The organism is Mesorhizobium sp. WSM4849 (assembly GCF_055811385.1).
In genome coordinates this window covers 191,616-243,408 of the sequence record NZ_JBVVPW010000001.1, presented here as the reverse complement: position 1 = coordinate 243,408, position 51,793 = coordinate 191,616, and the positions used below count along the sequence as shown (strand labels likewise).

General features: G+C 62.6%; 45 protein-coding genes (1 of these 45 running past the window's edge). 19 read left to right on the top strand and 26 right to left on the bottom strand.

The window, feature by feature from the left end; translation table 11 throughout:
• Nucleotides 1–141: 141 nt before the first annotated feature.
• From AC0L3L_RS01120 to AC0L3L_RS01110, 3 genes are all read right to left on the bottom strand, one after another.
• Nucleotides 142–888: an enoyl-CoA hydratase-related protein gene (locus AC0L3L_RS01120; protein ID WP_123146566.1), complete on the bottom strand. Its 747-nt coding sequence runs from the start codon at nucleotides 886–888 to the stop codon at nucleotides 142–144.
• A 15-nt stretch (nucleotides 889–903) separates the two neighbouring features.
• Nucleotides 904–1,542 carry an acyl-homoserine-lactone synthase gene (locus tag AC0L3L_RS01115; protein WP_095493548.1) on the bottom strand — a complete coding sequence of 213 codons (639 nt, stop codon included), beginning with the start codon at nucleotides 1,540–1,542 and terminating at the stop codon, nucleotides 904–906.
• 97 nt (nucleotides 1,543–1,639) lie between these two features.
• Complete coding sequence (locus AC0L3L_RS01110) at nucleotides 1,640–2,371, bottom strand: helix-turn-helix transcriptional regulator (RefSeq protein ID WP_095493549.1); 732 nt, start codon at nucleotides 2,369–2,371, stop codon at nucleotides 1,640–1,642.
• A 287-nt stretch (nucleotides 2,372–2,658) separates the two neighbouring features.
• On the opposite strand from AC0L3L_RS01110, the gene AC0L3L_RS01105 reads away from it, so the two are divergent.
• Entirely contained in the window at nucleotides 2,659–3,477 is an 819-nt protein-coding gene (locus tag AC0L3L_RS01105; RefSeq protein ID WP_473636328.1) for a transporter substrate-binding domain-containing protein, read from the top strand.
• 40 nt (nucleotides 3,478–3,517) lie between these two features.
• Here AC0L3L_RS01105 and AC0L3L_RS01100 read toward each other — a convergent pair whose 3' ends face one another.
• A complete protein-coding gene (locus AC0L3L_RS01100) occupies nucleotides 3,518–3,928 on the bottom strand; it encodes a tellurite resistance TerB family protein (protein ID WP_292399336.1) in 411 nt (136 codons plus the stop codon).
• A gap of 171 nt (nucleotides 3,929–4,099) precedes the next feature.
• On the opposite strand from AC0L3L_RS01100, the gene AC0L3L_RS01095 reads away from it, so the two are divergent.
• Nucleotides 4,100–5,749 (top strand): lysine--tRNA ligase, encoded by a 1,650-nt coding sequence (locus AC0L3L_RS01095; protein WP_123147398.1) that lies wholly within the window; start codon nucleotides 4,100–4,102, stop codon nucleotides 5,747–5,749.
• Here the strand turns inward: AC0L3L_RS01095 and AC0L3L_RS01090 are convergent.
• Genes AC0L3L_RS01090 through AC0L3L_RS01080 form a run of 3 tightly spaced genes read right to left on the bottom strand, consistent with a single transcriptional unit; the run spans nucleotide 5,712 to nucleotide 9,532 of the window.
• Nucleotides 5,712–6,569 carry a thermonuclease family protein gene (locus AC0L3L_RS01090; protein ID WP_473636230.1) on the bottom strand — a complete coding sequence of 286 codons (858 nt, stop codon included), beginning with the start codon at nucleotides 6,567–6,569 and terminating at the stop codon, nucleotides 5,712–5,714. The genes AC0L3L_RS01095 and AC0L3L_RS01090 overlap by 38 nt on opposite strands.
• Before the next feature lie 9 nt (nucleotides 6,570–6,578).
• On the bottom strand, nucleotides 6,579–7,229 hold the full coding sequence (locus tag AC0L3L_RS01085) for a S24 family peptidase (protein ID WP_473636229.1): 651 nt from the start codon (nucleotides 7,227–7,229) through the stop codon (nucleotides 6,579–6,581).
• Between the two features lie 41 nt (nucleotides 7,230–7,270).
• Nucleotides 7,271–9,532, bottom strand: a complete 2,262-nt coding sequence (locus tag AC0L3L_RS01080) for a 3-hydroxyacyl-CoA dehydrogenase NAD-binding domain-containing protein (protein WP_473636228.1) — start codon at nucleotides 9,530–9,532, stop codon at nucleotides 7,271–7,273.
• On the opposite strand from AC0L3L_RS01080, the gene AC0L3L_RS01075 reads away from it, so the two are divergent.
• Complete coding sequence (locus tag AC0L3L_RS01075) at nucleotides 9,531–9,689, top strand: hypothetical protein (protein WP_473636227.1); 159 nt, start codon at nucleotides 9,531–9,533, stop codon at nucleotides 9,687–9,689. The genes AC0L3L_RS01080 and AC0L3L_RS01075 overlap by 2 nt on opposite strands.
• 344 nt (nucleotides 9,690–10,033) lie before the next feature.
• Here AC0L3L_RS01075 and AC0L3L_RS01070 read toward each other — a convergent pair whose 3' ends face one another.
• From AC0L3L_RS01070 to AC0L3L_RS01055, 4 genes are all read right to left on the bottom strand, one after another.
• A complete protein-coding gene (locus tag AC0L3L_RS01070; RefSeq protein WP_473636226.1) occupies nucleotides 10,034–11,242 on the bottom strand; it encodes an acetyl-CoA C-acetyltransferase in 1,209 nt (402 codons plus the stop codon).
• A 30-nt stretch (nucleotides 11,243–11,272) separates the two neighbouring features.
• A complete protein-coding gene (locus AC0L3L_RS01065; protein WP_473483763.1) occupies nucleotides 11,273–12,442 on the bottom strand; it encodes an acyl-CoA dehydrogenase family protein in 1,170 nt (389 codons plus the stop codon).
• 56 nt (nucleotides 12,443–12,498) lie between these two features.
• Nucleotides 12,499–14,295 (bottom strand): acyl-CoA dehydrogenase, encoded by a 1,797-nt coding sequence (locus tag AC0L3L_RS01060; RefSeq protein ID WP_473636225.1) that lies wholly within the window; start codon nucleotides 14,293–14,295, stop codon nucleotides 12,499–12,501.
• A 305-nt stretch (nucleotides 14,296–14,600) separates the two neighbouring features.
• Nucleotides 14,601–15,062: a MerR family transcriptional regulator gene (locus AC0L3L_RS01055; RefSeq protein ID WP_095493558.1), complete on the bottom strand. Its 462-nt coding sequence runs from the start codon at nucleotides 15,060–15,062 to the stop codon at nucleotides 14,601–14,603.
• A 476-nt stretch (nucleotides 15,063–15,538) separates the two neighbouring features.
• Between AC0L3L_RS01055 and AC0L3L_RS01050 the strand changes: the two genes are divergently transcribed.
• From AC0L3L_RS01050 to AC0L3L_RS01035, 4 genes are all read left to right on the top strand, one after another.
• Nucleotides 15,539–19,486, top strand: coding sequence for a peptidoglycan-binding protein (locus tag AC0L3L_RS01050; RefSeq protein WP_473636224.1), 3,948 nt, complete (start codon nucleotides 15,539–15,541; stop codon nucleotides 19,484–19,486).
• A gap of 192 nt (nucleotides 19,487–19,678) precedes the next feature.
• Nucleotides 19,679–20,602 (top strand): sulfite exporter TauE/SafE family protein, encoded by a 924-nt coding sequence (locus tag AC0L3L_RS01045; RefSeq protein WP_292404561.1) that lies wholly within the window; start codon nucleotides 19,679–19,681, stop codon nucleotides 20,600–20,602.
• Nucleotides 20,602–21,393: a TIGR02186 family protein gene (locus AC0L3L_RS01040; RefSeq protein WP_473636223.1), complete on the top strand. Its 792-nt coding sequence runs from the start codon at nucleotides 20,602–20,604 to the stop codon at nucleotides 21,391–21,393. Before AC0L3L_RS01045 ends, AC0L3L_RS01040 begins: the two co-directional genes overlap by 1 nt.
• 107 nt (nucleotides 21,394–21,500) lie before the next feature.
• Nucleotides 21,501–22,757, top strand: coding sequence for an Hsp70 family protein (locus tag AC0L3L_RS01035; protein ID WP_473636222.1), 1,257 nt, complete (start codon nucleotides 21,501–21,503; stop codon nucleotides 22,755–22,757).
• Between the two features lie 6 nt (nucleotides 22,758–22,763).
• Here AC0L3L_RS01035 and AC0L3L_RS01030 read toward each other — a convergent pair whose 3' ends face one another.
• Nucleotides 22,764–23,666, bottom strand: a complete 903-nt coding sequence (locus AC0L3L_RS01030) for a LysR substrate-binding domain-containing protein (RefSeq protein WP_473636221.1) — start codon at nucleotides 23,664–23,666, stop codon at nucleotides 22,764–22,766.
• 274 nt (nucleotides 23,667–23,940) lie between these two features.
• On the opposite strand from AC0L3L_RS01030, the gene AC0L3L_RS01025 reads away from it, so the two are divergent.
• The 3 genes from AC0L3L_RS01025 to AC0L3L_RS01015 are packed head-to-tail and all read left to right on the top strand — an operon-like array spanning nucleotide 23,941 to nucleotide 28,552.
• Nucleotides 23,941–26,874 carry a molybdopterin oxidoreductase family protein gene (locus tag AC0L3L_RS01025; protein ID WP_473636220.1) on the top strand — a complete coding sequence of 978 codons (2,934 nt, stop codon included), beginning with the start codon at nucleotides 23,941–23,943 and terminating at the stop codon, nucleotides 26,872–26,874.
• Nucleotides 26,871–27,605, top strand: coding sequence for a 4Fe-4S dicluster domain-containing protein (locus AC0L3L_RS01020; RefSeq protein ID WP_473545246.1), 735 nt, complete (start codon nucleotides 26,871–26,873; stop codon nucleotides 27,603–27,605). Before AC0L3L_RS01025 ends, AC0L3L_RS01020 begins: the two co-directional genes overlap by 4 nt.
• Before the next feature lie 11 nt (nucleotides 27,606–27,616).
• A complete protein-coding gene (locus AC0L3L_RS01015; RefSeq protein WP_473636219.1) occupies nucleotides 27,617–28,552 on the top strand; it encodes a dimethyl sulfoxide reductase anchor subunit family protein in 936 nt (311 codons plus the stop codon).
• 6 nt (nucleotides 28,553–28,558) lie between these two features.
• Here AC0L3L_RS01015 and pdeM read toward each other — a convergent pair whose 3' ends face one another.
• The 5 genes from pdeM to AC0L3L_RS00990 form a co-directional block, all read right to left on the bottom strand.
• On the bottom strand, nucleotides 28,559–29,272 hold the full coding sequence (gene pdeM, locus AC0L3L_RS01010) for a ligase-associated DNA damage response endonuclease PdeM (RefSeq protein ID WP_473636218.1): 714 nt from the start codon (nucleotides 29,270–29,272) through the stop codon (nucleotides 28,559–28,561).
• Nucleotide 29,273: 1 nt separating this feature from the next.
• Nucleotides 29,274–31,805, bottom strand: coding sequence for a ligase-associated DNA damage response DEXH box helicase (locus tag AC0L3L_RS01005; protein ID WP_473526062.1), 2,532 nt, complete (start codon nucleotides 31,803–31,805; stop codon nucleotides 29,274–29,276).
• Nucleotides 31,806–31,903: 98 nt separating this feature from the next.
• The gene (locus AC0L3L_RS01000; RefSeq protein ID WP_473636217.1) at nucleotides 31,904–32,764 is read right to left on the bottom strand and encodes a C40 family peptidase; all 861 of its coding nucleotides are present in this window, start codon (nucleotides 32,762–32,764) and stop codon (nucleotides 31,904–31,906) included.
• A gap of 30 nt (nucleotides 32,765–32,794) precedes the next feature.
• A complete protein-coding gene (locus AC0L3L_RS00995) occupies nucleotides 32,795–33,145 on the bottom strand; it encodes a MarR family winged helix-turn-helix transcriptional regulator (protein ID WP_095493569.1) in 351 nt (116 codons plus the stop codon).
• Between the two features lie 70 nt (nucleotides 33,146–33,215).
• A complete protein-coding gene (locus AC0L3L_RS00990; protein WP_473636216.1) occupies nucleotides 33,216–34,580 on the bottom strand; it encodes a leucyl aminopeptidase family protein in 1,365 nt (454 codons plus the stop codon).
• A 123-nt stretch (nucleotides 34,581–34,703) separates the two neighbouring features.
• Here AC0L3L_RS00990 and AC0L3L_RS00985 point away from each other — a divergent pair, with 123 nt between their 5' ends.
• Entirely contained in the window at nucleotides 34,704–35,525 is an 822-nt protein-coding gene (locus tag AC0L3L_RS00985) for a tetratricopeptide repeat protein (RefSeq protein ID WP_123147396.1), read from the top strand.
• A gap of 109 nt (nucleotides 35,526–35,634) precedes the next feature.
• On the opposite strand, the gene AC0L3L_RS00980 is transcribed toward AC0L3L_RS00985, so the two are convergent.
• The 9 genes from AC0L3L_RS00980 to AC0L3L_RS00940 form a co-directional block, all read right to left on the bottom strand.
• Entirely contained in the window at nucleotides 35,635–36,651 is a 1,017-nt protein-coding gene (locus tag AC0L3L_RS00980; RefSeq protein ID WP_123146545.1) for a type II secretion system F family protein, read from the bottom strand.
• Between the two features lie 12 nt (nucleotides 36,652–36,663).
• Entirely contained in the window at nucleotides 36,664–37,677 is a 1,014-nt protein-coding gene (locus AC0L3L_RS00975; protein WP_473483795.1) for a type II secretion system F family protein, read from the bottom strand.
• 29 nt (nucleotides 37,678–37,706) lie between these two features.
• A complete protein-coding gene (locus AC0L3L_RS00970; RefSeq protein ID WP_473636215.1) occupies nucleotides 37,707–39,212 on the bottom strand; it encodes a CpaF family protein in 1,506 nt (501 codons plus the stop codon).
• A 29-nt stretch (nucleotides 39,213–39,241) separates the two neighbouring features.
• Nucleotides 39,242–40,525: a CpaE/TadZ family protein gene (locus tag AC0L3L_RS00965; protein ID WP_473483797.1), complete on the bottom strand. Its 1,284-nt coding sequence runs from the start codon at nucleotides 40,523–40,525 to the stop codon at nucleotides 39,242–39,244.
• A 26-nt stretch (nucleotides 40,526–40,551) separates the two neighbouring features.
• Nucleotides 40,552–41,286, bottom strand: coding sequence for a CpaD family pilus assembly protein (locus AC0L3L_RS00960; RefSeq protein ID WP_473483799.1), 735 nt, complete (start codon nucleotides 41,284–41,286; stop codon nucleotides 40,552–40,554).
• Nucleotides 41,287–41,300: 14 nt separating this feature from the next.
• Nucleotides 41,301–42,842: a type II and III secretion system protein family protein gene (locus AC0L3L_RS00955; RefSeq protein WP_473636214.1), complete on the bottom strand. Its 1,542-nt coding sequence runs from the start codon at nucleotides 42,840–42,842 to the stop codon at nucleotides 41,301–41,303.
• Nucleotides 42,839–43,651, bottom strand: coding sequence for a Flp pilus assembly protein CpaB (gene cpaB / locus AC0L3L_RS00950; RefSeq protein WP_473636213.1), 813 nt, complete (start codon nucleotides 43,649–43,651; stop codon nucleotides 42,839–42,841). The genes AC0L3L_RS00955 and cpaB overlap by 4 nt, the downstream gene beginning before the upstream one ends.
• 222 nt (nucleotides 43,652–43,873) lie before the next feature.
• A complete protein-coding gene (locus AC0L3L_RS00945) occupies nucleotides 43,874–44,392 on the bottom strand; it encodes an A24 family peptidase (RefSeq protein WP_473636212.1) in 519 nt (172 codons plus the stop codon).
• A 153-nt stretch (nucleotides 44,393–44,545) separates the two neighbouring features.
• Nucleotides 44,546–44,716, bottom strand: coding sequence for a Flp family type IVb pilin (locus AC0L3L_RS00940; protein WP_473526068.1), 171 nt, complete (start codon nucleotides 44,714–44,716; stop codon nucleotides 44,546–44,548).
• A 355-nt stretch (nucleotides 44,717–45,071) separates the two neighbouring features.
• Here AC0L3L_RS00940 and AC0L3L_RS00935 point away from each other — a divergent pair, with 355 nt between their 5' ends.
• The 8 genes from AC0L3L_RS00935 to dnaA form a co-directional block, all read left to right on the top strand.
• Complete coding sequence (locus tag AC0L3L_RS00935) at nucleotides 45,072–45,494, top strand: pilus assembly protein N-terminal domain-containing protein (protein ID WP_192358289.1); 423 nt, start codon at nucleotides 45,072–45,074, stop codon at nucleotides 45,492–45,494.
• A 150-nt stretch (nucleotides 45,495–45,644) separates the two neighbouring features.
• Nucleotides 45,645–46,205: a TadE/TadG family type IV pilus assembly protein gene (locus tag AC0L3L_RS00930; protein ID WP_473483809.1), complete on the top strand. Its 561-nt coding sequence runs from the start codon at nucleotides 45,645–45,647 to the stop codon at nucleotides 46,203–46,205.
• Between the two features lie 36 nt (nucleotides 46,206–46,241).
• A complete protein-coding gene (locus AC0L3L_RS00925; protein ID WP_473636211.1) occupies nucleotides 46,242–46,862 on the top strand; it encodes a TadE/TadG family type IV pilus assembly protein in 621 nt (206 codons plus the stop codon).
• A gap of 255 nt (nucleotides 46,863–47,117) precedes the next feature.
• Nucleotides 47,118–48,356 carry a phosphopentomutase gene (locus AC0L3L_RS00920; RefSeq protein WP_473636210.1) on the top strand — a complete coding sequence of 413 codons (1,239 nt, stop codon included), beginning with the start codon at nucleotides 47,118–47,120 and terminating at the stop codon, nucleotides 48,354–48,356.
• Entirely contained in the window at nucleotides 48,349–49,257 is a 909-nt protein-coding gene (gene mutM / locus AC0L3L_RS00915) for a bifunctional DNA-formamidopyrimidine glycosylase/DNA-(apurinic or apyrimidinic site) lyase (RefSeq protein WP_473636209.1), read from the top strand. The genes AC0L3L_RS00920 and mutM overlap by 8 nt, the downstream gene beginning before the upstream one ends.
• Before the next feature lie 77 nt (nucleotides 49,258–49,334).
• On the top strand, nucleotides 49,335–50,108 hold the full coding sequence (locus AC0L3L_RS00910; protein WP_123146531.1) for an enoyl-CoA hydratase: 774 nt from the start codon (nucleotides 49,335–49,337) through the stop codon (nucleotides 50,106–50,108).
• Nucleotides 50,109–50,289: 181 nt separating this feature from the next.
• Nucleotides 50,290–50,556 (top strand): 30S ribosomal protein S20, encoded by a 267-nt coding sequence (rpsT, locus tag AC0L3L_RS00905; RefSeq protein ID WP_029356919.1) that lies wholly within the window; start codon nucleotides 50,290–50,292, stop codon nucleotides 50,554–50,556.
• Nucleotides 50,557–51,400: 844 nt separating this feature from the next.
• Nucleotides 51,401–51,793: the start of a chromosomal replication initiator protein DnaA gene (dnaA, locus tag AC0L3L_RS00900; RefSeq protein ID WP_095493587.1), read on the top strand. 1,152 nt of this gene lie beyond the right edge of the window; the window shows 393 of its 1,545 coding nt (coding positions 1–393); the start codon lies at nucleotides 51,401–51,403; the stop codon falls past the right edge of the window.

Sequence of the window (51,793 nt, the reverse complement as noted above, 5' to 3'; positions counted from 1 at the left end):
CCCCCCCCTCCCAAAAAAACCCCCCCACCCCCCGGGGCCGCGGCCCCCCCCCCCCCCACCCCCGCCCCCCCCCCCCCCCCCCCCCCCCCCCCCCCCCCCCCCACGATTCCAGATGTTCCTGTCATTCTGCCGAATGACTTCTCATGCCGCCAGCCGAGCAATCCGCTGCAGCCGCCGCAGCGTGGTATCGTCCTGCAAAGCCTGCTGAAACAGCGAAATCTCCTGGTCAATGCGATCGCAGAGCGCGCCCGTGTCGCCCTTGAGCAGGTCGCGCGTCTGCAGCAGTGCGGCGACCGGCTTCTTGGCGAGTTGCCTGGCTCTGCCAAGTGCGGCTTCCTCGACATCGCCCACCACGATCTCCGTGACCAGGCCAAGCAACCTGGCGTCCTCGGCACTGAGCGTGTCGCCCAGGCAGAAGAAGCGGAAAGCGCCGGCATAACCGAGTTTCTGCGGCGCCAGGATGCTGGTCGCCGCGTCCGGCACGAGGCCGAAATCGACGAACGGCACCCGGAACGTGCTTTCATCAGATGCGATCACCATGTCGCAATGGAACAGGATGGTGCAGCCGACGCCGACGGCGTCGCCATCGACGCAGGCAAGGACCGGTTTCGGGAACGTCGCCAACGTGCGGAACATGTCGGTGACGGCGGCGATCAATCTTTGATGCTTGGTGGCGTCGAGGAATTCGGAAAAATCGCCGCCGAGGCAGAAGCAGCCGGCGAGGCCGCGCAGCACCACGACGCGCACATCATCGTCGATTGCGGCTTCGTGGAAGATCTTGGCCAGGCTTTCATAAGCTCGCCCGTCCAGCACTGGCCGGCCGTCTTCCGACGACACCGTGACAATCAGGGTATGATTCCGAAACTCTGTTTGCGGGTGGATGTTCATGGCTGTCTCCAATTCTCACGAGGCCTGCCTCATTCCGAGCCTGTCGGGATATCCCCTGGCCAGCACCGGCGCGAAATGACTGCGACGAGAACGCACCACCTCAAGCGTATGCTCGTTGAAGGTGAGCAGTGTGGCGACGACCTGCTGGTTGCCATAGGTGCGCTGGTAGCCAAGCGGCTTCGCCAGGAAGTGCAACTGCAGCGCCCGCAGGACCCACATCGGCTCGAACTCGATGATCACCTGGTTGACGTTCCGCTTCAGCCCCCACTCGACGAAGCCGGCAATGAGCTCGGTGCCGACCGTCGAGACGCCGCGCTTGCCGTCACGAAAGCCCGGCGCCACCGCGTAGCGGGTCAATTCCCAAACGTTCGGGCCGGACGGCGGCGTCCCTTCATAGAGGTCCGCCAGCACCTCGGTCAGAAGATGCGCCCGCGTTGTCGGCAACATCCGCTGATAACCGGCGAGTTCGCCATTGCGGACGACGAGCTGATGCACCGCCTCGTCATGGTCGAACTGATCGATCTCAAGGCCATCGGGGCGCTGCAGGTCGGTCCAGCCCATCTCCTCGACGAAAATCTTGTAGCGCAAACGATGAACGGCCTCCCAAAGGTCGGGACGTTCCATAAGTTCCTGTGTGGTAAGGGAAAAAAGCATCTGCCGTCTCCTAGGTTCAATAGGAAGATACGGCCGGGCTGTCCCGAGAAAATTACGCGATCACGTAGGCAAGAATTTCTAGGCCGGCACGGCCGAGCTAGCTAATATAGCCGCGCCTTATCGCTTCCGCGACCGCCTGCACCCGGTTGACGGCACCGAGTTTGCTTTTGGCGTTAAGAAGGTGTTTCTCTGACGTGTGTTCCGAAATGCCGAGAATCTGTGAAATCTCCCATTCGGACTTGCCGACGGCGGCCCATTGCATGCATTCGCGCTCACGCGGCGTCAGTTCGACGTGGTCGATGGTCTGGGCCGCCATCGTGTGGAGTTGCATGGCACGGCCTATCGCATAGGTCGCGGCCAGCGACACCAGTCCGAAATCGGCGCCAGACAATTCGACGGCTTCGCCGCCGAGCGACACCATGACGATCTGGCCATCGAGCGTAACCAGCGGGAAGGCCAAACCGTCGCGCAGCTTGAATTCGCCGGCGTCGCCCATCACTTCGCCGCTGCTCTTGTCGATGCGGATGCTCTGGGACGCCTCCCGCCACTGGAACGGCGCCTGAAGCTGCTTCATGTGGCTGACGACGGGGTCGTGGTCGACATAGTTGCGCGCCACATAGCGCTCGAGCCATTCTCCCGGCCACTCGCAAAGCAGCACATGGTCCTTTTGCTGGCCTCTTGGCGTGCCCGGTTGCGGAACCGTTCCGGCCATCAGCGCCGTCAGGCCGAACTCCGAGGTTATGCCAAGCAGTTTTTCGCAGACCGCGGCCGCCGTGTTGGCGTGCTGCAGCTGATCTATGAATTCCAGTGTACGATCGAAGTGGCCCATCGCAACATCTACCCCATGTTGCCTTCCGCGTTAAGATCAACGGTCCAGTGCTACCTGCACTTTGCCATCGACCCCGGATTACAAACCTGCTCCTCTCTGTTTGCAGCGCCTTGCAGCTACCCTCCAGCCGACGCCACACATGTTTGCAAGCTCGCTGAAGCATAACCCTAAATCGGCGTGATGAAATCAAAAACCGTTGTGCCTGTGTCATTTTCGTACCAAAAGCCACATTGGACAGGACAGGGCGGAGCTCGATCGTGGCAATTCGGTGGATACCCGTCGTCTTGATGCTGGCAATGACGGGGGCACAGTGGCTCACGGCAGCGCGTGCCGCGGAGCCGCAAGTGCCGGTGCTGTGGGATGCAAAGGAGCGGCTGCCGAAGCCTGACCTTTCCGCGCTGCCGCGTCTGAGATTCCTGACCACCACCGATTTCCCGCCGTTCAACTTCCTCGACGGGGCGGGCCGCCTGTCCGGCTTCCACGTCGATCTGGCGCGCGCCATCTGCGCCGAACTCGGCATCGCGGAAAAATGCCAGATCCAGGCACTGCCCTGGGCCGAGCTCGAAGGGGCGCTGCAGAAGGGCGAAGGCGAAGCGATCATTGCCGGCATCGCCGCCACGCCGGAGTCGCGGTCGAAATATGCCTTCTCGCACTCCTACCTGCAGTTTCCGGCACGCTTCATCATGCCGAAGACAAAGGCGCTCGCGGAACCGATCTTCGACAGGCTGCGCGGCAGGCGCGTCGGCGTGGTGGCCGGCTCCGCGCATGAGCGCATGCTGCGCGATTATTTCAGCACCGTTCAGGTCGTACCCTTCGGCCGGCCGGAAGAACTCTATGATGATCTTAAGGCCGGCAAGGTCGACGCCGCCTTCGGCGACGGCATGCGCTTCGCCTTCTGGCTGGGCGGTTCGGATGCCGCAGCATGCTGCCGCTTCGCCGGCGGCCCCTATCTGGCGCCAGAATATCTGGGCTCGGGAATGGCCATCGCCACCAGGGCCAACGATCCGGCGCTGGCCGCGGCATTCAACTACGCGCTGCAGCAGATCTCAGTGAAGGGCATCTTCGCCGAATTTTATTTGCGCTATTTCCCGGTCAGTTTTTTCTGATCCGGTCCGGTCAGCTTCTTCTGACCCTTCAGGGCCCGGATCAAGTCAGCGTGCGAAGGCGGGCTTTGGCGGCGCGGGCGATGGCTGCGACGGTGAGCGTGTCGAGATCGAGCTGGCGACGGATAAGCTGCAGCACCCTCACCTCCTCCAAGCGCATTTCGAGGTCGACGGCCGCAACCTCGAAGGCTGCGGCATAGGCGGTATCAAGCAGGCGTTCGGGCAGTGCTTCAGCGACGCGCGCCAAAACGCCTTCCAGCCCGTCCTTTTCGTGCAGCATCTTTTGGCAGTCCTGGGCGACGCCGACCAGCCGGTCATGGTCGAAGTCCTCGAACACCGGCCATGAGCGGACGACGTCGCCGATCCGCGCCAGTTCGACATCGGTCATGTCGCGATCGGACGCGGAGGTGATGACCATCAGATAGATCAGGGCTTCATGCGGCGGCAACGACATTTAAAAACTCCTCAAACGGGCTCCAAAGTTAGGAACGCGGCACCGACGCTGCAAGGAAAAAGAGCCGCGATCGTTGACGCCTACGGCAGGCACGCCTAGAGACCGGTGGAAAAAATCTCTTCCGGCCCCCTATTTGCGGCGATGCCGGCGAACAATTTGGAAAACAGTGACATGGCGGGATCAAACATCATCGATCTCAATCCCGAGGTGCTTGCGGCAGCGGCTGAAAGCAAGGCGTGGCCGTTCGAGGAAGCCAGGAAGATCGTCGAGCGCTACAAAGACACTGACTTTCCCGAGACCGTCCTGTTTGAGACCGGCTACGGTCCGTCGGGGCTGCCGCACATCGGTACTTTCGGCGAGGTCGCACGCACCTCGATGGTGCGCCACGCCTTCCGCGTCCTTACCCGGGACACGGTCAAGACCAAGATCTTGTGCTTTTCCGACGACATGGACGGTATGCGCAAGATTCCGGACAACGTCCCCGATCGCGCCGCACTCGAGCCGCACCTGCACAAGCCGCTCTCGTCCGTCCCCAATCCTTTCGGCGGCGACTATGCGAGCTTCGCAGACCACAACAACGCAATGCTTTGCCGTTTCCTGGACACGTTCGGCTTCGACTACGAGTTCGCCAGCGCGACGGAATACTACAAGGCTGGCCGTTTCGACGACGTTCTGCTGCGCGCTGCCGAACGCTTCGATAAGATTATGGACGTGATGCTGCCGACGCTCGGAGAGGAGCGTCAGGCGACCTACAGTCCGTTCTTGCCGATTTCCCCCAAAAGTGGCCGCGTGCTTTACGTCCCCATGAAGCATGTCGACGCCAAGGCCGGCACTATCACCTTCGATGATGACGGCACCGAAACCACGCTGCCCATAACCGGCGGCAGGGTGAAGCTGCAGTGGAAGCCGGATTTCGGCATGCGCTGGGCGGCGCTCGGCGTCGACTTCGAAATGTTCGGCAAAGACCACCAGACGAATGCGGTGATCTACGACCGTATCTGCAATATCCTGGGCGGGCGCGCGCCTGAGCATTTCGTCTATGAGCTGTTCCTGGACGAGAACGGCCAGAAGATTTCGAAGTCGAAGGGCAACGGACTGACCATAGACGAGTGGCTGACCTACGCGCCGACCGAAAGCCTCGAGCTCTACATGTACCAGCGGCCGCGGCAGGCCAAGAAGCTCTATTTCGACGTCATTCCGAAGGCGGTGGACGAGTATTACGCCTTTCTGTCCGCCTATCGCCGGCAGGAGTGGAAGGAGCGGCTGGGAAATCCCGTCTGGCACATGCATGACGGTAACCCGCCTGTAGTCGACCTGCCGGTGTCGTTCGCGCTGCTGCTTAATCTGGTCAGTGCCTCGAACGCCCAGAACAAGGACGTGCTGTGGGGGTTCATTTCGCGCCACACATCAGGCGTGACGCCGAAGACCCATCCCGAGCTCGACCGGCTGGCCGAGTATGCGATCCGCTATTTCGACGATTTCGTGAAGCCGGCCAAGGTGTACCGGGCCGCCGACGCGGTCGAGCGCGAGGCGCTGACGAAACTCTCTGACGCGCTCGCCGCTTTGCCGCCAGATGCCGATGGCGAGGTGATCCAGAATGCCGCCCTCAACGTTGCGCGAAAGATCGAACGCTATCAGGACCATTCGAAGCAGAGCCCGGAGGGCGGGCCGGGCGTCTCCGTCGCCTTCTTCCAGATGATCTACCAGGTTTTAATCGGACAGGAGCGCGGCCCGCGCTTCGGTTCCTTCGCCGCCCTTTACGGCATCGCAGAAACCCGCGCGCTCATTCAGAAGGCGCTGGCTGGTCAGCTGGCGGCGTAGCCGTCGTCTCGGTTGGCGGCGTAGTCGTCGCAGACGGATCGAGAATCGGCTGCGTCGGCTGCGTTGCCGCGACAGGGGCTGGTGCTGGAGGCAGGCCAGAGAGACTGGGCACCGGCCCGAAAATGCCCTTCCTCGCCGTACGCGCCTTCTCGCCGGCCTCGACGTAAGGGCCACCTTTGGCTGCGCGCGCCCAGCCGTTTTCGATCAACCACTGACCGACATCCTGGTTGCCAACGCGGCATTCGGCGGCGATCAGGTCGCGGCCGCCTTCGGGCGGCACCGCGCAAACCACCGCGCGGCCGCGCAGGAAGGCACGGAACGCCGTTCTCGCCCGGCTGCCACACGTCCAGGACTTGCCGCCGTCGGTGCAAGTTTCGTCCTGCCTGACGATGTCGACGGCGGAAATCGCGACGGAATAGCCCTTGGCCTCGATCACACCGGCGGCCGATGCAACCGGCTGGAACAGTTTTGTCCCGTTCCAGTCGTCGGGCATTTTCGTTTTGGGCGGCTTGGGCGGTCCGGCCAGCGCCAGCTCACTCAGCGGCGCGCGCGGCTCGACCCGTTCAAGCTCTTCGGGCTGAAGCTGCGGCGGCGCGACGACCTCGGGATCGATGGCTCTGGAATGCGCCTCTGGCCCCGCCGCCTTGGGTCGCGGAATTGCTGATGTAGCAGGCGCTTGGGATTGCGCCGCGATGCCGGCCTGCGCCCGAGCCGTGGCGCGCCCATTTTCGTCATGCAGCACGGCGCGGCCACCTGCGGCAATCGCAGCCCCCATTGCCAGGATCGTCAACACCGCGGCGGCTGCATGAAGCGGGCGCACCGGCGGCCCCTACTGGCTTGCCCAGACAATCCGCGCCACCCATTCGACATCGCGCATCGGGATGTCGCGGTCCGGGTGATCTGGATTGAGCGAGACCAGCATGATCGACTTCGCCGTCTGACGGTCCAGCACCTTGGCCATTACCTCGCCGGCATTGGTCTTGACGACGACGCGGTCGCCCTTGCGGGTGGCGGCGCCCGGCTCGACGATCAGCACGTCACCATTGCGGTAGAGCGGCAGCATGGAATCGCCCTGAACCTGCAGCGCATAGGCGGTTTCGGTCGCCCGTGCCGGAAGCTCGATCAGGTCCCAGCCCTGCCCCACGGGAAAGCCGGCATCGTCGAAGAAGCCGCCGGCGCCGGCCTGGGCGAAACCGAGCAGCGGCACCGAAGATTTCCGTGCCGGCAGAGATCCGGGAACGGTCTTGCCCCGGCCTTCGACCAGTCCGGTGAATTCGTCGAGCGAGGCGCCGGTCGCCTCGATGATCTTGGCCAGCGACTCGGTCGACGGCCAGCGCGGCCGCCCGTCCGAGGACAGCCGCTTCGACTTGTTGAAGGCCGTCGAATCGAGGCCCGCGCGTTTCGCCAGCCCAGAGGCCGAGAGCGAATAGCGCTCGGCGAGAGCATCGATGGCGGCCCATACGCGGTCATGCGAGAGCACTTTCGCTCTCCTTCAGAACAGGAAAAAATACCTTCTTCGTTCTAACCCGTGGCCGCCATCTTGTCCATCACCGAACGCGGCGTGACGCCGCCTTCCTGGCCTCGCTCCTGGACATAGGGATCGAAGCGTTCGTAGAAGGTCTCGCCCTTCTCCGCCATGTCGAGCAGGAGCTTGGGCGCCTTGAACTCGGCGCCGTATTTCTTCTGCAGACCTTTGGCGATCTTGACGAATTTCTTTGCACCGATGCCGTCGATGTAAGACAGAACGCCGCCGGTAAAGGGCGCGAAGCCGAAGGCGAGAATCGAGCCGACATCGGCCTCGCGCGGATCGGTGACGATGCCCTCTTCCATCACCCGCGCCGCCTCCAATGCAATGGTGACCAGTAGCCGCTGCTTCAGTTCCTCATAGTCGACCTTTTCGGGCGCCAACTGCGGATAGAGATCCTTCAGGCCCGGCCACAGCTTCTTCTTGGCAGGCTTTTGCGGATAATCGTAAAAACCCTTGCCGTTCTTGCGGCCGAAGCGGCCATACGTATCGACCAGCAAGTTGATCAGCGCCATCTGCTTCGGGTCGACCGCCTTTTCGCCGAGATCGCGCATGGTCTGCTTCATGATCTTCTGCGCGAGGTCGATCGCCGTTTCGTCCGTGAGCGCCAATGGACCGACCGGCATGCCTGCGGCCTTCGCCGCGTTCTCGATCATTGCCGCCGGAACGCCCTCGATCAGCATCTTGTAGGCCTCCGACATGTAGCGCAGCACACAGCGGTTGACGTAGAAGCCGCGCGTGTCGTTGACGACGATCGGCGTCTTCTTGATGGCGCGGACGAAGTCGATCGCGGTGGCCAGCGCCTTGTCGCCCGTCTTCTTACCCAAAATGATCTCGACCAGCATCATCTTGTCGACCGGCGAAAAGAAATGGATGCCGATGAAATTCTTCGGACGCGCCGAATTCTTCGCCAGCGACGTGATCGGGATGGTGGACGTGTTCGACGCAAAGACCGCCGACGGCTTCAGCACGGCCTCCGCCTTTTCGGTGGCGTCCTTCTTGACGCCCGAGTCCTCGAACACCGCCTCGACCACCAGATCGCAACCCGCGAGGTCGGCATAGTCCGCCGTCGGTGTGATCAGCGACAGCAGTCTGTCCTTGTCCTCCGGCTTGGCGCGGCCCTTCCTGACCTGATCCGAGATCAGGCTGTCCGAATGCGCCTTGCCCTTGGCGGCAGCTTCCGTGTCGCGGTCGAGCAGCAACACCGGAATGCCAGCCTTGGCCGTAACATAGGCGATGCCGGCGCCCATGAAACCAGCGCCGAGCACGCCGATCTTCTTGAACCTGGTTTCCGGCACGCCGGCCGGGCGGCGCGCACCCTTGTTCAATTCCTGCAGCGACACGAACAGCGAGCGGATCATCGCCGCCGCTTCCCTGGTCTGCATGATTTCGGTGAAATAACGCTGCTCGATGCGCAACGCGGTGTCGAACGGCACCAGCAGGCCTTCATAGACGCATTTCAGGATGGCCGCGGCAGCAGGATAGTTGCCATAGGTCTCGCGACGCAGGATGGCGATTGCCGGCGGCCACAGACTAGCGCCGGCCACCGAATAGATCGGGCCACCGGGCAGCTTGAAGCCCTTCTCGTCCCACGGCGCGACCGGCTTCAGGCCGTTCCTGATCATCGCCTTGGCGGCATCGATCAGCTTGTCAGCCGGCGCGATCTCGTGAATCAGGCCCATCGCCTTCGCCTTCTGCGGGGAAAGCTGCTGGCCGGAGGTCAGCATCTGCAGCGCCTGCTGCTGGTCGGTGAGGCGCGGCACGCGCTGCGTGCCGCCGGCGCCGGGGAAAAGGCCGACCTTCACCTCGGGCAGTCCCATCTTCACCTTGTCGCTGTCCGCCGCGACGCGGCCGTGGCAGGCGAGCGACATCTCGAAGGCGCCGCCCATGCAGGTGCCGTTGATCGCCGAGACCCAGGGCTTGCCTGAGGTTTCCAGCTTGCGCCACAGCCCGCCCATGCGGCCGACGCCGTCGAAGAGCAATTTTGCGGCGCGCTCCGGGTCCTTCGCCTTCTCGGCATGGAAGCGGCCGAGCATCTCCTGCAGCATGGTGAGATCGGCACCGCCGGAGAACGTCTCCTTGCCGGAAGTGATGACCGCGCCCTTGATGCCGGCATCCGCGACGACCTGGCCGATGATCTTCTCCAGTTCGTTCATCACCTCCAAGGTGAAGACGTTCATCGAACGGTCCGGCATGTCCCACGTGACGAGCGCGATGCCGTCGGCGTCGGTTTCGACGGTGAAGTTGGTGTAGGTCATGGCAGTGTCACTCCCCGACAGCGGCGGATTTGTTCGCGTACAATCGATCGACATCGTCGAGATTGGAGCGGAAGCTAAGTTTGGACAGGTTAAAGGGCGCAGTGGTCCGTTCCGCGAGATCGTAAGGATCACCATCACGGAATTGCCTGCCTGGTGATCCCTTGGTTATGTCCCCGTCACAGTTCGATGCGGACGAACCATAGGTGTAGCAAAGACGACCGCGAAAGGTTCCTGGCCGGACAAACCAGTATCCTTGGTGGAGCTGATTGCCGACCCAGATTACCGTCCTGCCATCAGGATTGTGATATTCGACCTGCAAAGGGCCGTACGACATGAATGTCTTTCCCGCTATACTGGCGCATCGCTCCCGTAGATCGGCCGGGCAACTGTTCATTCCATACTTCGATGCATCGAACGCAGGCAGATCAGGAGCCGCGGTCGTACACCCCATAAGACCGGCCAACATTGCTAGGGCGACGAAGAGGGGTTGGCGACTGTTCATCACACCCGCTCGATGATCGTTGCGGTGCCCATGCCGGCGCCGATGCAGAGCGTCACCAGCGCGGTATCGAGGTCGCGACGCTCAAGTTCGTCCAGCACCGTTCCGAAGATCATCGCACCTGTGGCGCCGAGCGGATGGCCCATGGCGATGGCGCCGCCATTGACGTTGATCCTGTCGTGCGAAATATCGAAAGCCTGCATGTAGCGCAGCACCACCGAGGCGAAAGCCTCGTTGAGCTCGAACAGATCTATGTCCGACAGCTTCATCCTGGCGCGCTTCAGCAGTTTCTCGGTCACGTCTACCGGACCGGTCAGCATCAGCACCGGTTCCGAACCGATATTGGCGAATGCACGGATGCGCGCGCGCGGCTTCAGGCCGATCGTCTTTCCAGCCTTTTTCGAGCCGAGCAGAACGGCCGCCGCGCCGTCGACGATACCGGACGAATTGCCGGCGTGATGGACGTGGTTGACCTCTTCCACCTCGGGATGCTTCTGCACCGCGACGGCATCGAAGCCGCCCATTTCGCCGGGCATGACGAAAGACGGGTTGAGTGCCGCCAGCGACTGCATATCGGTCGCCGGCCGCATGTGCTCATCGTGGTCGAGGATGGTCAGGCCGTTCTGGTCCTTGATCGAGATCACCGATTTCTTGAAGCGGCCCTCGCCCCAGGCTTTGGCAGCACGCTTCTGGCTCTCGACCGCATAGGCGTCGACGTCGTCGCGCGAAAAGCCGTATTTCGTGGCGATCAGGTCGGCCGAGATGCCTTGCGGCACGAACCAGCCCGGCAGGCCAACGGAGGGGTCCATGAACCAGGCGCCACCGGATGCGCCCATGCCGACGCGCGACATCGATTCGACGCCGCCGGCGATGACAATCTCGTCGGCGCCTTGCGCAATTTTGGCTGCGCCGAAATTGATGGCGTCCAGGCCAGAGGCGCAGAAGCGCGAGATCTGCATGCCGGGCGCTTTCGTGTCGTAGCCCGCCTCGAAGGCGGCGGCGCGCGGAATAACAGACCCCGCCTCGCCGACCGGGTCGACGCAACCGAAAATGATGTCGTCGACGGTGCCGGTATCCAGCCCATTGCGGTCGCGGATCGCCTCGAGCACCTTGGCGCCGAGCCGCACCGCCGGCACCTCGTGCAGCGAGCCATCCTGCTTGCCCCTGCCGCGCGGCGTGCGCACGGCATCATAGACATAAGCTTCGGCCATTTTCTTGCTCCTTGGTTTGCTGAAAGTCTCTCAGAGAGAGCGTCCAATCAGCAATTTCATGATCTCGTTGGTGCCGCCGTAGATGCGCTGGACGCGGGCGTCGCGGAACATGCGGGCGATCGGATACTCATTCATGTAGCCATAGCCGCCATGCAATTGAAGGCATTCGTCGACGACTTTTCCCTGCAGGTCGGACAGCCAGTATTTGGCCATCGAGGCCGTCACCGGGTCGAGGCCTCCATCGATATGGCGGGCAACGCAGTCATTGTAGAAGACCCGGCCGATGGTCGCTTCGGTCTTCAGTTCGGCCAGCTTGAACTGGGTATTTTGGAATTCGATAATCGCTTTGCCGAAGGCTTTGCGCTCCTTGACGTAGTCGATGGTCTGCGCCAGCGCCCGCTCGATCATGGCGATGGCGCCGGTGCCGATCTGCAGCCGCTCCTGCGGCAATTGCTGCATCAGCTGAACGAAGCCCTGGCCTTCCTCGTGGCCGAGCAGATTGGAGGTCGGCACGCGCATATCGTTGAAGAACAGTTCCGACGTGTCGTTGGCCTTGAGCCCGATCTTGTCGAGGTTGCGGCCGCGCTCGAACCCTTCCACCTCGTCGGTCTCGATGACGATCAGCGAAGTGCCCTTGGCGCCCTTCTCCGGATCGGTCTTGGTGACGATTATGATGAAGTTGGCGAGCTGGCCGTTGGTGATGAAGGTCTTCGAGCCGTTGACCTTGTATTGGTTGCCATCCTTCTCGGCTCGCGTCTTGACGCCCTGCAGGTCGGAGCCGGCGCCGGGCTCGGTCATGGCGATGGCGCCGATCAACTCGCCGGTCGCCAGTTTCGGCAGCCATTTCTTCTTCTGCTCCTCCGAGCCGTAGTGGAGGATGTAAGGGGCGACGATCGAATTGTGCAAGCCGATGCCGAAACCGTCGACGCCGACATGGCCGATCGCCTCGATGATGGCGCTCTCATGCGCGAATGTCCCGCCCGAACCGCCATATTCCTCCGGCATCGAGGCACAAAGCAGACCGGCCGCACCTGCCTTCAGCCAGCTCTCGCGGTCGACCATCTCGTTCTTCTCGAACTCTTCATAGCGCGGCGCGATCTCTTCCGACATGAAGCGGTGCGCCATGTCGTAGAGCATGCCCACCTCGTCCGCCGCCCAGGCGGGTTTGGGGAGGCCGAGGATTTCGGCGGGGTTGGTCATGCTATTTCTCCCGCGCCAACGCTCCCCTCCCCTCAAGGGGGAGGGGAACGTCGAGCTTAGAACGCTTCCGCCGGCAGCGCCATTAGCGTGTCCGCGCCGCTGGAGATGCGGGCGAGGTGCGCCGACGTTTCCGGCATGATCCGCTCCATGAAGAAGCGCGCCGTCACCAGCTTGCTGTCGTAGAAGGCCGAAGATCCGTTGGCGCCATTCGCCAATTTCGCCCCGGCTGCCCTGGCCATCTGCGCCCACATATAGCCCAGCGCCACCAAGCCGAAGAGATGCATGTAGTCGGTCGAGGCGGCACCGGCGTTGTCGGGCTTGGCCATGCCGTTCTGCATCAGCCACATCGTCGCCGCCTGCAGATCGTTGAGGCCCTTCTTCAGCGCCTTGGTGAAGGGCGCCATCTTCTCGTCAGTGCGGTTCTCCTCGCAGAATTCGCCGACCTCCTTGAAGAAGGTCTGCACGGCGCGGCCGCCATTCAAGGCCAGCTTGCGGCCGACGAGGTCGAGCGCCTGGATGCCGTTGGCACCCTCGTAGATCATGGCGATGCGGGCATCGCGCACGAACTGGCTCATGCCGTGCTCTTCGATATAGCCGTGCCCGCCGAACACTTGCTGCGCCATCACCGCGTGGTCGAAACCCTTGTCGGTGAGCACGCCCTTGACCACCGGCGTCATCAGCCCGGTGTAGTCGTCGGCAGCCTGGCGGTCCTGGTCGTCACTGGCGCGGTGGGCGATATCGGACCTAATCGCCGTCCACAGCGCCAGTGCGCGACCGGCCTCGTTGAAGGCCTTCATGGTCATCAGGCTGCGGCGGATATCGGGGTGGACGATGATAGGGTCGGCCTTCTTGTCCGGCGCCTTCGGCCCAGATAGCGAGCGTCCCTGCAGGCGATCCTTGGCATAGGACACAGCGTTCTGGTAGGCGACTTCCGACAGAGAAAGCCCTTGCAGGCCGACTCCGAGCCGGGCCTCGTTCATCATCGTGAACATGGCCTTCAGCCCGCCATTGGCGTCGCCGAGCAGCATGCCTTGCGCCTCGTCATAGTTCATGACGCAGGTCGAATTGCCATGGATGCCCATCTTCTCCTCGATCGAGCCGCAGGAGACGGTGTTCTTCTCGCCCGGATTGCCGGACGCATCGAGCTTGAGCTTCGGCACGATGAACAGCGAAATGCCCTTCACGCCTTCCGGTGCGCCCTCGATGCGGGCCAGTACGAGGTGGACGATGTTGTCCGACATGTCGTGCTCGCCGGCCGAGATGAATATCTTCTGGCCTGAAATCCTGTAGGTGCCGTCGCCATTGGGAACCGCCTTGGTGCGCAGCAGGCCGAGATCGGTGCCGCAATGCGGCTCGGTCAGGTTCATGGTGCCGGTCCAGACGCCCTCGACCAGCTTCGGCAACCAGATCGCCTTCTGCTCGTCGGTGCCATGGGTAATGATCGCCGCGATCGCGCCTTGCGTCAGGCCAGGATACATCATCAGCGACATGTTGGCCGAAATCATATATTCGGAAACGGCGGTATGCACCGCGTAAGGCAGGCCCTGGCCGCCAAATTCGACGGGTGCGGCCAGCCCCATCCAGCCGCCTTCGCGGTATTGGTCGAAGGCCTCCCTGAAGCCTTTCGGCGTCGTCACCGAACCGTCGTCATGGCGCACGCAGCCTTCCATGTCGCCGACGCGGTTCAGCGGCTGCATGATATTTTCAGCGAGCTTGGCGCCCTCGGCGAGGATGGCCTCGACCACATCAGGCGTCGCGTCGGAAAATCCGGGAAGATTGGAATAGCGCTGGTAGCCCAGTACCTCGTTCAGCACGAACAACGTGTCCTGGACCGGCGCCCTGTAGATCGGCATGCGTTTCCTCCACCATGCGGCCTTGGCTCCGAAATCAAAGCCCTAAAAAATGAATCAGGGACAGCATGCGGACCAATGTTCAGGTTGGGATAGCAAAAGTTGACGTTTGCGTAAACGTCAATTTTTTGATGTGGCAAATTTTTCCGGGGCCTTACCCGCGAGCGTAGCGACGCTACACCATTGAAGCCAGTGCGGAACGATTGAATTCATCCCGACGCAGCCGGATGGCAGAAAGAGCCGCGCGGCCAACGCCCCGCGGCTCTCTTTCGTCAGAAGGCCGTTCACCGGAAGCCGGCGAGGCCGAATTATCCGGCGGCGCTGGCCTGCGGCGCCGAACGTTCGATCAACATCTGACGCACCGCCGCCATCGAGTTGCTCAACTCGTTGATGGCATCGTCGATCAGCGCCCGCTGCTTCTGCAGACGGGCAAGCTGCTTCTCCGACTTGTCGAGCGCCAGTCGCAACTGCTTGGTGTTGGAGCCAGTCGGGTCATACAGATCCATCATCTGCTTGACGTCGCGCAGCGAGAATCCGACCTTGCGACCGAGCAGGATCAGCTTCAGCCGAGCCTTGTCGCGTCGCGTGTAGAGACGGGTCGAGCCGTCGCGCTGCGGAGTGAGAAGACCCTTGTCCTCGTAGAAACGCAGCGTGCGCAGCGTTACTCCGTATTTCTTGGCCATCTCGCCGATGCGGACAAGATCCTCGCCGGCTTTGTCAGACATGTCATTGGTATTGGCCGCGGCTTCGCCGGGCGAAACAAGTTTCATGGTCACTGGCTTTCCCCATCTGGTGGCGCCGCGGTCCCGGACCTTGCGTCGCCTGAGCGGAAGCGGGGGCGTGCTTCCACCGTGGTTTCAACAAACAAATCGCAAACGGCACAGTCTGTGCACCTTTACGTTTACGTCAATTCTATACCGATAGCCGCCTCACGAAGCAAGGGCGTTGTGGGGGAGGAACTTTTTGCCGCATCCGCCAGCGCATGGCCCGGCGGCGCTTAGGCAGCCCGCCAACAACGTTGCAACTTCTTAAGCTTGGTTAACGCGTTGTTTACCACGTTGGGCGAAATGTGCGCATGTCGGTTACCCGTGTTTATCCTGTAGCGAATTTATCACGGTTTTTCGGAGCGTGGGTGAAACCCGGGAAGCTCGTCTTCCACCGCAGCAAGCCGCGCGGCCGCCTTCGTTTCCGGCAGGACTTTGGGAAACTGGTCATAAGCCAGCAGTAATTCTGAACGGGCGCATCGATGAACAGCAAGCGGTCCTATCTCGATACACTCAACGTCGGCAGGCAGCGCAGGCCGCACACCACGCTTGAACAGCTCAACCGTTCCCTGGAAACGCTGGAGCAGCGGCTGGAGCGGACGCGCGAGGACCTGAGCGAGCGTCCCGATCCGCGCCGGCCGAGCGCGGAGCCGCGCTATGCCAGCGCCCGGCCCTATGAGGATCCGCGCCCGGCACCGCCGCCGAAAAGCCCGGAGCCGGCTGCCTTTGACCAGAGTTACCAGGCGATCGCCCGCGATATCGACCGTGTGCGCGGCCAAGAAGACGGCGTCGCCGTGGTCGGCAAGATCGCCGGCGAATTGCGCGGCCTGCGCGAGGAACTGCGCCACCAGATGACCGCCGGCCTGCAGCGCGAATTCGAAGCGCTGCGCAAGGACATCGAGCGGGCTTTCCAGGCAAGCGCCGAGCCGGGTGGTCAATCGGGAGGCGGCAAAGGCAGCGCCGAACTCGGCGTCGAGTTTGAGCGGCTTTCCGGCGCCATCCAGACTCTGGCCGAAAGGAGCGACGACAGAAGCGTCAACATGCTCCGGCTCGAACTGGAGCAGGTCAAGGCCGCGCTCGACACGCTGGCGCGCGAGGAGAGCGTGCAGGCGGTTGGCCGCCGCTGGGACGATTTCGACCGCCGCTGGACCGCGTTCGAGGATCGTGTCGATGCCGATCAGCGCAAGCGGTCGGACGCACCCGGTCTTTCGATGCTGACTGACCGGCTCGAGCAGATCAGCAACGCCGTCAACAATTTGCCGGAGTCGTTGTCGCTGCGGTCGATCGAAGAGAAGGTCCGCACGCTTGCCAGCGCCGTCGATCATTTCGCCAGGCAGCAGGACAATCGCGGCAGCAGCACATTCGGTATGATCGACGAGCGGCTGGACGAGATTTCCCGCGCTATCGTCGCATCCACCGTCGCCGCGCAGGCCAATTCATTCGACCCCGAACCCTTCGAACGCATCGAGAAGCGGATCGCCTCGCTTGCCCAGCAGATCGAGGAAGTCACGCAAGTTCACCCCAGCGGCGAGGTCATCGACCGCCTCAACATGCTGTCGAGCCGGGTCGACGATCTTGCCGGCCGGGCCAATTTGCCGGAGCAGGCGATGGAGCGTCTCGACAAGCAGATCGCGCTCATTGCCGACAAGATCGACAGGGCGCCTGCATTGCCGGATGCCGACTATATCTTCCAGGGGCTGGAGCAACGTTTCGACGTGCTGTCCGGCATGATGGAGCGCCGCCAAGGCGACGCGATCGAACAAGGCAACTTGCTGTTTCGTGATCTCGAGCGCCGGCTGGACGAAGTCGTCGACAGGCTGGACCAGCGCATGCCGCAGATCGACGGCGCCGGCATCATGGATGCCATCGACGCCCGCTTCAGCGCGCTGGCCCAGCGCATGGAAACGCGCGTTCCCGATTCCGCAAGCGAAGCGGCGATCCGTGGCCTGGAAGGCCGCCTCGAAGATATTTCAAGCCGGCTGGATTCATCGGCGGCACAAGTCGCCGGCATCGACCCGGCCCTGATCCGCAGCCTGGAGGCGCAAGTCGCGGGTCTGTCGGCGCATCTTTCGAAGCCCGGCACGCCATTGCCGGAATTCGAGGACATCAGCCCTCGTCTCGACGAAATCGAGAAGTCGCTAGCTGGCACCCGCGATTCCATCCTCAGCGCTGCGCGCGAGGCAGCCGAGAGCGCCGTCCGCTCACTGGCCGACTCAAGTGCCAACACGGCGGCCGTTTCTGGCCTCGCCCAGGATCTGAAGACGCTCGAATCACTGACGCGCCGTTCCGACGAGCGCAATTCGAGGACCTTCGAGGCCATCCACGACACCCTGCTCAAGATCGTCGACCGGCTGGGCTCACTGGAAACCGGCGAGCCGACCGACGCGGTGAGCGAACTTCTGAATACGCAATCGGCCGAGCCGGACAGCTGGCGCGGCGCGCGACCGTCAAAGATGGCCGTACGTGACGCGCCGTCCATGGAAATCGACCAGCCATTGCCGCTGACGGGTGACATGGCCGACCTCGACAGCCATGCCACGGCCATCATGCGCAATGAACCAGGTTCGCGTAGCGAACCGGGCACGCGTACGCCGGCCGAAGCCGCTGCGGCCGCGGCCATGGCGGCGCTTGGTTCGGATACTGTGACGGAGAAAAGTGAGCAGCCCGGCGGCCGGAAGTCGATGCTCGGCGGACTGGCGCGCGTCTTCAAGGGTAAGAAGGAGGCAGACGTTCCACCGCTTGCCGGCTCGGCGCCTGATGTCGAGATACCGAGCGCCGATCTCGACGAGCCGCTGGATCCGAAGGTTGCCAACCGGCCGCTGGAGCCCGGCTCCGGCCCACCCGACCTCAACGCCATCTTGAAACGCGTGCGCGACGAACGCGGACCGCCGGTCAGGCCCGGCAGTGCCGATGCATCGAAAGCCGACTTCATCGCCGCAGCCAGACGCGCGGCGCAAGCGGCGGCCGCCGAGGCCGACGCTCTCAAGCGGCAATCGAAGATGAGCGGCCCGGTGAAGGCGCTCAGGATCGGCGACCTGCTCAAGGCGCGGCGCAAGCCGATCCTGATGGCGGCCGCCGCAGTCATGCTGGCGCTCGCCGGCCTGCAACTGGGCGCGGCCTTTTTCTCCGACCCCGTCGAAATGGCGAGCAACGATGCGGCGCCGATCGCGGCCGCGCAGCCAGCGAAAACCGCGTCGGCCGGTACTGCCAGCGAGCCGAAGACGGACGCGCAAACTGCAGCGCAGGACAGCGCGCCGGCCCGCGTCGTCCGGCAGGCAGAGCCGTCCGAATCGGTAACCGAAGACGACATGCCGGCGCAGACCGCCCTCGCCGCGCCGTCGGACGCCGAAACGCCGATGGAAATCGGACCCGAGGCCGAACCTGTTCCTGCGCCCATCACTCCAACGGCGTCGCCCGATCCGGCGGCGGCGAACGTGACAGCCTCGGCACATGCGGGCCCGACGGCTGCGGACACCGAGCCAATGGCCACAGCGCCGGCCGCCACGCCCGCGACCCCGGACATGACCGGCACGGTCACGCCCGCGGATGCTTCGACGACGGCGGCCGCTGCCAAGATCGACATCCCAGCCGATGCCGGCCCGGCTGCCTTGCGTGACGCAGCGGCCGGCGGCGACGCCAAGGCGTTGTTCGAGATCGGCTCGCGTTACGCCGAATCGCGCGGCGTCAAGCAAGACATGGCAGCGGCCGCCAAATGGTATGAAAAGGCCGCCGAGCTCGGCTTCGCGCCGGCGGAATACCGCATCGGCAACTTCTATGAGAAGGGCACCGGCGTCGCGCGCGACGTCAAGAAGGCGAAGACGTGGTACCAGCTCGCCGCGGAGCAAGGCAACGCCAGCGCCATGCACAATCTCGCCGTGCTCTTTGCCATGGCTGCGGACGGCGTGACCGACAATGAATCGGCCGCGCACTGGTTCCAGGCGGCCGCCGATCTCGGTGTCAAGGACAGCCAATTCAATCTCGGCATCCTGGCGGCGAAGGGCGTCGGCATGAAGCAGAATCTCGAAGATTCCTACAAATGGTTCGCGCTCGTTGCCAAGACCGGCGACAAGGATGCGGCGGCAAAGCGCGACGAGATCGCCAGGGCGCTCAAGCCCGAGCAACTCGAACGCGCCCGTACCGCCGCCGAACTGTGGAAGGCGAAGCCGCTCGATCCTGCGGCCAATTCGGCCGACATTCCCGAATCGTGGCAGGACGGCACGCCGCAGACGACCGCCAGCGTCGACATGAAGAAGGTCGTTCAGAACATCCAGCGCATTCTCAACAAGAACGGCTATGAGGCCGGCAATGCCGACGGCGTGATGGGCCAGAAAACCGAGGATGCCATCATGGCTTTCCAGACCGACAACGACTTGAAGCCGACGGGCGCGGTCGACGAAAAACTGGTCAAGGCGCTGCTTGCGCGCAAATAACGTCAGATGCGTCGTTTCCGCGACGCCTTTGCCACACATTTGCCTGTTAACTGATTGAGTTGTTTTTTGTTTCGGCGGCGTGGCGAGGTTTGACTTCGCCGCCCGGCCGGCGCAAGAACGAGATAGGCTTTTAGGCGCGAAATGCCCGCAACGGTTGCATTCGTCGAGAGGCAAACTGATCGAGACTGACGGGTGGGCATCTATCTCCCGATCGCGGAAATTTCCGTCAACATTTTCGTGCTGCTGGCCATGGGCGCGGCGGTGGGTTTCCTTTCGGGCATGTTCGGAGTGGGCGGCGGCTTCCTCATCACGCCGCTGCTGATCTTCTACAACATTCCGCCGGCGATCGCGGTCGCTACCGGCGCGAACCAGGTCATCGCCTCCTCCTTCTCCGGCGCATTGTCGCACGTGAAGCGCGGCACGCTCGACTTCAAGCTCGGCGGTGTGCTTTTGGCAGGCGGCATCGTTGGCTCAACGGGCGGCATCTTTGTCTTTGGTTTCTTGCGCAGGCTCGGCCAGCTCGACCTGTTCATCTCGCTGCTCTATGTCGTGCTGCTCGGCACCGTCGGCGGGCTGATGCTGGTCGAGAGCGTCAATGCGCTGCGCGCCACGCGCAGCGGCGCGGCGCCGGTGCTGAAGAAATCCGGCCAGCACAACTGGATCCACCGCTTGCCGCTAAAAATGCGGTTCAGGGCCTCGAAGCTTTTCGTCAGCGTCATCCCGGTGCTCGGCCTTGGCGCCGGCATCGGTTTCCTGTCGTCGATCATGGGCGTCGGCGGCGGCTTCATCATGGTGCCGGCGCTGATCTATCTCTTGAAAGTGCCGACCAACGTCGTCATCGGCACCTCGCTGTTCCAGATCATCTTCACCTCGGCCTACACCACGCTGGTCCATGCCACCACCAACCAGACGGTCGACGTCATGCTCGCCTTTCTGTTGATGGCCGGCGGCGTCGCCGGCGCGCAATACGGCGCCAAGGCCGGCCAAAGGCTGCGCGGCGAGCAGCTCAGGGCGCTGCTCGCACTGCTGGTGCTGGCGGTTGCCTTCCGGCTCGCCATCGATCTGTTCGTGACACCGCCCAGCCTGTATTCCCTGTCCGGCGCGGATCCGACCTGATGGCGCGCTTTAAGCCGTTCCTGGCCGCTGCCTCCCTGTCGCTGTTCGCCGCCTCGTCACCGGCAAGAGCGCAAACGCCGGCTACCGAAAACATCCAGATCGGCCTGTCCACCGACTATGTCTCAATCACCGCCGGGTTTTCCGGTGCCGACCTTACCATCTTCGGCTCATTGGAAAATGCCGACCCGCGTGTCGCCCGCCAAGGGCGCTACGACATCGTCGTCGTGCTTGAGGGTCCGGCCCGGAAGGTCGTCGTGCGCCGCAAGGACAGGGTGCTCGGCATCTGGATCAATCTGGAGTCCGAAACCTTCAAGAATGTGCCGGTGTCCTATTCGGTGGCGACGACGCGGCCGCTGCAGGACGTCACCGACCCCAACAGCTACAGGCAACTGTCGCTCGGCGCCGCCAACATCTACATGCAGCCTGCCGACGATGGCGACAATCCGGCGACAGTCCAGGAATTCACCGCGGCGCTGCGCGAGCGCAAGACGGCGACCGGCCTCTACAGCGTGAACGTCGGCGGCGTGCAGTTCCTGTCGCAGAACCTGTTCCGCGCCACCGTCAGACTTGCCCCCAATGTTCCGGTCGGCACCCACAAGGCACGCGCGTTCCTGTTCAAGAGCGGCCTGTTCATCAAGGAAAGCTCCGCCCAACTCGAAATCCGCAAATCCGGTTTCGAACAGTCGATCTTCCGCGTCGCCCACGATTATTCCTTTCTCTACGGCGTCTTCGCTATATCGCTAGCCATGCTGACCGGCTGGCTCGGAAGACTGGTCTTCCGAAAGGACTAGCCCCATGCGAAAGGTTGTTCCCCTTTTGTGACTCATGGGTTAGACCGCGACCCCGGCCCGACCGGACGCGAGCTGTCGCTCCCCACAATCAGAATACAGGCTTCACGATGCGTCCAGCATTCGGCGGTATCGACTTCGGCACTTCGAACTCCACCGTGGGCGTGGTCAGGAACGGGCAGCCGCAGCTCGTGGCGCTGGAAGACGGTCAGGTGACGCTGCCGAGCGCGGTGTTCTTCAATTTCGAGGACAACCGCACCTATTTTGGGCGCCGCGCCATCGCCAACTATACCGACAGCATCGATGGTCGTCTGATGCGCTCGCTGAAGAGCGTACTCGGCGGTACGCTTGTCCATGAAAAGACGCGCATCAAGTCCCAATCGATCGCCTTCACCGAGATCATTGGTCTGTTCGTCGGCCATCTCAGGAAAAGGCTGGAAGAGGATGCGGACGACACGGTTGAAAGCGTGGTGCTCGGTCGTCCCGTGCAGTTCGTCGACGACGATGCCGAGGCCGATGCCAAGGCCGAAGGTGAACTCGAAAACGCGGCCCGCACCCAGGGCTTCAAGCATATCGCCTTCCAGTTCGAGCCGATCGCGGCGGCGCTCGACTACGAGCAGAAGGTCACGCGGGAAGAACTGGCGCTGATCGTCGACATGGGCGGCGGCACGTCCGACTTCTCGATCGTGCGGGTCTCGCCGCAGCGCGCCCGCTCCCTCGATCGCAAGGACGACATCCTGGCGAGCCGAGGCATCCACATCGGCGGCACCGACTTCGATCGGCTGTTGAGCATCACCCATGTGATGCCGCAACTCGGCTACCTCTCGCCGACCAAGGACGGCAAGCGCAACTTGCCGGCCAGCTACTTCATCGACCTGGCGACATGGCAACGCATCAATCTGGTCTACAGTGCCAGGGCGATGACCCATCTGCGCCAGATCCGCTACGAGGCGGAACGCGCCGACCTGGTCGACCGTTTCATCCACATCGTCGAGCATCGTTACGGCCACGCGTTGGCCGCTTTGGTCGAAACGGCCAAGATCGCGCTGACGCAGCAACTTTCTGGTGATGTCGTAGTCGCGCTGCCCGGAGCGAGTCTCGCGGTAGAAATTTCCCGCGCCGGGCTCGAGGCCACGATTGTCAGGGATATCGAACGGGTGGCCGCGACGGTTGGCGAGACGATCCGCGACGCGCAGGTGAAACCGTCCGCTATCACCGCGGTGTTCCTGACCGGCGGATCGACCGCCATCCCGCTGGCAAGGCAGCAGATATTAGCCTTGGTGCCGCAGGCGTCCGTCATCGAAGGTGATATGTTCGGCTCGGTCGGGCTTGGGCTGGCACTCGATGCGCAGCGGAAATTCGGCTGACCCGGCTTATCCGCGGACGGTCTCGCCGGCCTTCGCGCCCAGATGCGCCTTGAGCGCCATCTGGGCCAGACTTGCCTGCCGGTCACGATGCGTGATCATGGCGAAATCACGTTTCGGCAGATCGATCGGCACGGAACGCAAGCTGCCTTCGGCAACGGCGCGTTCGACAACGAGTTCCGAAATGATTGTGGCGCCGGCGCCGGCCTCGACCGCCTGACGGACCGCCTCGTTGCTCGGCAGCACCAGGAATATTCGCAGTTCCGCGAACGAGATCCCTTCGCGGCGGGCAAGATCTTCCAGCACCTCGCGGGTGCCCGACCCGCCCTCCCTGATGATCCAGCGGAGCTCGCTGATATCGGGATGCCCGCGCGAGACTTCAGCGATCTCGGGATGCGAAGGCGCCACGACCAGCATCAGGCGATCCACATCGACCTTGGCGCGCCGCAATATGTCGGATTCAGTGCGCCCCTCGACCAGGCCAAAATCAGCCGTACCGTCCAGTACAGTGGTCTCGACCTGTCTGGTGTTGCCGATGGTCACGCTCAGCCTGACGGCGGGATAGGCCTCGTGGAAGGAGGCCAGCCGGCGCGGCAGCCAATAGCTGGCGATGGTTTGGCTGGCGGCGATGGAAAGGCTGCCGGTGATCGTCTGCGAGACGTGCTCCAGCACGTCGTGGGCGGCAGTCGCCCGTTCAAGCACGGCCTTGGCCTCGGGCAGGAACCGGCGCCCGGTCTGCGCCAGCTCGATGTTGCGACCGACCCGGTTGAATAGCTGGACGCCATGCTGCTGTTCGAGCGAGCGGATGGCGGCCGAGGCGGCCGATTGGGAAATACCCAGCAGCTCGGCTGCCTTGGTCATGTGTCCTCGTTCGGCGACAGCAACGAAGATCCGCAGTTGGTCCAGGGTCATGAGAGAATTAAGAAAGAAAATCGATTGGAATTACAAGAGCAACTTGTTAGACAGATCGATCGTTTTGTTCTAAGTTTTTGCAGGAAATTGGAAAAATATCGCGGCCAGTCCGCAAAAGGCAGAAAGTGATCGGGCGGTTCAAATCCCTGTTTTCCCATTGGACGCGCAGCTTGCGGCGGCGGCTCACCGGCAACGGCTATCATCCGGAAGAGCATTACATGCGCGGCCCCGGGCCGAAAACGCGAGCCAAATACTCGGACCACAAAAGCAGATCATGAGCCACGGACCGCTGCGCGGCGCCAATTCCGCACCGTCCCAACGGTCGCTTGCCGACACGCGCGCGCCCGACGAGGGCGATGGCGTCGATACTTCGCCCGATATCTCCGACAGCATCGCCAAGACCACCTGCTACATGTGCGCCTGCCGGTGCGGCATCGACGTCCACATCAAGGACGGCAAGGTCCGCTACATCAACGGCAACAAGGACCATCCGGTCAATCGCGGCGTGCTGTGCGGCAAGGGCAGTGCCGGCATCATGCAGCACTACAGTCCGGCCCGGTTGAAGAAACCATTGCTGCGCACAGGTCCGCGCGGCTCGGGAGAATTTCGTGAGATCGAGTGGGAGGAGGCTTTCTCAATCGCGACGGAACGACTTTCGAACATCCGCCGGACCGATCCGAAGAAACTCGCCTTCTTCACCGGGCGCGATCAGTCGCAATCGTTGACCGGCTGGTGGGCGAGCCAGTTCGGCACGCCGAATTTCGCCGCCCATGGCGGCTTCTGCTCGGTCAACATGGCGGCCGGCGGGCTCTATACGATCGGCGGTTCGTTCTGGGAGTTCGGCGAACCCGACTGGGACAACACGAGATACTTCATGCTGTTCGGCGTTGCCGAGGACCATGATTCCAATCCGATCAAGATCGGTCTCGGCAAGCTCAAGGCGCGCGGCGCCAAGGTGGTCTCGATCAATCCGTGCCGCACCGGCTACAACGCCATTGCCGATGACTGGATCGGCATCCGGCCCGGTACCGACGGACTGTTCGTGTTAGCCCTCATCCATGAACTGCTGAAGGCCGGCCGCGTCGATCTCGATTATTTGCTGCGCTACACCAATGCTCATGTCCTCGTCATCCAGGAGCCGAATGCTGCCGACGATGGGCTGTTCGCACGCGACGGTAACGGCAATCCGCTGGCCTGGGACAGGGTGGCGAAAGTGCCCGTCAGCGTCACCGATACCGACGCAAAGCCGGCGCTGACCGGCAACTTCCAGGTCGATGGCCGCCGCTGCGTTCCGGTCTTCCAGCTCGTTGCCGACCGCTATCTGCAGGAGAGCTATTCTCCCGATGCGGTCGCCGAACGCTGCGGCGTCCCCGCCGACACCATCCGCCGGACCGCCGCCGAACTGGCGCATGTCGCCTTCGAACAGGCGATCGAACTGCCGGTGGCGTGGACCGACTGGGCCGGCCGCCGGCATGAGACGATCAAGGGCCGGCCGGTGTCGATGCACGCGATGCGCGGCATCTCGGCCCATTCGAACGGGTTTCATAGCTGCCGCGCCATCCACCTGCTCCAAGTACTCCTGGGTACGGTGGACGTGCCCGGCGGATTTCGCTTCAAGCCGCCCTATCCGCGGTCGGCGCCGCCGGGGCCGAAGCCGGCGGGCAAGGACGTCAGGCCGATGACGCCGCTCGAAGGCATGCCGCTTGGATTCGTCTGCGGCCCGGACGATCTGCTGGTCGACGACGTCGGCACGCCGATCCGTATCGACAAGGCCTATTCCTGGGATGCGCCGCTGGCAGCACACGGGCTCATGCACACGGTCATCCGTAATGCCTGGGCCGGCGATCCTTACAGGATCGATACGCTAATGATGTACATGTCCAACATGGCCTGGAACTCGTCGATGAACACCGTCGAGACGATGGCGATGCTGACCGACAGCGACGAGGCCGGAAACTACAAGATCCCCTTCATCATCTATTCCGACGCCTATTATTCCGAGACCGTGCCGTTCGCCGATCTCGTGCTTCCCGACACCACCTATCTCGAGCGTCACGACTGCATCAGCCTGCTCGATCGGCCGATCAGCCATGCCGACGGCCCGGGCGACGCCATCCGCCATCCCGTCGTCGAGCCGGATCGTGATGTCAGGCCGTTCCAGACGGTGCTGATCGAGCTCGGCGCGCGCCTCGGCTTGCCCGGCTTCGTCGACGACGACGGCTCGGCCAAATACCGCGACTATGCCGATTACATCGTCAATCATGAGCGCACGCCGGGCATCGGCCCGCTCGCCGGTTGGCGCGGCAAGGACGGAACCTCGATCGGCAAAGGCGAGGCCAATCCTGATCAGCTTCAGCGCTACATCGACAATGGCGGCTTCTGGCACCATGATTTTGCGGACGACCAGCGCTACTACAAAATGGCCAACCGCTCCTATCTCGACTTCGCCGAGAACATGGGCTTCATCCCGAAAGCCGAGCCGATCGTCTTCCAGCTCTATTCGGAACCGATTCAGCGGTTTCGCCTCGCCGCGCGCGGCCATGGGCGGGTGCTGCCGCCGGAGGCGGAGCGCAGCCGCATCGAGACCTATATGGACCCGCTGCCGTTCTGGTACACGCCCTTCGAGGAGGCGGCTGTCGACCTCGAGAAATACCCGCTGCACGCACTGACGCAGCGGCCGATGCACATGTATCATTCCTGGGGCTCGCAGAACGCCTGGCTCAGGCAGATCACCAGCCAGAACCGGCTGTTCGTGCACAACCGGACCGCCGCCGGCCTCGGCCTTGTCGACGATGACTGGGTGTGGATCGAGAGCATCAACGGCAAGGTCAAGGGACAGATCAAGCTGGTCGACGGCGTTAACGCGGATACGGTTTGGACCTGGAACGCCATCGGCAAACGGCGCGGCAGCTGGGGGCTGAAGGACGACGCCGCCGAATCCAACCGCGGTTTCCTGCTCAATCACATTATCGGCGACCAGACCTCTGCCGATGCCAATGGTAAACGCTACTCGAATTCCGACCCGGTCACCGGCCAGGCGGCATGGTTCGACCTGCGTGTCCGCATCGTCAAATGCGCGGCTGAAGAAGCCGGCTTCACCGAACCGCAGTTCGAGCGCTTCCGGCAGCCGCCGCATTTCGAACCCTCGCCCGACAAGCTCAGTTTCGGCGCCGAGTTTCGCCGGGAAAGAGAAGCCGCCAGACCATGACCTGTCTCCCCGCCCATACCGACAAAAAGCTCGGCCTCGTCATCGACCTTGACACCTGCGTCGGTTGCCAGGCCTGCGTTACCGCCTGCAAAGAATGGAACACCGGCGGCCACATGGCGCCGCTGACCGACATCGATCCCTACGGCGGCGATGCCGACGGGGTCTGGTTCAACCGCGTGCACAGCTATGAGCACATCACGGAGATGGGCGGGCGCACGGTCAATTTCCCACGCTCCTGCCTGCATTGCGAGACGCCGGCCTGCGTCACCGTCTGCCCGACCGGAGCCTCCTACAAACGAGCCTCGGACGGCATCGTGCTGGTCGACGAGGACAAGTGCATCGGCTGCAAATTGTGCAGCTGGGCCTGCCCCTATGGCGCCCGCGAATTCGACACCGATGTCGGCGTGATGAAGAAATGTACGTTGTGCGTCGACCGCATCTATAACGACAATCTGGCTGAAGAAGATCGGGTGCCGGCCTGCGTCGCCGCCTGTCCAACCAGCGCGCGGCATTTTGGCGATCTCGGCGACCCGGCGTCGGCGATCTCGCAACTGGTGGCCGAGCGCGGCGGTGTCGACCTGATGCCCGAACTCGGCTATCACCCGACCAACAAATATTTGCCGCCGCGCGCCCACACGCAGCGTGCGGCATCGGTGCCGGCGCTGGCGCTCGAACCGGTGCGGGCCGAAGGCGGTTTCCTCGGCTGGGTCGACCGCATGCTTTCGCACTGACCAGCGCCTCCATGCATCCAGCCTTCTCCGTCGTCTTTTTCACCACCGCCACCGGCGCCGGTTACGGCCTGCTTGCGCTGCTCGGCGTGCTGGCCGGTCTGGGGTTCGTCCCGCCCGATTTCTGGCTCGGCGTCGTCGGCATGGGCCTGGCGTTCGGCCTGATCTCGGCCGGCCTGTTGTCGTCGGCCGGCCATCTCGGCCGGCCCGAACGTGCCTGGCGGGCATTCTCGCAATGGCGCAGTTCGTGGCTGTCACGCGAAGGCATTGCGTCGGTCGCGACCTTCGTGCCGGCGGGACTGTTCGCCATCGGCTGGGTGTTCCTCGGCCGCACAAACGGCTGGGTGGCCGTCGCCGGGCTGCTGGCTGCGGTCGGCGCGGTCGCCACCGTCTGCACCACCGGCATGATCTATGCATCGCTGAAGCCGATCGCCCAGTGGCACAGCCGCTTCACTCTGCCCGGCTATCTGATCTTTTCAGCGATGAGCGGCAGCGTGCTTCTCAACGCGCTGTTGCAGGGTTTCGCCCTCGGCTCGACCATCCTTCTGGCAGCTTGCGTGCTGCTGACGTTGCTCGGCTGGGGCTGGAAGCTGGCAACCTGGCGATACAATGACGGGCTGGAAATCCCGACCAACGCCAACACCGCGACCGGGCTTGCCGGCGGTACGGTGCGGTCGCTGGAATGGCCGCACACCGAGGAAAACTATCTGCTCAAGGAGATGGGCTTTCGCGTCGCGCGCAAGCACAAGGCGCGGCTGCGCCAGATCACGCAAGTGCTGGCCTTCGCCGCGCCCGTCTTGCTGCTGATTGCCGCGTTCGCCTTGCCATGGCCCTATACGGCGGTGCTGTCGGCAATAGCAGCAATCGTCCAATTCGCCGGCATGCTGGTCGAACGCTGGCTGTTCTTCGCCGAAGCCAAGCACACCGTCACCCTCTACTACGGCAGGTAGACCAGCTCAGCCTGGCCGCAGCATCGCGTGGGAAATCGCGAAGATGCGCTCAGCGCCGAGCATATAGGCCATCAGCGTTTCGCGGCGGAACAGCCCGGCATAGGCGCGATCGAGCACATTAAGCGAGCCGGTATAGGCGCCGAAGGCCGGCATGATCATGCGGCCGCCGTCGCCGGCAAAGCAGCGCCGCCGCACCGAGCGGCCGCGCTGCACGATGCGGGCGCAAGGGTGCAGATGGCCGGCGACCTCGCCCTCCACCCTCACCGCCGAAGGCTCGTGCCGGAATACGAGAGAGCCTACGGCCAGCTTGCGCACCGTCTCGCCGGGCAGGTCGGCTGGCGCATCCGGGTCGTGATTGCCGGCGACCCAGAACCAGTCGCGGCCAGCCATCAGCCCTTCCAACCGTTCGCGAAAGCTCGAATGCATGCGCTCGGCGCCGCCGCCATCATGAAAGCTGTCGCCGAGGCTGATGACGATCGCCGGCTGATAATCGGCAATCACTGCCTGCAATCGGAGCAAAGTCGCGCCCGTGTCATAAGGCGGGATCAACGTACCGCGCCGGGCCAGGGACGAGCCCTTTTCCAGATGCAGGTCCGACACCGCCAGAAGCCGAAGCTCCGGGAAATAGAGCACGCCGCGCGGATCACAGACCGCGCGCTCATCAGCGATGCCGACCCGGTCGGCCTCCGCGAATGCCGATGCCCTCGCCGCGAAATTCATATCAAACCAAGCTCATTCCTGGACCCATGGCCTCCTCGACCAGATCCGCCGCCTCCATCAGCAGCGTCTCGTTGGCGCCGCCATTCACCGATTCCTTGCCGATCTCCAGCATGATCGGCACGGCCAACGGCGAAATCTGCTCAAGATGCTTATGCACGATTCGACCGCGGACACGCGAGAGCATCTCGGCAAGTCTGCTGACATCGAGCAGGCCGGCCGACGCATCCGTCCGCGTCGCCTGCAGCAGTATATGGTCCGGTTCGTGACTGCGCAGCACGTCGTAGATCAGGTCGGCCGACACCGTCACTTGCCGCCCGCTCTTCTCCTGCCCTGGGAAACGCTTCTCGATCAGTCCGGCGATTACAGCGCAGGTGCGGAAGGTGCGCTTCAGCATCCAGCTGTCGTTCAGCCAGGCTTCGAGATCGTCGCCCAGCATGTCTTCATCGAGCAGGGCAGTCAGAGAAGGCTTCTTTGCCTTGAATAGCGAGGCCATGTCATCCAGCGCCCAGACGGCCAGCGAATAGTCGGTGGCGACAAAGCCGAGCGGCCGCGCACCTGCCCGCTCCAGCCGCCGCGTCAGCAGCATGCCGAGCGTCTGGTGCGCGAGCCGGCCTTCGAACGGATAGGCGATCATGTAGTGCCGGTTGCCGCGCGGAAAGGTCTCGACCAGCAGGTCACCGCGCTTCGGCAGCACCGATTTTTCCTTCTGCAACCTCAGCCAGTCGGCGACCTGTTCGGGCAGCGCCTGCCAGCGATTGGAATCGGCCAGCATGCCGCGCACCTGGTCGGCGAGATAGGTCGACAGCGGGAACTTTCCGCCGGCATAGGACGGTACGATGATGCGGGCGCCGGCGCCATTGGAGACGATGCACTCGTTCTCACGAATGCCCTCGAAGCGCAGCACCTTGCCGCCGAACATGAAATTGTCGCCGGGGCGCAGCGTCTCGGCGAAATACTCCTCGATCTTGCCGAGCACCGGCCCGCCGCGGCCGGCAAGGCCACGCCCTTGCCTGACATAGCGCACATTCAGCTCCGGCATCTCGACGATGGTGCCGACATTCAGCCGGTACTGCTGGGCGATGCGCGGATGCGAGACGCGCCACAGCCCACCGCTTGTCTTTCGGATGCGAGTGTAGCGATCGTAACTCTTGAGCGCGTAGCCCCCGGTGGCGACGAAATCGATGACACGGTCGAAGGTTGCGCGCTCCAGCTCGGCATAGGGCGCGGCACCGCGCACCTCCTCGAATAAAAAGTCGGCGTCAAAGGGTGCCGCGCAGGCGCTGCCCAGCACGTGCTGCGACAGCACGTCGAGCGCGCCATTGACAAGCGGCGGCGTGTCCTGGGCGCCGAGATAGTTGGCGTCGAGCGCCGCCCGGCATTCCAGCACCTCGAAGCGGTTGGCCGGGATCAGGATCGCCTTGGACGGCTCGTCCATGCGGTGGTTGGCGCGGCCGATGCGCTGCGCCAGCCGGCTCGCGCCCTTCGGCGCGCCGACATGCACGACCAGATCGACGTCGCCCCAGTCGATACCGAGATCAAGCGTAGAAGTGGCGACGATGGCGCGCAGTGCATTCTCGCCCATCGCCTTTTCGACCCGCCGGCGCTGACCGACATCGAGCGAGCCGTGATGCAGGGCGATCGGCAGCGAGTCCTCGTTTGCCCGCCACAGCTCCTGGAACAGCAGCTCTGCCTGGCTGCGTGTGTTGACGAACAGGAGCGTCGTGCGATGGCGCTGGATCGCCTCGTAGATTTCGGGAATGGCGTAGCGGGCCGAGTGTCCGGACCACGGCACGTGCTGTTCTGAATCGAGGATGGAGATGTCGGGCTTGGCGCCGCCGGCAACGGTGATCAGACCTGCCATCGCGCTGGGTGGATTCTGGCTTACCAGCCAACGGCGCAAGTCGTCGGGCTCGGCGACCGTTGCCGACAGGCCGATCGTCTGCAGGCCGGGTACGAAGCTGCGCAGCCGCGCCAGCCCGAGCGCCAGAAGATGCCCGCGTTTCGACGTCACCAGTGAATGCAGTTCATCGAGCACGACATAGTGCAGGTCCTCGAAGAAGCGCCTGGCGTCGGGCGCCGCAATCAGCAGCGCCAGCTGCTCGGGCGTGGTCAGGAGAATGTCGGGCGGCACCAGCTTTTGCCGCTGGCGCTTGTGCGCCGGCGTGTCGCCGGTGCGAGTCTCGATGGTAACCGACAGGCCGATTTCTTCCACCGGCCTGCCGAGATTGCGCTCGATATCGACGGCCAGCGCCTTCAGCGGCGAGATATAGAGCGTATGGATGCCGCGATGAGCCTGTCCCGGCCTTCTCCTTGGCCGGCCTGCCAGCTCGGTCAACGAGGGCAAGAATCCGGCCAGCGTCTTGCCGGCGCCGGTCGGCGCGATCAGCAAAACCGACTGCCCGGCCCGGGCCCTTGCCAGCAGCTCGATCTGATGGGCGCGCGGCGACCAACCTTTTTCCGCGAACCATTTGAGGAATGGCTCGGGCAAGTGCACGGCGGCATTCTGATCGGCAAGGCGCGGCTGCTCTGTCACCTGCCAGAGGTAGCGCGGCGGCGCGCAATCGCCAAGAAGAATCAGAACAAAAGGTGATCGAAGCGCCTCCCCCTCGCTTGAGAAGGGCCGCTGTGGCGCTACGGCCGGCGAAACCCTGTCGGGCCGCCATAGAGGTAGCCGATGCGGGCGACGGCTTCCTTGAACCCTTCACGCGAGACCAGCATGGTGTGGCCGTTGGCGTGGATCATGGTTTTCGGGTCGGTCATGACAGCGACATGGCCTTTCCAGAACACCAGGTCGCCGCGCCGCAACCCGGCAAAGTCCGGACCCGGGTCGAGCGGCTCACCGATGGTCGCCGCCTGCATGTCGGAATCGCGCAGCACTTGCCTGCCGGCCATGTGCATCGCCAGTTGCACGAGGCCGGAGCAATCGATGCCGAAGCCGGAGGCGCCGCCCCACAGATAGGGCGTGCCGAGAAAAGCCTCCGCGACCGCGACATAGTCGGCAGCCGGCTCTCCTAGAGGCCTGAGATGGCCTGATATGACAGCCTCGCCGGACGGCAGCAGCGCATAATGCGTGCCGCGGGTTTCGGCCGCGCCCTCCACCGTCACCGCCGATCCCATCGACAGCTGCCCGCTCAGCGGAAGCCGCAAATCCGGTCCGGGATAGAGGAAGGTGCGCGGCACGGAGACGACATGGGTTGGCGCATGGTCCCGCGCGCTTAGCACGGTGTCGGCGACATAGCCGACATAGCCGTCGCGTTCGGCTTGGATCCAGGCCCAGCCCTCAGCGTCTTCGAAGACGAGGACATCGTCGCCGAACAGGGCTTGCGTGTTGACGCCGGCATCCGGCCGCGGCGCCTTGCGGATATCGGCCACTGCGGCTGAAACCCGCGCTGGCCGCCCGGCGACGAAGCGATCGGCGGCGACCTCGCCCTCCAGCCTGGCATCGGCGAGATCGGAACGGAAGGCGTGAAGGCGAGCATCCCTGGCGGTCAAATCGGCAACTCGTTCAGAATGGCGTTTCGGTCAGATGGGCAATTCCTGGGCTCTGGCGATGATAACATCGCCGAAGCGCTCGACAAAGAGAGCACCTTCTACGGTTCGCTTGACCAGCACGTTGCGCTTGTCGAGTTCATCGCGATGGCGCGACACCAGCTTCATCGCCCCCATCGTGTCGAGCGCGCGGGTGATCACCGGCTTGGTGACATTGAGGCGGGCGGCGAGTCCGCGCACCGTATGCGGCGGCGGATCGAGATAGATGGTGAACAGGATCGCCGTCTGGCGCATGGTGAGGTCCGGCGCGTCGTCGCGCACCTGAGACAGCATCACCTGCTGCCACAGTCGCAAGGCCTGGCTCGGGCGCATCGAAATCGACATCCGGCCAGCATGGCGGAAAATTGTTTCGGTTCCGTTTCAGTCTCGATACCTTCCTTTCGGACCGCTAGCGTCAAGCGTAGCGTTTCGAGATGACCCTTTCGAGCGCGCGGATGCCTTGCGCCTCGCCGCCGACGAGACCGTACGGACGATCGGACGGATTCCAGGCGAAGATGTCAAAATGCGCCCAAGCGGCGGCCCTCTCAACGAAGCGCTTCAGGAATAGCGCCGCAGTGATCGAGCCGGCGAAACCGTCTGACGTGACATTGTTGATGTCGGCGATCTTCGACGACAACTTTGCGTCATAGGGTTTCCACAGCGGCATGCGCCACAGAGGATCCTCGACTGCGACAGAGGCCGCCGTCAGGTCGGACGCCAGCGCTTCATCGCCGGTGTAGAAAGGCGGCAGATCGGGACCGAGCGCAACGCGAGCAGCCCCCGTCAAGGTCGCCATGTCGATCAGCAGCTGCGGCTCGTCGTCGTCTGCCAGTGCCAAGGCGTCCGCCAGCACCAGCCGTCCCTCGGCGTCGGTGTTGCCGATCTCGACGGTGATGCCCTTGCGGCTCACCAGCACGTCGCCGGGCCGGAAGGCGTTGCCGGCGATCGAATTCTCGACCGCCGGGATCAGCACACGCAGCCGGACCTTCAGCCCGGCGGCCATGATCATCGAAGCGAGGCCCAATACGTTGGCCGCGCCACCCATGTCCTTCTTCATCAGGAGCATGCCCGAGGACGGCTTGATGTCGAGGCCACCGGTGTCGAAGCAGACGCCCTTGCCGACCAGCGTCACCTTCGGGGCGTTCTTCGGTCCCCAAATCATGTCGATCAGCCGCGGCGCACCGACGGAAGCGCGGCCGACGGCATGGATCATCGGAAAGTTGTTCTTGAGCAGATCGTCGCCCTTGGTCGCCGACACTTCGGCCTTGTACGTCCTGGCCAGCGTTCGCACCGCTTTCTCCAGTTCGTCAGGTCCCATGTCGCTGGTCGGCGTGTTGACCAGATCGCGCGTCAGGAAGACACCATCGGCAGTTCGTCGAACACGCGCCGCATCGGCGCCGGACGGCAGCGAAAAACGCAGCGCCTTGCCGGGTTTTTTGCCGTAGCGGGTGAAGACATAGCCGCCGAGCGCCAGTGCGACGGCCACCAATTCCGGTTCGGCGGGTGCCGAGGCGAAATGCCAGTCGCCTTCGGGCAAGGCTCTCGCCAGCGCACCGATGGCAAGCGCGCCTTCGCCATCGCCCGTGCCGAACAGGGCGCCGGCAAGCGCGCCGTTTTCGTCGGGTAGGATCAGCGTCCTGCCGGCCTCACCGGAAAAGCCGTTGGCCTTGGCCCAGGCGAGCGAGGACGAGGCAAGGCCCGCTGCATCCAGTCTATCCTTCGCCACCAGGTGAACCGGCAGCGTGGTCTTCAGTTTTCCCTCGATGAGTTCGACTGGCATTCGATGGCCTCCGGGTTCCGAGTCGGCGCTTTTTTAACTGTCCGTTAGGGTTAACAGAATATTTCTGCGGGAGGGAAGATGGCCATGCAATGGCCACGTACACGAATGGAGGCCCTGGTGCAGATGCCGACCAACCGCATGACGAACGCCACGGGGAAGCGGCTGATCACCACGGCGCTCATAATAGCGCTCGCTGCAAGCGTTGCAGGCTGCGGGACCAGCAAGTTGATAACCGGCTCGATCGGACGTACCAGCGGCAAACCCTTGGAAACCATGTCGGCCGGCGAGTTGCACAAGGCGACGATCGCGCTCGGTCAGTCCTACGCCAAGAACCCCAACGACAAGCGGATCGCGACGAATTATGCCGCGGCGCTGCAAATGGACGGCGACGCCGACCAATCGCTCGCCGTGATGCGCAAACTGGCGATCGCCCTGCCGAAGGACCGCGACGTGCTCGCCGCCTATGGTAAGGCACTGGCCGCCAATGGGCAGTTCGAGCCGGCGCTCGATGCGGTGCGCCGCGCGCAGACACCGGAATATCCCGACTGGAAGCTGGTGTCGGCGGAAGCCGCGATTCTCGACCAGCTTGGCCAGAGAGACGAGGCGCGCCAGAATTACCGCAAGGCGCTTGACCTCAAGCCGAACGAACCTTCGATCCTTTCAAATCTCGGCATGTCCTATGTGCTGGAAGGTGATCTGCGCACGGCCGAAACCTATATGCGCTCGGCCGCCCAGCAGCCGAACGCCGACAGCCGCGTCCGCCAGAACCTGGCGTTGGTCGTCGGCCTGCAGGGCCGCTTCGACGAGGCCGAGAAGATCGCCTCGCAGGAGCTCTCGCCCGACCAGGCGCAGGCGAACGTGGCTTACCTTCGCCAGATGCTCGCCCAGCAGAACGCCTGGAGCCAGCTCAAGGACCAGGACAAGGCAAAGCCTGCCACCAACTAACTACGCCGGCCTTGCTTCGAACCGGCCAGTTCCCTCAATTCATCACATGCCGGAAATACAAAGCCGCGTTGCATCAGCATCGCGGCTTTCGCATGTATTGTCGCCTTGGCTATTGGCTGCTCGATGTCGGCTGGTCGCCGAAGATGCCGCGCTGGCTCACCTGGATGCCGGCGGGGCCCAGGATGATGGCGAACAGCACCGGCAGGAAGAACAGAATCATTGGCACGGTGAGCTTCGGCGGCAAGGCCGCGGCCTTCTTCTCGGCAGCGTTCATGCGCATGTCGCGGCTTTCGCCGGCAAGCACGCGCAGCGCGTGCGCCACCGGCGTGCCGTAGCGCTCGGCCTGCACCAGCGCCTGCGACACCGACTTAACCGATTCCAGGCCGGTGCGGCTTGCAAGGTTTTCGTAAGCCTGCTTGCGTTCCTGCAAGTAGGAAAGCTCGGCATTGGTCAGGATGAACTCTTCGGCAAGTGCCACCGATTGCGTGCCGATCTCGTCCGCGACCTTGCGAAACGCCGCCTCCACCGACATGCCGGATTCGACGCAGATCAGCATCAGATCGAGCGCGTCCGGCCACGCCATCTGGATCGATTGCTTGCGCTTGGTGGCGCGGTTGTTGACATAGAGCACCGGCGCGTAAAAACCGGCATAAGCGACGACGATACACACGAACAATTTGATGAGAGGCGGCTGCTCCGGCAAACCCCCGAGCACGAACAGATACATCGCTGCCAGGGCAAAGCCGACAAAGGGCAGGACCAGACGGAAGAAAAGGAAACGCGTCAGCGGATTCTGCCCGCGAAAGCCAGCCACCTTGAGTTTCTGCAAGGTGCCTTCATCGGCCAAGGCGCGCCTCAGGTCCAGCCGATCGACAATATTGCGCATGCCTATCGACTGTTCCTCGCGCAGGCCCTTGCGGCGGCGATCGGCCTCGACGGCAAGCCGCGCACGCTGCTTGGCGCGCAATTCGTCGCGCTCCAGCGCCACGGATTTCATGCGCGCCTTGAGCTGGTTTCCGCCAAAAGCAGGCAGCAGCGTGAAGACGGTCGCAAATACCGCGATGCCGACCAGCAAGGCAATCAGGAACGCTGGGTCGGTAAGGGTCTTGACGACGTTCTCAGTCATACGCTCGAAATCCTAAACTTCGAAGTTCATCATCTTGCGCATCACCAGGATGCCGATCGACATCCAGGCCGCCGAGCAGCCGAGGATCAGATTGCCGACGCTGGTGGTGAACAGAGGCATGATGTAGTTCGGGCTTGTCAGGTAGACGAGAAAGGCGACAACGAACGGCAACGCGCCGATGATCACGGCGGACGCCTTCGCTTCCATGGACAGCGCCTGGACCTTGGCCTTCATTTTCTTGCGGTCGCGAAGCACGCGCGAAAGATTGCCCAGCGCCTCGGAAAGATTGCCGCCGGCCTGGGACTGGATCTGGATGACGATGCCGAAGAAGCTCGCTTCCGTGCACGGCATCGTTTCGGCCATACGCATGCTGGCGTCGGGGATCGACAGCCCCATCTGCTGCGAATCGACGATGCGGCGGAACTCGGTCTTGACCGGTTCAGGGGCTTCGTTGGCGATCAGGCGGACGGCGTCGTTCAGCGGCAGGCCGGATTTGACTGCACGCACGATGATGTCGAGCGCGTTCGGAAATTCGTTGAGGAACGCCTTCACCCGGCGGGCGCGGCAAAACGAGACGAACCAGCGTGGCAGGCCGAGGACGCCGACCAGCAGCGCACCGGGCAAGACATAAAGCGGCGCGCCGGTAAAATAGGCAAGAAACGTCAGGACGACGCCGCAAACCGCCGAGTAGAGATAGAAGCGCTCAAGCGACATCTTCATGCCCGCCTGGCGAATCTGGGCCTTCAGTGGCGGCTTTTTGACGACACTCTGGTTGGTTTTTTGCTTCTGTTCGAGGTCCTTCAGTGAATCCTGAACCGATTTGCGCCGCTTGGTTGCTTCCGCCGTACGGTCGCGCGCGGCTTTGACGACTGCATGATCAGTCTCGGCGGTCTTGATCGTTTCAAGCCGCCTGCCGACTTGCTTCTCGGTGCTGATCTGCTTGAACAGAAAAGCATAGGCCACCGCGCCGGCGCTGAAGCCGGCGAGCACGATGAATGCCAATACGGTGCCGTCAATCCCGAACATCGACCTTGGCCCCTACGCCTCCAAATGCATCAGTCAGCGCGTTTCTCCATCGCCTCGAGCGCGTTGGCGAGGCGCTGTTCCTCGCCATAGTAGCGGGCGCGGTCCCAGAAATGCGGGCGCCCAATACCTGTCGACACGTGCTCACCCAGCAGCCTGCCATTCACGTCCTCGCCCTTTATGTTGTAGAGGACGATGTCCTGCGTGATGATGACGTCGCCTTCCATTCCGATCACCTCGGTGATGTGGGTGATGCGCCGCGATCCGTCGCGCAGGCGTGCGGCCTGGATGATCACGTCCACGGAACCGACGACGATTTCACGGACGGTTTTCTGCGGCAGCGTAAAGCCGCCCATCGCGATCATCGATTCGATACGGTTCAGGCATTCGCGCGGGCTGTTCGAGTGGATCGTGCCCATCGAGCCGTCGTGACCGGTGTTCATCGCCTGCAGAAGATCGAACACCTCCGGTCCGCGCACTTCGCCGACGATGATGCGCTCGGGCCGCATGCGCAGGCAGTTCTTGACCAGGTCGCGCATGGTCACCTCGCCCTCACCCTCCAGGTTGGGCGGGCGGGTTTCCAGACGTACGACATGCGGCTGCTGCAGTTGCAGCTCGGCCGAGTCCTCGCAGGTGATGACGCGCTCCTCGCGGTCGATATAATTGGTCAGGCAGTTGAGCAGCGTGGTCTTGCCGGAACCGGTACCGCCCGAAATGACGATGTTGCAGCGGACGCGTCCAATGATCTTGAGAATTTCGGCGCCGTGCGGCGAAATGGCGCCGAACTTGACCAGCTGGTCGAGTGTCAGCTTGTCCTTCTTGAACTTGCGGATGGTGAGCGCGGTGCCGTCGATGGCGAGCGGCGGCGCGATGACGTTGACGCGGGAGCCATCGGGAAGGCGTGCGTCGCAGATCGGGCTCGATTCATCGACGCGGCGGCCAACCTGGCTGACGATGCGCTGACAGATGTTGAGGAGCTGCTGGTTGTCGCGGAAACGGATGCCGGTCTGCTCGACCTTGCCGTTGACCTCGATGTAGACGTTCTTGGAACCGTTGACCATGATGTCGGCGATCTCGTCGCGGGCGAGCAATGGTTCCAGCGGCCCGTAACCCAGCACGTCATTGCAGATGTCCTCGAGCAGTTCTTCCTGCTCGGCGATCGACATCGCGAAATTCTTGATCGCGATGATGTCGTTGACGATGTCGCGGATTTCCTCGCGTGCGCTTTCGGGATCGAGCTTGGCGAGTTGCGACAGGTCGATCGTATCAATGAGCGCGGAAAAGACCTGGCTCTTGGTATCGTAGTAGGTTTCGCTCTTTTGGCGCTGGACCTTTTTCGGCTCCGGCGCCAATGGCGGCGCCTCGACCGCACGGCGCACGGGCGGCGCAGCAGACGCGCCAAGCGACGGCGGCGGTGCGGGCTTGGCAAGAACCGACGTTTCTGCAGGGTTTGCCGCCGGCGCGGCAGGCGCAGGTCCCGGCTGACGGAATTCCGGGGTGAACCGGCTGCCGTCGTCGCTGCCTCTTTTACCAAACATGATCGACTACCAATCCCGCTCCGAAAGCATCACTTCTTGCTGCGCGAGAGCTTGCCAAGGAGATTGCCGAGGCCCGCTTTCTTTCTTGCCTTGATTTCGCTGCGCCCGGTCAGCACATGCGCAATCTCGTTGATCGTGCCGACAACCGGGTTCTTGGCATCCATTTCGCCGAGCATGCGCCCGTTGTTGGCGGCGTTTCCGAACAGCAGCGGCTCGAAGGGAATAACCGACATCGGCGACAGGCCGAGCGAGTCGGCGAAGTCGGATGACGCAATCTCCGGACGCTTTGGCACGCCGGCCTGATTGATGATCAGCTTCGGCGGTGGATCGTTCGGGCGAAGCCGCTTGAACATGTCGACCAGATTCTTGGTGTTGCGCAGATTGGCCAGTTCCGGCGTCGCCGTGATCACAATCTCGTCGGCCTTGACCAGTATGCTCTTGGTCCAGCCTGTCCAGACGTGCGGAACATCGAGCACCAGAAGCGGCACGCTGCGCTGCGCCGTGTCGATAAGCTGCGTGAAAGCGTCGGGATCGAAATCGTAGACCCGCTCGAGCGTTGAAGGCGCTGCAAGCAGCGACAGATGCTGGGCGCACTGGGCAAGCAGCCGATCGAGATAGACCTCGTCGATGCGCTCCGGTGAGAAAACGGCTTCGGCAATGCCTTGCGCCGGATCCTGATCGAAATTGATGTTGGCCGTTCCGAAAGCCAGGTCCAGATCGGCGACAACCACTTCGGACTTGAACAGCGACGACATCGCCCAAGCCACATTGTGGGCAATGGTCGAGGAGCCGACGCCACCCTTGGCGCCGATGAAGGCGATCGAGCGGCCGATCGGCTCGGCTTCCGGATCAACGAAAATCGACGATATCACGCTGACGATATCGGCCATCGACACCGGCGCGATGACATATTCGGAAATGCCGGAGCGGATGAGCTCGCGATAAAGCCCGACATCATTGTAGTGGCCGATGACCACGACCTTCGAGGCCGGATCGCAATATTCGGAGAGCTGCGTGAGCTGCTCCAGCAATTGCGTCGGCTCGCTGCGCGATTCCAGCAGGATCAGGTTCGGCGTCGGCGCCGATTGATAGAATTCGATGGCGGTGGCGACGCCGCCCATATGAACCTTCAGATGGGCCTTCGCCATGCGACGATCCTCGCCGGCGCGCTCGACCGGATTGGCAACGCCCTCGGTCTCGCAAAATGCCTGAATCGAGATGCGCGGAATCGGCCGCAACGCCTGCATGGCGGCGACATCCTGCTGCGAGGTTTCGCCGCCATCTACCGCCGTGTCGTAGGCTAGATTGCTCATGTCCGCGTGCTCCAACCTGCGATCGATCAGTAGTCGACTTCTGTTGCCGGGATCGGCGAATAGAACGGGGCGTTTTGATAGCCATCAATGACGACGTCACGCCTTTCGGCATCGATGGGTGTCTGTTTACGCGGCCCGAGCAGATCGGTCGGATTGGCCATCTGGGCGGCAAGATTGTTCTGATACGAACAGCCGAAATCGGCATAGTGCTTGTTTTCCGAGGTCTGCAGCAGGTCTTCGGGCCAGCGCCCGCATCTGTCGGTCTGCGCCTTCACCGAGACATAGGCGACGCGGATCGGCGCGGACGCTTCGGCCGAAACCGACTGGTAGGTGGTGATGACGATCCGGTTCCGGCTGATGCCGCTGGCAATCGCAAGTCTGGCGAAATCGCGACCGGCCGCGGTCGCGGCGATCTCGTTGGCCGAACCGCTCGGGATCGAGATCGTCAGGGTCGGAGCGGCGCTCTTGTCATAGCCATCCAGGAAGCCCAGAAGCGTGTCGCGCTGTGACCCGGTCATGCCGCGATCGCCGGCGCCGACCGGAAGGTCGATCTTCAGGTTCTTCTCGGCAATGACGATCGGATGGTTGGTGCGATAGTCGTCCGGAACAGCGCCGACCGTGATGCTGTCCCGGTTGGCGCAGCCCGCCAGCAATGCCGCGACCGCAACCGCCAGGATCGGAATGGCCGGCCGGCAGATCCGCGAACGGCCGGACCGCACCGCTACGGTGACCGTCCTGGGCTTCAACGCTGACTGAGACATGTCCGCTTCCCCGCTTACTTGTAGATGAAGCCGACAACGCCGTGATAACGGCCGTTGGGCTTGTCGGTCTGCATGGTGCCGTAGACGCGATTGACACGGCCTAGGAACATGCCGGCGCCATCGCTGGCGGCGTTGAAATTGTCGTCCGGCTTGGCAAGAGCGTTGCGCGTCACCGGTTTCACCAAATAAGGCGTGATGATGATGACCAGCTCGGTCTCGTTGCGGACGAAGTCCCGGCTGCGGAACAGCGTGCCAAGCACTGGGATCTTGGTCAGCCCGGGCAGCCCGGCGACCGCCTGCCTGATGTCGTCCCGAACCAGGCCGGCGATCATCATCGAACCGCCGGAAGGCAGTTCAACGGTGGTGTCTGCCAGTCGCTTTCGGATCGACAGCAAAGTGGTGCCGGGCAAGTCACCGGCCGCTTCGAGCACTGTGGCGCCTTCCGTCGTAGGCTCCGAAACCGACGTCCTCACCTTAAGGCTGATGCGGCCCGCCGAGAGCACGACAGGCTGGAATTCGAGGCCAATTCCATATTCGAGCTTTTCATTGCTGTAAGTAACCTGGCCCGTTATGTTGTCTTCTGAAACGTTGCTCGTCCGGCTTGTGATGAGATTGAATTCGCCGCCGACTTTGAATGTCGCTTTTTCGCCCGAAACCGCGGTCAGCGTCGGCTCGGCGAGTGTCTTCATGACGCCGCTCTGCTCCATGGCATTGATATACGCCTGAAGTCCGTTTCCGAGCGCGTCACCCAACTGTAAGTTGGAGTACTGCGAAATCGGCTTGCCCAGGCCATAAGCAGGAGAACTCATCGCGCCGAAGGAGAAGCCGTTGCTGCTGCCGTTGCCGATCAGGTTAACGCTGAGCTGCTTCATCACCGAGCGGCTGACTTCGGCCACCGTCACCTTGAGCGTCACCTGGTCGTCGCCGATGATCTGCAAGAGGTTGACGATCTGGCTGACGCGACGCTCGGAATCCGGATTGTCGATGTCGACACCGGATTCGGCCGAGCCGCCGGAGGCGGTCTGCGAATATTGTCCGGTGGTCGCTTCACCGCCGGACACGAAGATGGTGGCCAGATCGACCGCGCGCTTGGCATCCAGAGGAGTGTCCACGGTTCCGGTCAGGACGACGTTGTCGTTCAGCAATTCGACAGTGATGGCCGATGATGGGATGAAGCGTCTGATATAGTCTTCCAGCCCGGCAACGTCGCGTTCGACTGCCAGATCGAGGCTGACGATCTGTTCGCCATTGGGGCCGAACACGAAGATGTTGGTGTCGCCCACCGCCTTTCCGAACAGATAGATGCGCCTGGCGGTGCGGGTCACCGCATCGGCGACCGCCGGGTTGGCGACGAGAATATCATAGGCATCGCTCGGCAGGTCGATGACCACCGATTTGTTGAGACCGAGCTTGACGCGCTGGGTGGCGGTCGAAGCCGACACCTCGGCGTTCCTGCTTGCCGCATTCGCCTCGAGGAGGCCATGTGCATTCGATCCAAGCAGGAACAGGCCGATTGCCGCAGCCAGTGTGACCGGCAGTCTAGCGTTTAGCCTCATTGCCTTGCCCCCACTTCGGAAACTTCGCCTGACTTGATCAATCGCACCGTTCCGCGCCGCCCATTGCCGGAAACGAGATAGTCGGCCTCGTCCAGATTCTTCTCCTGGGTGTCGCTGATCGACCGCAGCGCCAATGTCAGGCGATCCGCCATCTGCTGGGCGACGGTGATGATTTCCGCCTGCTGCGATGTCAGCTCCAGCGTCGCGGTCTGGCCGACCCTGGTCCTCTTGCCTTCCTCGTCCTCCTGGATGGTCTGGTCGATTGCCAGGACGCGAATGTTCTTGAGGATGGTCTCGGTCGTAAAGCCGCTGCCGCCGCCCGCGGCATCGGCTCTGCGGGTCATGATGACGTCGACGAAATCGTTGGGAAGAATGAAGCCGCCGGCCGAAGTGTCGGCCGATACGGCTGTGGCGACGGCCCGCATGCCGGAGGGCAGGATCGACGACATGAAGCTTTGTCCCTCGCCGATCAGCTTGGAGCGCCGCAACGGCTCACCGGCATACATCGCAACACGGGCGACGCCGCCTTTCAGCTTCTCAAGCGCTTCGGGCTCTGCGGCGCGGGTGATGAAATTCGCGTTGATGCCGTCGGCCGGCCAGGACTGCCAGCTGATGTTGTTCTCGAGCGGGCTGCCCATCGGAACATCGCCGGACAGGACAAGCACGTCCTGCAGTGCGATTGCCGGCGCCTTGGGGCCGGAATCGACGATTTGAGGCGGCGGAGCCGTGGCCATGTTTTTTGCGACATATCCTGCGCCACCTGCCGCGGCCACCGCCACGCCCAGAATAATCAGTCGGGATGCTGGCATCTGTCCGAACCTTGTCTTGGCAAATCCACGTAGCCAAGCCGGACCTTGCATCGGCAATCGTCAAAACAAGGTTAATTTAATACTTACGATCGTGATTAATTTAAGGTTTACATAAATTTGAGGCATCCGGTCCGGCCCGCAAAAAGGCGGCCGAGCCGCCTGCTCAAACGCCAAATCGAAGAAGGGAAGGCTGGCCTGACGAGGGAAGGATGGTGGCGAGAATTAAGCCGCCAGCCTTGCCAGCGCCCACGCCATCAACGGCGAGTTCGGAAAGGTGAGCAGCCCGCCAATGCCAAGCGCGATGCCATAGGGAACGCCTGATGTCTCGTCGGCGAAGTGGCGTAGAAACGGATTGTGGCTTGTGACGGCCGCAAGCGGCGATTTCCGATAGACGAGGATGGCGAGCGTCAGCAGGCCACCGATGAATGTCGAGGTTACGAGATATTCGACGAGATGGATGTTCAGTCCCATCCAGATGGCGGTGGCGGCCAGCAGCTTGGCGTCGCCGCCTCCCATGCCGCCGAGCGCGAACAGAGCGAAGGTTACGGCGAGAACCAGGCCGCCGGCGGCGAAATGCCAGCCATAGGTTGCCCAGTCCATGCCCGTCAGCGGCGCGACCAGGGCGAAGACGGCCACAAGCAGCACCGGCACGCGATTGGCGATCGTCATCGACAGCATGTCGGAGATCGCGGCAAAGAGCATGCAGAACGGAAAGACGACGAAGATCAGGGCTTCAAGCATCGGCGCGGGCCTATGGTCAACTATGCCTAGCCCAGCTTAGACATGTTCGATTAACGATTGATGAGGTTGCGAGCTGAAAAACTGCCGGTACGACGAAACAGGGCCGCCAGTGAGGCGGCCCTGTTCTGGAAAACGACCGGACTTCGTGATCTGTTACGAATTGTTGATCGAAGTGGCGATCCCGTTGAACTTCGCGTTCAGCGCGTCGCCCAGCGAGCCGGCGCCGACCATGATGGCGAGCGCGATGAGAGCGGCGATCAGACCGTATTCGATAGCGGTCGCGCCGGATTCGTCCTTCACAAAACGTGCAATGAGATTAGACATTCGAGAGCTCCTACTCCAGGTGTTACAGCAATTCCGTCAACTTCTCTTGGCGGCTGATCGGATGCTGCCAATCTATGGAGAAGCTCTTTCGATCGGCTTAATAAACAGCCTTACCGATTCCTTTCCGGCTTCGATGACATGGCGTGGTTAACCGTAAACTAAGTGACGCCTAATGGACCCGACCGGCACGTCAAAGGGCGCGAAAGCCGCAATTCACCGATTGGGAAAGGGGCGATCCGCTTCAGGCGATCACGATGCCAATCCCGACATCATCACGCCTCCCCATCCGCTTAACCGTTGGTTCACCAATCTCGTTCATGTTCCGTTGAGCAGTTTGCCGCCGTGGAGCACTTCAATGACCGGGCCGAGATCGTCCTTTCCGATTGTCGCGCTTCTTGCCGCCACGGCCTTTGTCGTGCCGGCCAAGGCTGGTGCCGGCATCGAGGTCACGATGAACCAGGCGAAGATCGTCAAACTGTCGCGCGCCGCCGATACGATCGTCGTCGGCAACCCGGCGATCGCCGACGCCGCCGTGCAGGATGCTTCGACGATCGTGCTGACGGGCAAGGGCTTCGGCGTCACCAACCTCGTTGTCCTAGATCAAGAGGGCCGTCCGATCGTCGACGAGCAGATCACCGTGGTGCGACAGGACGCGTCGTCGGTGCGCATCTATCGGCGTGCCGAAATACAGACCATGTCCTGCACGCCGTATTGCGAGAGCTCGTATAAAAGCGATGCGGAGAAGGCCTCGGAAGCCGAGATGAGCGCCGGCCGGTAGCGACCTGACCGTCTCGTCTCGCTGAATGCCGCTTCGGTTATCGGCCCGTTAAAACCTTTCCCTCGAATTTAACGATCATCCAAACCGCACCTCAATGGGTTTGCGCTAATGCTCCCTCCGACACCCCTTCAGGATCGGCAGGCCCGGGACATGAGCAAAGCAGGACCAGCAGGCTTTTCAGCGCGCTTCCTTGGCGACCGGCGCGGCAGCACGGCTTTGGAATTCGCGATGCTTGCGGTGCCGTTTGCGCTCCTCGTCTTTGCCATACTGGAGAGCTGCATTTCATTTGCCGGGCAAGAGGTGATGGCCAATATCGCCGACGATGTCGCGCGCCAGCTACGGACGGGCCAGATAAGGCAGGCCAATGTAACGGAGGCCACGCTGAAGACCATGATCTGCAGCCGGCTGGAAATCATGGTCGCCAAGGACTGCCCCGGATTGCTGGTGGATCTGCGCGAATATCCGACCTTCGCCGATGCGGCCTCCGCACGCTTCAAGATCCAAGACGGTGAGATCGTGCTGACGCAAGGCACGAGTGCGAAGACCTTCTCGGTGGCCCCGGGCTTGGCTGAATCGATAAACATGCTGCGGGTTTTTTACAAATGGCCCGTCATGACCGATTTCATGGCCAAGTCGATGGCCAATCTGAAAGACGGCAACACGCTGCATTTCGCATCGGTGACCTGGCAGAACGAGCCGTTCGACAACTGAAAACGCACCGTCGCGTGGGTGAAAAAGGACGATGGCATGGGGCGTGCTGAGACACATCAGGGGATCGCTGGAATCTGCACGAAAGCCATCCGGTTCTGCTGCGATCGCCGCGGTGTCGCGGCGGTTGAGTTTGCCTTCATCGTGCCCGTCCTGCTGATCATGTACTTCATGACCATGGAAGCCTCGCAAGCCATCGAAACCAGCAAGAAGGTCAGTCGCATCGGCAGCGTGGTGGCGGATCTCGTTACCCAGCAGCAGACCATCACGGCAGCCGATCTCGATGCGATCATGCAGATCGGCAACTCCACCCTTCAGCCGTACAACCGATCGACCCCGGAAATCATCATCACCGCAATCCAGGTCACGGACGAAGCGACGCCGAAGGTGGTGGTCGTTTGGTCACGCAAGATGGTCGCTGGCGCCTTCAGCGCCGCCGCCGCCAAGAACTCCATCACCACGGTTGCACCGACACTCGAGATCAAGGGCACCTTTCTCATTCGCGTCGACAGCAATCTCGCATACCAGCCGATCATCACCTGGTCGGCCGACAGTGAGAAGCGGCTTGGATTGAGTTCGGCTTTCGACTCGATATCGATGGGCGAAACCTATTATCTCAGACCCCGCAGAAGCCCAACGATTCCCTGCAGCCACTGCTGAAACGACCGCGCCCGATTCCGATCGCCTGCTATCGGCCGTTACCTGACGCCAGGCGCACGATGGCTGCAGCCATCGTGGCTCTGCTGGGTGCGGCCTGGTCGAACCCACTACGCGCCGAAGGGCGGGGATGACATCGGCACGGTTCGTGGCCACATTCTCAACTATCGCGCCAAGCCGTCTGCTTCCGAATTGCCAATGGCGGCGCGGCCCCCTATGTCTGGGCGGACAGACAAACGATAATAATGAACCCCTGCAATGGCGCGCGCCTTTCTTTTTGTTCTCGATTCCTTCGGCATCGGCGGCGCGGCTGACGCCGGGCGCTATGGCGACGCCGGTTCCAACACGTTCGGACACATCGCCAGAGCCTGCGCGGAGGGCCGGGCGGATCGCGAGGGGCTGCGCAAAGGCCCGCTTTTGGTACCCAACATGCTCTCGCTCGGCCTGGGTCACGCGGCGAAAACAGCGACGGGATTCAGCATCGACATCGGCAGCAAGGTCCAGCTCGCCTCCGCCTTCCATGGCGCGGCGCAGGAGATTTCGAGCGGCAAGGACACGCCATCGGGCCATTGGGAAATCGCTGCCTTGCCGGTCCGCTTCGACTGGGGCTATTTCCCGGACACGGTTCCCGCCTTTCCAGCCGATCTGACCGAAGCGATCATCCGCGAAGGAGAGGTGCCGGGCATTCTCGGCAATTGCCATGCCCCGGGCACCGAGATCATCGAGCGTTTCGGCGAGGAGCATATCCGCACCGGCAGGCCGATCTGCTACACTTCGGTCGACTCCGTCCTGCAGATCGCCGCGCATGAAGTTCACTTCGGCCTGGAACGGCTCTACGAATTCTGCAAGGTGGTGCGCAGGCTGGTCGATCCGCTGAACATCGGACGGGTGATCGCGCGGCCTTTCATTGGGGAAACCGCCGCCAGCTTTGAACGGACGCACAACCGCCGGGACTATTCGGTGCCGCCGCCCGAACCGACCCTGCTCGACCGGCTGACGGCGCGCGGCAGCCGGGTCATCGCGGTCGGCAAGATCGGCGACATCTTCGCCCATCGCGGCATATCGGAAGTACGCAAGGCCGCCGGCAACATGGCGATGTTCGACAAGGCGCTCGGCGCGATGGATGACGCGGGCGACGGCGATCTCGTCTTCGCCAATTTCGTCGATTTCGACACAGAGTTCGGCCATCGGCGCGACGTTGCCGGCTATGCCGCCGCGCTCGAGGCCTTCGACCGGCGGCTGACGGAGGCGCTTGCACGGCTGAGGCACGGCGACCTTCTCATCCTCACGGCCGACCATGGCAACGATCCGACCTGGCAGGGCACCGATCATACACGCGAACGCATTCCGGTGATCGGCACGGGACCAGGTTTTGGCGGCGACATTGGGCTCAGAACGACGTTCGCCGACATCGGTGAAACCGTCGCCGAGCATCTTGGGCTGGCACGCGGCCGTCACGGCACCTCCTTCTATACAGCGATAGGCGGCCATGCCTGAGTTGCCTGAGGTCGAAACGGTGCGGCGGGGCCTGCAGCCGGTTCTGGAAGGCGCCCGCATCGCCCGCGTCGAGGCACGCCGGCCCGACCTGCGCTTTCCGTTTCCCGAAAAATTCTTGGAGAGGCTGACCGGCAAGACGATTACGGCGCTCGGCCGCCGGGCCAAATACCTGACGATGCATCTCGAAGGCGGTCCGGTGCTGATCTGCCATCTCGGCATGTCGGGTTCGTTCCGCATTGAAACGTCCGATGACGGCGAAATGCCCGATAGCAGCAAAATGTTGGGCGCGTTTTATCTCGAGCGCTCGAAAAGTGCGGTGCACGACCATGTCGTCTTCCATATTCTCTCTCCCGAAGGCGCCCGGTCCCGCGTGACCTTCAACGATCCGCGCCGTTTCGGCTTCATGCTGTTTTCCGAAGGGGCGCCCGACACGCATCCGATGCTGGCGGGACTGGGCGTCGAGCCGACAGGCAATGCTTTGGACGGCGAGCTGCTCGCCTCGCTGCTGAAAGGCCGGAAGTCGCCGCTGAAGGCAGCACTTCTCGATCAGCGGTTGATCGCCGGGCTCGGCAATATCTATGTGTCGGAGGCCCTGTGGCGCGCCGGTCTGTCGCCGTTGCGCGAGGCAGGCACCATCGCAAAGCCTGGAAAGAGGGCCAAACAGCAGCGCGACGCCCTTGCCGAAGCAATCCGCGCGGTGATTGCCGATGCGATCGCCGCCGGCGGATCGTCGCTGCGCGACTATGTGCAGACCGACGGGTCTTTGGGCTATTTCCAGCATTCGTTCGCGGTCTATGATCGCGAGGGCGAACCCTGCTCCAAGCACGGCTGCGGCGGCCACATAGAGCGCATCGTGCAAAGCGGGCGTTCCACCTTCTACTGCCGGACTTGTCAGTTGTGAGCTAGGTGCCGGGTGTGACCTAGATGCCGAGCTGGACGCCAGATGTAAGCCAGATGACCGAGTGAGGAGATACAGTCATGGCCCATGAAACGATTATCGTCGAAATCCGCGGCAAGGTCGGGCTGATCACGCTGAACCGGCCGAAGGCGCTCAATGCGCTGAACTCTCAGGTCCTGACGGAAGTGGTCGCGGCCGTGAACGGCTTTTGCGCGAATGCCGACATCGGCGCGATGGTCATCACTGGCTCCGAAAAAGCCTTCGCGGCAGGTGCGGACATCAAGGAAATGCAGGCGATCTCCTTTGTCGACGCCTATGTGCAGGATTTCTTTGTCGGCTGGGAAGAGTTCACCCGGGCGCGCAAGCCTGTTATCGCGGCGGTGGCCGGCTATGCGCTTGGCGGCGGCTGCGAACTGGCGATGATGTGCGATTTCATCATCGCCGCCGACAACGCCAAATTCGGCCAACCCGAGATCACGCTCGGCGTCATGCCGGGCATGGGCGGATCACAGCGCCTCACCCGCTTCGTCGGCAAATCGAAGGCGATGGACATGTGCCTGACCGGACGGATGATGGATGCGGCGGAAGCCGAGCGTTGCGGCCTGGTGTCACGTGTCGTGCCCGCCGTCGAGCTGCTCGAGGAGGCGTTGAAGGCGGCAGCCAAGATAGCCGATTTTTCGCTGCCGTCGGTGATGATGGCGAAAGAGGCCGTCAACCGCGCCTATGAAACGACACTGGCCGAAGGGCTGCGGTTCGAGCGCCGGCTGTTTCACTCGTTGTTTGCCCTCGATGACCAGAAGGAAGGCATGGCGGCCTTTGCCGAGAAGCGGAAGCCAAATTTCACGAACCGATAGATCGTGACGACAGCGGCCAGAAGCGAGCGACAGCAGCGGCCAAAAAGAAGGCGAAGCAGCGTTGACGCGCCGGAAAAGCTGAACTATAAGCCGCATCAACCGAGGCGGCCCTGTGGCTGCCCGTTTGTTTTTGCGCCCTGCGACATCCCGCATGCGCCCACCAGATCAGAAGAGAGGCATCATGGCCAATACCTCCTCGGCCAAAAAGGCAACGCGCAAGATCGCCCGTCGCACGGCGATTAACAAGAACCGCCGCTCGCGCGTGCGGACCTACATCCGCCAGGTCGAAGAGGCGCTCGCCTCGGGCGACAAGGCTGCCGCGCAGGCTGCTTTCAAGGTGGCGGAACCGGAATTGATGCGCGCCGCGACCAAGGGCGTGGTGCACAAGAATACGGCATCGCGCAAGGTGTCACGCCTAGCCCAGCGACTCAAGGTGCTGTCGGCCTAATATACCTTTACTGATCTTGCCTTCTTCAAGCCCGGCCGCTCGTGCCGGGTTTTTCGTTTGCCGGCAAGTACTTAAAAAGAAATCTCCCAAACAGACACTCCGCACGATTTCAATGTTCGAAATGCTTTGCCGGCATATACATGCCTGCTGATAGGCGCAGCCGCTGAAAGCGTTCACGGCAAAAATATCAGCTGTCAAAAATAAGCTTTATTTTTCAATAAGTTATTGACGGTCATCCACAGCTTGTTCACATCTGGCGCGAGGGACGGGGAACATTTGCCTGTCAAGAAAATTATTTCAGAAAATTTCGCGCGAGGCGGCCTTTTTCATATTCGCCGGAAAAGGGTTTGAATCACAATGGCTTTGTCAAAACATGCCAGTGCAACGCAGGCTCCGAACCCCTCTGCGCTAACCACATTCCTTAAAAATCCGTTAGTCGTGGCCTTGCCCTATCCACAGCGATTTCGTTAATGTCGGTCTATCGAGAGGGACGGGCCGTTGGCCCTTAACCCAGCCTGAATCGGCCAGCAAAAATGGCAGAATTCGTGACCTGGATCATTTCCGCGTACGGGCTTGGTTTGTCTTTTCGATACGGTAGGGGATTGGCGTAATTGTACATGGCAGATCAATAACGCGCCGGCGTTTTCGCCGGACGGAATTGTATTGCCCTGACATGACCAAAGCGGGCTGGCTCTGATGAGGCGGCGCCGGTTCCCTGACAATGAGGCGACATCATCTGCCGGCGGCGGCGATGGTGTCGCAGCAAGGACACGGTCGCCGGAAACATGGATGCAGGAGGCGCATTCCCGGCGGAAAAAGGTACAAAAGGACAAGGAACTCGATCATGCAGAGCGGCATCGAAAGGGAGCTTACGGGCGACCTCCCATTCCCTGGAACCTTAACCGAAGGGGACGATATGTCGGCTTCCATCGACGCGGAACAAAAGTTCGACCGGGTCAAGGCCCAGTTGAAGGCGCGTCTGGGAACCGAAGTCTATTCGAGCTGGTTCGGACGCATGAAGGTCGCCGAGGCGTCCCGGGGCATTGTCCGCATCTCGGTTCCCACCGCCTTCCTGCGCTCGTGGATCAACGGCCACTATCTCGACCTTATCGCCGAGCTGTGGAAACACGAGGATCCTGAAATCCTCAAGATCGAGATCGTGGTGCGCACCGCTACCCGCCCGGGGCGCAACGGCGTCGAGCCCGAAGTGGCCCCGGCGCGCAAGATGACCAGGCAA

Bases quoted from the DNA above. Each gene is read 5' to 3' on its own strand.
- rpsT (WP_029356919.1), top strand. From the start codon at position 50,290: ATGGCCAATACCTCCTCGGCCAAAAAGGCAACGCGCAAGATCGCCCGT.
- AC0L3L_RS01025 (WP_473636220.1), top strand. From the start codon at position 23,941: ATGAGCCACGGACCGCTGCGCGGCGCCAATTCCGCACCGTCCCAACGG.
- AC0L3L_RS00925 (WP_473636211.1), top strand. From the start codon at position 46,242: ATGGGGCGTGCTGAGACACATCAGGGGATCGCTGGAATCTGCACGAAA.
- AC0L3L_RS01100 (WP_292399336.1), bottom strand. From the start codon at position 3,928: ATGTCGTTGCCGCCGCATGAAGCCCTGATCTATCTGATGGTCATCACC.
- AC0L3L_RS01035 (WP_473636222.1), top strand. From the start codon at position 21,501: ATGCGTCCAGCATTCGGCGGTATCGACTTCGGCACTTCGAACTCCACC.
- AC0L3L_RS01120 (WP_123146566.1), bottom strand. From the start codon at position 888: ATGAACATCCACCCGCAAACAGAGTTTCGGAATCATACCCTGATTGTC.
- AC0L3L_RS00990 (WP_473636216.1), bottom strand. From the start codon at position 34,580: ATGCCAGTCGAACTCATCGAGGGAAAACTGAAGACCACGCTGCCGGTT.
- AC0L3L_RS01070 (WP_473636226.1), bottom strand. From the start codon at position 11,242: ATGGCCGAAGCTTATGTCTATGATGCCGTGCGCACGCCGCGCGGCAGG.
- AC0L3L_RS01095 (WP_123147398.1), top strand. From the start codon at position 4,100: ATGGCGGGATCAAACATCATCGATCTCAATCCCGAGGTGCTTGCGGCA.
- AC0L3L_RS01075 (WP_473636227.1), top strand. From the start codon at position 9,531: ATGGCAGTGTCACTCCCCGACAGCGGCGGATTTGTTCGCGTACAATCG.
- mutM (WP_473636209.1), top strand. From the start codon at position 48,349: ATGCCTGAGTTGCCTGAGGTCGAAACGGTGCGGCGGGGCCTGCAGCCG.
- AC0L3L_RS00935 (WP_192358289.1), top strand. From the start codon at position 45,072: ATGACCGGGCCGAGATCGTCCTTTCCGATTGTCGCGCTTCTTGCCGCC.
- AC0L3L_RS01020 (WP_473545246.1), top strand. From the start codon at position 26,871: ATGACCTGTCTCCCCGCCCATACCGACAAAAAGCTCGGCCTCGTCATC.
- AC0L3L_RS00995 (WP_095493569.1), bottom strand. From the start codon at position 33,145: ATGTCGATTTCGATGCGCCCGAGCCAGGCCTTGCGACTGTGGCAGCAG.
- AC0L3L_RS01115 (WP_095493548.1), bottom strand. From the start codon at position 1,542: ATGCTTTTTTCCCTTACCACACAGGAACTTATGGAACGTCCCGACCTT.
- AC0L3L_RS00960 (WP_473483799.1), bottom strand. From the start codon at position 41,286: ATGTCTCAGTCAGCGTTGAAGCCCAGGACGGTCACCGTAGCGGTGCGG.
- AC0L3L_RS01065 (WP_473483763.1), bottom strand. From the start codon at position 12,442: ATGACCAACCCCGCCGAAATCCTCGGCCTCCCCAAACCCGCCTGGGCG.
- AC0L3L_RS00980 (WP_123146545.1), bottom strand. From the start codon at position 36,651: ATGACTGAGAACGTCGTCAAGACCCTTACCGACCCAGCGTTCCTGATT.
- AC0L3L_RS00930 (WP_473483809.1), top strand. From the start codon at position 45,645: ATGAGCAAAGCAGGACCAGCAGGCTTTTCAGCGCGCTTCCTTGGCGAC.
- AC0L3L_RS01110 (WP_095493549.1), bottom strand. From the start codon at position 2,371: ATGGGCCACTTCGATCGTACACTGGAATTCATAGATCAGCTGCAGCAC.
- AC0L3L_RS01030 (WP_473636221.1), bottom strand. From the start codon at position 23,666: ATGACCCTGGACCAACTGCGGATCTTCGTTGCTGTCGCCGAACGAGGA.
- AC0L3L_RS00940 (WP_473526068.1), bottom strand. From the start codon at position 44,716: ATGTCTAATCTCATTGCACGTTTTGTGAAGGACGAATCCGGCGCGACC.
- AC0L3L_RS01060 (WP_473636225.1), bottom strand. From the start codon at position 14,295: ATGCCGATCTACAGGGCGCCGGTCCAGGACACGTTGTTCGTGCTGAAC.
- AC0L3L_RS00955 (WP_473636214.1), bottom strand. From the start codon at position 42,842: ATGAGGCTAAACGCTAGACTGCCGGTCACACTGGCTGCGGCAATCGGC.
- AC0L3L_RS01055 (WP_095493558.1), bottom strand. From the start codon at position 15,062: ATGAAACTTGTTTCGCCCGGCGAAGCCGCGGCCAATACCAATGACATG.
- pdeM (WP_473636218.1), bottom strand. From the start codon at position 29,272: ATGAATTTCGCGGCGAGGGCATCGGCATTCGCGGAGGCCGACCGGGTC.
- AC0L3L_RS01080 (WP_473636228.1), bottom strand. From the start codon at position 9,532: ATGACCTACACCAACTTCACCGTCGAAACCGACGCCGACGGCATCGCG.
- AC0L3L_RS01105 (WP_473636328.1), top strand. From the start codon at position 2,659: ATGCTGGCAATGACGGGGGCACAGTGGCTCACGGCAGCGCGTGCCGCG.
- AC0L3L_RS00975 (WP_473483795.1), bottom strand. From the start codon at position 37,677: ATGTTCGGGATTGACGGCACCGTATTGGCATTCATCGTGCTCGCCGGC.
- cpaB (WP_473636213.1), bottom strand. From the start codon at position 43,651: ATGCCAGCATCCCGACTGATTATTCTGGGCGTGGCGGTGGCCGCGGCA.
- AC0L3L_RS00910 (WP_123146531.1), top strand. From the start codon at position 49,335: ATGGCCCATGAAACGATTATCGTCGAAATCCGCGGCAAGGTCGGGCTG.
- AC0L3L_RS00970 (WP_473636215.1), bottom strand. From the start codon at position 39,212: ATGTTTGGTAAAAGAGGCAGCGACGACGGCAGCCGGTTCACCCCGGAA.
- AC0L3L_RS01040 (WP_473636223.1), top strand. From the start codon at position 20,602: ATGGCGCGCTTTAAGCCGTTCCTGGCCGCTGCCTCCCTGTCGCTGTTC.
- AC0L3L_RS01015 (WP_473636219.1), top strand. From the start codon at position 27,617: ATGCATCCAGCCTTCTCCGTCGTCTTTTTCACCACCGCCACCGGCGCC.
- AC0L3L_RS00920 (WP_473636210.1), top strand. From the start codon at position 47,118: ATGGCGCGCGCCTTTCTTTTTGTTCTCGATTCCTTCGGCATCGGCGGC.
- AC0L3L_RS00945 (WP_473636212.1), bottom strand. From the start codon at position 44,392: ATGCTTGAAGCCCTGATCTTCGTCGTCTTTCCGTTCTGCATGCTCTTT.
- AC0L3L_RS01050 (WP_473636224.1), top strand. From the start codon at position 15,539: ATGAACAGCAAGCGGTCCTATCTCGATACACTCAACGTCGGCAGGCAG.
- AC0L3L_RS00985 (WP_123147396.1), top strand. From the start codon at position 34,704: ATGCCGACCAACCGCATGACGAACGCCACGGGGAAGCGGCTGATCACC.
- AC0L3L_RS00965 (WP_473483797.1), bottom strand. From the start codon at position 40,525: ATGAGCAATCTAGCCTACGACACGGCGGTAGATGGCGGCGAAACCTCG.